The 57671-nt window shown below is 65.6% G+C and carries 48 protein-coding genes (1 of these 48 running past the window's edge); 29 read left to right on the top strand and 19 right to left on the bottom strand.

What is annotated here, in order from left to right; translation table 11 throughout:
* The 3 genes in view from ASD75_RS05920 to ASD75_RS05910 are tightly spaced (at most 2 nt apart) and all read right to left on the bottom strand, a layout consistent with a single transcriptional unit that may run on beyond the window.
* Positions 1-53, bottom strand: the start of a protein-coding gene (locus ASD75_RS05920) for a TRAP transporter large permease (protein ID WP_056743985.1). The gene continues 1240 nt to the left of window position 1, outside the view; only the first 53 of its 1293 coding nucleotides appear in the window; its start codon is at positions 51-53; its stop codon lies off the left edge, out of view.
* Between the two features lie 2 nt (positions 54-55).
* Complete coding sequence (locus ASD75_RS05915; protein WP_056743984.1) at positions 56-568, bottom strand: TRAP transporter small permease; 513 nt, start codon at positions 566-568, stop codon at positions 56-58.
* Positions 565-1086: a gluconokinase gene (locus ASD75_RS05910; protein ID WP_235511549.1), complete on the bottom strand. Its 522-nt coding sequence runs from the start codon at positions 1084-1086 to the stop codon at positions 565-567. The genes ASD75_RS05915 and ASD75_RS05910 overlap by 4 nt, the downstream gene beginning before the upstream one ends.
* 168 nt (positions 1087-1254) lie before the next feature.
* Here ASD75_RS05910 and ASD75_RS05905 point away from each other — a divergent pair, with 168 nt between their 5' ends.
* The 7 genes from ASD75_RS05905 (at position 1255) to ASD75_RS05875 (ending at position 9160) form a co-directional block, all read left to right on the top strand.
* Complete coding sequence (locus ASD75_RS05905) at positions 1255-2292, top strand: LacI family DNA-binding transcriptional regulator (protein ID WP_056743981.1); 1038 nt, start codon at positions 1255-1257, stop codon at positions 2290-2292.
* Between the two features lie 539 nt (positions 2293-2831).
* Positions 2832-3599 (top strand): 2-hydroxycyclohexanecarboxyl-CoA dehydrogenase, encoded by a 768-nt coding sequence (gene badH / locus ASD75_RS05900; protein ID WP_056743979.1) that lies wholly within the window; start codon positions 2832-2834, stop codon positions 3597-3599.
* A gap of 37 nt (positions 3600-3636) precedes the next feature.
* Positions 3637-4419, top strand: coding sequence for a 2-ketocyclohexanecarboxyl-CoA hydrolase (gene badI / locus ASD75_RS05895; protein ID WP_056058289.1), 783 nt, complete (start codon positions 3637-3639; stop codon positions 4417-4419).
* A 20-nt stretch (positions 4420-4439) separates the two neighbouring features.
* Positions 4440-5597, top strand: a complete 1158-nt coding sequence (gene aliB / locus ASD75_RS05890; RefSeq protein ID WP_056058286.1) for a cyclohexanecarboxyl-CoA dehydrogenase — start codon at positions 4440-4442, stop codon at positions 5595-5597.
* 69 nt (positions 5598-5666) lie between these two features.
* Positions 5667-7310: a cyclohexanecarboxylate-CoA ligase gene (aliA, locus tag ASD75_RS05885; protein ID WP_056743977.1), complete on the top strand. Its 1644-nt coding sequence runs from the start codon at positions 5667-5669 to the stop codon at positions 7308-7310.
* 57 nt (positions 7311-7367) lie between these two features.
* Positions 7368-8360 (top strand): tripartite tricarboxylate transporter substrate binding protein, encoded by a 993-nt coding sequence (locus ASD75_RS05880; RefSeq protein WP_056058282.1) that lies wholly within the window; start codon positions 7368-7370, stop codon positions 8358-8360.
* Positions 8361-8383: 23 nt separating this feature from the next.
* Entirely contained in the window at positions 8384-9160 is a 777-nt protein-coding gene (locus ASD75_RS05875) for an enoyl-CoA hydratase-related protein (protein ID WP_056743976.1), read from the top strand.
* A 50-nt stretch (positions 9161-9210) separates the two neighbouring features.
* Here the strand turns inward: ASD75_RS05875 and ASD75_RS05870 are convergent, their stop codons facing one another.
* The 3 genes from ASD75_RS05870 to ASD75_RS05860 form a co-directional block, all read right to left on the bottom strand.
* Positions 9211-9708, bottom strand: coding sequence for a MarR family winged helix-turn-helix transcriptional regulator (locus ASD75_RS05870; RefSeq protein WP_056743974.1), 498 nt, complete (start codon positions 9706-9708; stop codon positions 9211-9213).
* Positions 9709-9726: 18 nt separating this feature from the next.
* Entirely contained in the window at positions 9727-9933 is a 207-nt protein-coding gene (locus ASD75_RS05865) for a hypothetical protein (RefSeq protein WP_156400949.1), read from the bottom strand.
* Positions 9934-10022: 89 nt separating this feature from the next.
* Entirely contained in the window at positions 10023-11672 is a 1650-nt protein-coding gene (locus ASD75_RS05860; protein WP_056743970.1) for a methyl-accepting chemotaxis protein, read from the bottom strand.
* A 488-nt stretch (positions 11673-12160) separates the two neighbouring features.
* Between ASD75_RS05860 and ASD75_RS05855 the strand changes: the two genes are divergently transcribed.
* Positions 12161-13375 (top strand): nitrate/nitrite transporter, encoded by a 1215-nt coding sequence (locus ASD75_RS05855; RefSeq protein WP_056743968.1) that lies wholly within the window; start codon positions 12161-12163, stop codon positions 13373-13375.
* Positions 13376-13562: 187 nt separating this feature from the next.
* Here ASD75_RS05855 and ASD75_RS05850 read toward each other — a convergent pair whose 3' ends face one another.
* Positions 13563-15344: a bifunctional protein-serine/threonine kinase/phosphatase gene (locus ASD75_RS05850; RefSeq protein ID WP_056743966.1), complete on the bottom strand. Its 1782-nt coding sequence runs from the start codon at positions 15342-15344 to the stop codon at positions 13563-13565.
* A 332-nt stretch (positions 15345-15676) separates the two neighbouring features.
* Between ASD75_RS05850 and nirB the strand changes: the two genes are divergently transcribed.
* The 7 genes from nirB to ASD75_RS05815 all read left to right on the top strand — a co-directional run bounded on the left by nirB (position 15677) and on the right by ASD75_RS05815 (position 25269).
* Positions 15677-18124 carry a nitrite reductase large subunit NirB gene (gene nirB / locus ASD75_RS05845; protein WP_056743964.1) on the top strand — a complete coding sequence of 816 codons (2448 nt, stop codon included), beginning with the start codon at positions 15677-15679 and terminating at the stop codon, positions 18122-18124.
* A 20-nt stretch (positions 18125-18144) separates the two neighbouring features.
* The gene (locus ASD75_RS05840) at positions 18145-18957 is read left to right on the top strand and encodes a type IV pili methyl-accepting chemotaxis transducer N-terminal domain-containing protein (protein WP_056743962.1); all 813 of its coding nucleotides are present in this window, start codon (positions 18145-18147) and stop codon (positions 18955-18957) included.
* Between the two features lie 68 nt (positions 18958-19025).
* Complete coding sequence (gene nirD / locus ASD75_RS05835; protein ID WP_056743961.1) at positions 19026-19427, top strand: nitrite reductase small subunit NirD; 402 nt, start codon at positions 19026-19028, stop codon at positions 19425-19427.
* Between the two features lie 127 nt (positions 19428-19554).
* Entirely contained in the window at positions 19555-22401 is a 2847-nt protein-coding gene (locus ASD75_RS05830) for a nitrate reductase (RefSeq protein WP_056743959.1), read from the top strand.
* 168 nt (positions 22402-22569) lie between these two features.
* Positions 22570-23493: a DNA-binding protein YbiB gene (gene ybiB, locus ASD75_RS05825; protein WP_056743957.1), complete on the top strand. Its 924-nt coding sequence runs from the start codon at positions 22570-22572 to the stop codon at positions 23491-23493.
* Complete coding sequence (gene cobA / locus ASD75_RS05820) at positions 23490-24323, top strand: uroporphyrinogen-III C-methyltransferase (RefSeq protein WP_056743955.1); 834 nt, start codon at positions 23490-23492, stop codon at positions 24321-24323. The genes ybiB and cobA overlap by 4 nt, the downstream gene beginning before the upstream one ends.
* Positions 24324-24564: 241 nt before the next feature.
* Positions 24565-25269 (top strand): type IV pili methyl-accepting chemotaxis transducer N-terminal domain-containing protein, encoded by a 705-nt coding sequence (locus ASD75_RS05815; protein WP_056743954.1) that lies wholly within the window; start codon positions 24565-24567, stop codon positions 25267-25269.
* A gap of 88 nt (positions 25270-25357) precedes the next feature.
* Here ASD75_RS05815 and ASD75_RS05810 read toward each other — a convergent pair whose 3' ends face one another.
* Positions 25358-25846 carry an acyl-CoA thioesterase gene (locus tag ASD75_RS05810; protein ID WP_056058237.1) on the bottom strand — a complete coding sequence of 163 codons (489 nt, stop codon included), beginning with the start codon at positions 25844-25846 and terminating at the stop codon, positions 25358-25360.
* Positions 25847-25964: 118 nt separating this feature from the next.
* On the opposite strand from ASD75_RS05810, the gene ASD75_RS05805 reads away from it, so the two are divergent.
* Positions 25965-27098, top strand: a complete 1134-nt coding sequence (locus ASD75_RS05805) for a sterol desaturase family protein (protein ID WP_056743951.1) — start codon at positions 25965-25967, stop codon at positions 27096-27098.
* 19 nt (positions 27099-27117) lie between these two features.
* Here ASD75_RS05805 and ASD75_RS05800 read toward each other — a convergent pair whose 3' ends face one another.
* Positions 27118-27600 (bottom strand): DUF4124 domain-containing protein, encoded by a 483-nt coding sequence (locus ASD75_RS05800; RefSeq protein ID WP_056058397.1) that lies wholly within the window; start codon positions 27598-27600, stop codon positions 27118-27120.
* Positions 27601-27832: 232 nt separating this feature from the next.
* Here ASD75_RS05800 and ASD75_RS05795 point away from each other — a divergent pair, with 232 nt between their 5' ends.
* From ASD75_RS05795 to ASD75_RS05785, 3 genes are all read left to right on the top strand, one after another.
* The gene (locus ASD75_RS05795) at positions 27833-29017 is read left to right on the top strand and encodes an ABC transporter substrate-binding protein (protein ID WP_056743949.1); all 1185 of its coding nucleotides are present in this window, start codon (positions 27833-27835) and stop codon (positions 29015-29017) included.
* Positions 29018-29620: 603 nt separating this feature from the next.
* Positions 29621-31843, top strand: a complete 2223-nt coding sequence (locus tag ASD75_RS05790; protein ID WP_056743948.1) for a TonB-dependent siderophore receptor — start codon at positions 29621-29623, stop codon at positions 31841-31843.
* Between the two features lie 132 nt (positions 31844-31975).
* The gene (locus ASD75_RS05785) at positions 31976-33223 is read left to right on the top strand and encodes an NAD(P)/FAD-dependent oxidoreductase (RefSeq protein WP_056743946.1); all 1248 of its coding nucleotides are present in this window, start codon (positions 31976-31978) and stop codon (positions 33221-33223) included.
* Between the two features lie 119 nt (positions 33224-33342).
* On the opposite strand, the gene ASD75_RS05780 is transcribed toward ASD75_RS05785, so the two are convergent.
* A complete protein-coding gene (locus ASD75_RS05780) occupies positions 33343-36594 on the bottom strand; it encodes an EAL domain-containing protein (RefSeq protein ID WP_056743944.1) in 3252 nt (1083 codons plus the stop codon).
* Positions 36595-36903: 309 nt separating this feature from the next.
* On the opposite strand from ASD75_RS05780, the gene rpsU reads away from it, so the two are divergent.
* Together rpsU and ASD75_RS05770 are read left to right on the top strand one after the other, a co-directional pair.
* Positions 36904-37116, top strand: coding sequence for a 30S ribosomal protein S21 (gene rpsU, locus ASD75_RS05775; protein WP_007833691.1), 213 nt, complete (start codon positions 36904-36906; stop codon positions 37114-37116).
* Positions 37117-37329: 213 nt separating this feature from the next.
* Positions 37330-37776, top strand: a complete 447-nt coding sequence (locus ASD75_RS05770) for a GatB/YqeY domain-containing protein (RefSeq protein WP_055400197.1) — start codon at positions 37330-37332, stop codon at positions 37774-37776.
* A gap of 89 nt (positions 37777-37865) precedes the next feature.
* Here the strand turns inward: ASD75_RS05770 and ASD75_RS05765 are convergent, their stop codons facing one another.
* Positions 37866-38810 (bottom strand): LysR substrate-binding domain-containing protein, encoded by a 945-nt coding sequence (locus ASD75_RS05765; RefSeq protein ID WP_056743941.1) that lies wholly within the window; start codon positions 38808-38810, stop codon positions 37866-37868.
* A 124-nt stretch (positions 38811-38934) separates the two neighbouring features.
* Between ASD75_RS05765 and ASD75_RS05760 the strand changes: the two genes are divergently transcribed.
* The 3 genes from ASD75_RS05760 to ASD75_RS05750 all read left to right on the top strand — a co-directional run bounded on the left by ASD75_RS05760 (position 38935) and on the right by ASD75_RS05750 (position 41956).
* Positions 38935-40038 (top strand): tartrate dehydrogenase, encoded by a 1104-nt coding sequence (locus tag ASD75_RS05760; protein ID WP_056743939.1) that lies wholly within the window; start codon positions 38935-38937, stop codon positions 40036-40038.
* A gap of 136 nt (positions 40039-40174) precedes the next feature.
* Positions 40175-40588 carry a hypothetical protein gene (locus ASD75_RS05755; protein WP_056743937.1) on the top strand — a complete coding sequence of 138 codons (414 nt, stop codon included), beginning with the start codon at positions 40175-40177 and terminating at the stop codon, positions 40586-40588.
* A 471-nt stretch (positions 40589-41059) separates the two neighbouring features.
* Entirely contained in the window at positions 41060-41956 is an 897-nt protein-coding gene (locus tag ASD75_RS05750; protein WP_056743935.1) for a LysR family transcriptional regulator, read from the top strand.
* 545 nt (positions 41957-42501) lie between these two features.
* Here ASD75_RS05750 and ASD75_RS05745 read toward each other — a convergent pair.
* Positions 42502-42927: a VOC family protein gene (locus ASD75_RS05745; protein ID WP_056743933.1), complete on the bottom strand. Its 426-nt coding sequence runs from the start codon at positions 42925-42927 to the stop codon at positions 42502-42504.
* Entirely contained in the window at positions 42927-43460 is a 534-nt protein-coding gene (locus tag ASD75_RS05740) for a helix-turn-helix domain-containing protein (RefSeq protein ID WP_056744033.1), read from the bottom strand. The genes ASD75_RS05745 and ASD75_RS05740 overlap by 1 nt, the downstream gene beginning before the upstream one ends.
* A gap of 237 nt (positions 43461-43697) precedes the next feature.
* On the opposite strand from ASD75_RS05740, the gene ASD75_RS05735 reads away from it, so the two are divergent.
* On the top strand, positions 43698-44459 hold the full coding sequence (locus ASD75_RS05735) for an NAD(P)-dependent oxidoreductase (protein ID WP_056743931.1): 762 nt from the start codon (positions 43698-43700) through the stop codon (positions 44457-44459).
* A gap of 115 nt (positions 44460-44574) precedes the next feature.
* Here the strand turns inward: ASD75_RS05735 and pmbA are convergent, their stop codons facing one another.
* A complete protein-coding gene (pmbA, locus tag ASD75_RS05730) occupies positions 44575-46017 on the bottom strand; it encodes a metalloprotease PmbA (protein ID WP_056743930.1) in 1443 nt (480 codons plus the stop codon).
* 64 nt (positions 46018-46081) lie between these two features.
* Here pmbA and yjgA point away from each other — a divergent pair, with 64 nt between their 5' ends.
* The 3 genes from yjgA to ASD75_RS05715 all read left to right on the top strand — a co-directional run bounded on the left by yjgA (position 46082) and on the right by ASD75_RS05715 (position 48463).
* Positions 46082-46753: a ribosome biogenesis factor YjgA gene (yjgA, locus tag ASD75_RS05725; protein WP_056058197.1), complete on the top strand. Its 672-nt coding sequence runs from the start codon at positions 46082-46084 to the stop codon at positions 46751-46753.
* A complete protein-coding gene (gene mog / locus ASD75_RS05720; protein ID WP_056743928.1) occupies positions 46746-47345 on the top strand; it encodes a molybdopterin adenylyltransferase in 600 nt (199 codons plus the stop codon). The genes yjgA and mog overlap by 8 nt, the downstream gene beginning before the upstream one ends.
* Positions 47346-47407: 62 nt before the next feature.
* The gene (locus ASD75_RS05715) at positions 47408-48463 is read left to right on the top strand and encodes a hypothetical protein (RefSeq protein WP_056743926.1); all 1056 of its coding nucleotides are present in this window, start codon (positions 47408-47410) and stop codon (positions 48461-48463) included.
* Positions 48464-48495: 32 nt separating this feature from the next.
* Here the strand turns inward: ASD75_RS05715 and cysE are convergent, their stop codons facing one another.
* Together cysE and ASD75_RS05705 are read right to left on the bottom strand one after the other, a co-directional pair.
* Complete coding sequence (cysE, locus tag ASD75_RS05710; RefSeq protein WP_056058188.1) at positions 48496-49278, bottom strand: serine O-acetyltransferase; 783 nt, start codon at positions 49276-49278, stop codon at positions 48496-48498.
* A gap of 36 nt (positions 49279-49314) precedes the next feature.
* Positions 49315-50127 (bottom strand): RNA methyltransferase, encoded by an 813-nt coding sequence (locus tag ASD75_RS05705; protein WP_056744031.1) that lies wholly within the window; start codon positions 50125-50127, stop codon positions 49315-49317.
* Between the two features lie 175 nt (positions 50128-50302).
* Here ASD75_RS05705 and ASD75_RS05700 point away from each other — a divergent pair, with 175 nt between their 5' ends.
* Entirely contained in the window at positions 50303-51256 is a 954-nt protein-coding gene (locus tag ASD75_RS05700; protein ID WP_056743921.1) for an inositol monophosphatase family protein, read from the top strand.
* Between the two features lie 200 nt (positions 51257-51456).
* Here the strand turns inward: ASD75_RS05700 and ASD75_RS05695 are convergent, their stop codons facing one another.
* The 3 genes from ASD75_RS05695 to ASD75_RS23145 form a co-directional block, all read right to left on the bottom strand.
* Positions 51457-52587: a two-component system response regulator gene (locus ASD75_RS05695; RefSeq protein WP_056743920.1), complete on the bottom strand. Its 1131-nt coding sequence runs from the start codon at positions 52585-52587 to the stop codon at positions 51457-51459.
* A gap of 24 nt (positions 52588-52611) precedes the next feature.
* On the bottom strand, positions 52612-57480 hold the full coding sequence (locus tag ASD75_RS05690; protein WP_056743919.1) for a PAS domain S-box protein: 4869 nt from the start codon (positions 57478-57480) through the stop codon (positions 52612-52614).
* Positions 57481-57525: 45 nt separating this feature from the next.
* Positions 57526-57671 (bottom strand): EAL domain-containing protein (locus tag ASD75_RS23145; RefSeq protein WP_156379416.1); only part of this gene is annotated, 146 nt, incomplete at its 5' end.

The raw sequence follows: 57671 nt of genomic DNA, 5'->3' as shown, positions 1-57671 counted from the left end.
AGCACCAGCATGCCCAGCGAAAAAACAAGAAAAGCCTGCGCTTCGGGTCCCATGGTCACTCCACCTCAGCGCCATGACCGAGGTCCAGCGGCTTGCGTTGAATCAATTCGACGGTTGCCATCACACCAATGGCCACCGCGCACAAAAAGGCCGGCAGCGGCAGCAGCGCAGCGGGGTAGGCCATGACGACCGAGCGGCTGCCCATGCCCACCACCACCTGCTGCCAGGCACCCCAGGCCAGCATCGCGCTGGCGGTGATCACCAGCAGCCGGATCACGGCGGTCAGCAGGCCAAAGGCCACCGGGCGCTTAGCCAGCAGGCCTGCCAGGCTGGTGAAGGCCATGTGTTCGCCTGCCGGATAGGCCGCTGCGGCACCGATGAACACCATCCAGACGAACAACAGGCGCGACAGTTCTTCACTGGCTGCCACGCCGCTGCCAAAGCCGTAGCGCAGCACCACGTTGATGAACACGGCCACGGCCATCACACCCAGGCAGCTGGCCATGAGCACCTGGGAGATCCGCGCAAAGCGGCTCTGCGGCACGGCTTGTTGTGCGGGGGAACTCATGCGGTCTCCTTCGTGGCCAGCCAGGCCGAGGCTTGCTGTTGCAGCGTGGGCAGGTCCAGCAATGCATCCAGGCGCAGCACGCCCGCCTCGCCCACGGGGGATTCCAGCGTGGCGAACTGGCTGTCCACCAAGGCGCTGGAGAAAAAGTGGGTGCCCGCACGGGCGGCCACGCGTTGGCCTGCGCTCGCGCGGTCGATCTCCAGAAAGACGAAACGCAGCCCGGGGCAGGCGTTGCGCAAGCGGTCCCGGTAGACCTTCTTGAGCGCCGAGCAGGTCAACACCGCGCCCTGGGGCTGGGCTTGCAGCAGTTGCCCCAAGGTGGTCAGCCAGCCTTCCCGGTCTGCATCGGTCAGTGCAATGCCTTGGCGCATCTTTTCGCGGCTCGTGGGGCTGTGGTGGTCGTCCCCTTCGATCAGGGGCAGGCTCTCGGCCTGTGCCAGGGCAGAACCCAGGCTCGACTTGCCGCAGCCCGCCACGCCCATGACGACCACAAAAGCGGGTGACGCTTGAAAACTCATATTGGTAGCGCTATCCAAACAATCCATAAAAAAGGCACCCGGTCTGGATGCCGCACAAACTGTGGCAAGCTGAGCAACTTGATCCCAAATGGCTGGCGTTGCCTTGCCCAAGAGTTTGGACAGCGCTATCCTAACCAGATCTATCCCCAGCCCCATGAGGGTTAACCCTTGAACAAACCCGAGACAAAACCCGACGCCAAACGCCGCTCCAGCGGCCGCATCACGCTGAGCGACGTGGCCAAGGCCGCCGAGGTCAGCCCCATCACTGCCTCCCGCGCCCTGCGGGGAGAACGCGGCGTGGCGCAAGAACTGGTGCAGCGCGTAAAAGTCGCCGCTGAGCAATTGGGCTATGTGCCCGACCCCGCAGCGCGCGCACTCGCTTCACAGCGCAGCGTGCAGGTGCCTGTGCTGGTGCCGCTGCTGTCCAACGCGCTGTTTGTGGACGTGCTGGAGGCCGTGCATCGCACGCTGTTCCCGCAGGGCTACCAGGCGCTGATCGGCGTCACGCACTACGACCCGCAAGAGGAGGAGCAGCTGCTGCGCACCTACCTCGCGCACCGTCCGGCCGGGCTGCTGGTCACCGGCTTTGACCGCACCGAGGCCGCGCGCCACCTGATTGCCGCCAGCGGCGTGCCCTGCGTGCACCTGATGGAGATGACCTCGGCCCCCGGCGTGTTCTGCGTGGGGTTTTCGCAGCAGGATGCAGGCCACAGCATGACGGACCACCTGCTGGCGCGTGGCTACCAAAAGATCGCTTTTGTAGCCGCCCAGCTGGACCCCCGCACCATGCAGCGCGCAGAGGGCTACCGCCGCTGTCTGCGCGAAGCCGGCCTGTACGACCCCAAGCTGGAGCTGCTGAGCCCGCAGCCCTCATCGATGCGGCTGGGTGGCGAACTGCTGGAAGAGCTGCTGCGCACCCGCCCCGGTGTCGATGCCGTGTTCTTCTGCAATGACGACTTGGCCCAGGGCGGCCTGCTGGCCGCGCAGCGCCTGGGTCTGTCGGTGCCCGGCCAAGTGGCCATTGCGGGCTTCAACGACCTGGCAGGCAGCGACCAGATGCTGCCGCCGCTGACCACGGTCCACACGCCACGCTCCGCCGTGGGCGAGGCCAGCGCACGCATGCTGCTGACGCTGATGCGCGGCGAGGTGCCAGAGTACAACTCGGTGAATCTGGGGTTTGAGCTGACGGTGCGCGAGAGCACCTGACCCCTCTCTCCGCGGCGCCCACCGGAAGCCACAGCGCCGCCCAGACCTACGCCAAGACCCGGCGGCAACACGGTCGCTCGTCTCGCGCAGACAACCCACTCCCTCACTATCGCTCAGGCCAGGGTGAGCGCCGTCGCACGCCACAACCGTCGCGTGCGCACCCCCCACTTTGCCCACCTTTGAGCTCACGCCTCCTACCGGCCCTGCAGACGGGACGAGACCCTGACAGTCACGCAGCGCACGCCGTCGCGGCGGTACCTCCTACCCAGCATGCGACTCGGAGTCAGCGCACAGAGCTCTCACTCCAATTTAAGACAATATATTTTCACAAAGGCAACAAAAATTTTTTATCAAAGATGCTCTTATCTACCGATAAATCTATCGATTTCTGGGAAAAATTCGGGTTAACACTTACCTCGCCACAAACGACAACTGTTTGACACATTCAATTTGCATCATTACGATAAGCAAATATGTTGTCTTAATTGCCTTCTGCTGTTGTAGCAGGGGGTGTGCCCCGAACTACTCAGGAGAGAACCATGCGCAATCTGAATGGAAAGACCGTGATCGTGACCGGCGGCGGCGGCGGCATTGGTGGGGCCACCAGCCGCCGCTTTGCCGAAGAAGGTGCCAAGGTGGCTGTGTTCGACATGAACCTGGAGGCTGCGCAGAAAGTGGCCGAAGGCATCCAGGCTGCAGGGGGCGTGGCCCAGGCCTTCCAGTGCAATATCACCCAGCGCACCCAGGTAGATACCGCCGTGGCAGCGGCCGAAGCTGCCCTGGGACCCATCGATGTACTGGTCAACAACGCCGGCTGGGATGTGTTCAAGCCTTTCACCAAGACCGTGCCTGCCGAGTGGGACAAGCTCATTGCCATCAACCTGACGGGCGCCCTGCACATGCTGCACGCCGTGCTGCCCGGCATGGCAGAGCGCAAGAAGGGCCGCATCGTCAACATCGCGTCCGATGCGGCGCGCGGTGGTTCGTCCGGCGAGGCGGTGTACTCCGCGTGCAAGGGAGGGCTGGTGGCCTTGTCCAAGACGCTGGCCCGGGAGCACGCCCGCCAGAACATCACCGTCAACGTGGTCTGCCCCGGCCCCACCGACACCGCACTGCTGGCCGGTGTGGCTGAAGGCGCCCGCGACCCCGCCAAGCTGCTGGAAGCGTTTCGCAGCGCCATCCCCCTGGGCCGCCTGGGCCAGCCCGATGACCTGGCCAGCGCCATTGCCTTCTTTGGCAGCGATGACGCGGGCTTCATCACCGGCCAGGTCATCAGCGTGTCGGGCGGCCTGACCATGCACGGTTGATCCCCGGATACCTCCTTACCTTTACCGAGAGAACACCATGAATTTCGAAGACATCCTGTACGAAGTGCGCAACGGCGTGGCCTGGATCACCATCAACCGGCCCGACAAGATGAACGCCTTTCGCGGTCAGACCTGCGACGAAATCATCAAGGCGCTGAACAAGGCCGGCTATGACCGTGATGTGGGTGCCATCGTGCTGGCCGGCGCTGGCGATCGCGCCTTCTGCACTGGCGGCGACCAATCGGCCCACAGCGGCAACTACGACGGCCGCGGCACCATTGGGCTGCCTATGGAAGAGCTGCACACCGCCATCCGCGACGTGCCCAAGCCCGTGATCGCCCGCGTGCAAGGTTTTGCGATCGGCGGCGGCAACGTGCTGGCCACCATCTGTGACCTGACCATCTGCTCCGACAAGGCGCAGTTCGGTCAAGTCGGTCCCAAGATGGGCTCAGTGGACCCCGGCTACGGCACGGCTTTCCTGGCCCGGGTCGTCGGAGAAAAGAAAGCGCGCGAGATCTGGTACCTCAACCGCCGCTACAGCGGCGCCGAGGCCGTGGCCATGGGCCTTGCCAACTTCTGCTTCCCGCACGAAGAGCTGGATGCAGAAGTGCAAAAAATTGGTGAAGAGCTGTGCGAGCGCAGCCCCACCGCGCTGGCCATTGCAAAGCGCAGCTTCAACGCAGACACCGCCCACCAGGCCGGCATTGCGGGCCTGGGCATGTATGCGCTCAAGCTGTACTACGACACCGAAGAGTCGCGAGAAGGCGTGAACGCTTTGAAAGAGAAGCGCAAGCCCGAATTCCGCAAGTACGTGAAGTAAGCAACCGCCGGAGAAGAACGATGAACCCGAACCCGTACATCAACGAAGACCTGCAGGCCCTGGCTGAAACGGTGCGCCGCTTTGCGCAGGAGAAGGTCGCACCTGGCTTTTTGGAGCGCGACAAGACCCGGGTGCTGGACCGCGCCCTGCTGCGTGAAATGGGCTCGCTCGGGTTCATCGTGCCGGAGTTGCCCGAGCAGTTCGGCGGACTGGGCATGGGGTGTCTGGCTGCGGGCGTGATCCACGAAGAGATTGCCCGCGCCGACCTGAGCTTCTCGTACCTGAATCTGCTGGCATCGCTCAACGCGCAGATCCTGTCCAAGTATGGCAACCCTGACGTGGTCGGCCCCTGGCTGCAGAAACTTATTCAAGGCGAAGCGATCTGCGCCATCGCCCTGACCGAGCCGCGTGGCGGCTCCGACGCCGCCAACCTGCGCCTGAAGATCGACCGCGATGGCGACCATTACGTCATCAACGGTGAAAAGACCTCCATCTCCGCCGCCGACCAGGCTGACATCACCGTGGTGTTTGGTCGCACCGGCACACCCGAGCAGGCCGCGCATGGGGTGACCGCCGTGCTGGTGCCCATGGATACACCTGGCATCACCACCAACCGCTTTGACTGCCATGGCCAACGCGCCATTGGCCGCGGCTCGATCTTTTTCGAGAACGTGCGCGTGCCCATCAGCCACCGCCTGGGCGACGAGAACAAGGGCTTCGTGCAGGTAATGCACGGCTTTGACTTCTCGCGCTCGCTCATCGGTCTGCAATGCCTGGCCGTGGCGCGCGTGGCACTGGAGGAAACCTGGGAATACATCACCCAGCGCCAGGCCTTCGGCCAGCCGCTGTCGGCGTTCCAGGGCGTGACGCATCCTCTGGCGCAGTACGACACCGAGGTCGAAGGCGCTCGCCTGCTGTGCCTGCAGGGCCTGTGGCTCAAGGACAAGGGCCTGCCGCACACCGCAGAAGCCGGCATGGCCAAGTGGTGGGGCCCCAAGCTGGCCTACGACGTGATCCACCAATGCCTGCTGTGCTTTGGCCACGGCGGCTACGACCGCGGACTGATGGAGCAGCGCCTGCGCGACGTGCTGGGCTTCCAGATCGGAGACGGCACGGCGCAGATCATGAAAACCATCATCGCCCGCGCCCGAGCCGGCCGCAAGTTTGTGCCTGCCTGAGCACCCCCCAAGTCACCACAGCTCACCGCAGGCCACGGATCACCCACAACAACACCAGGAGACAAGACCATGGAATTTGACGCTGTACTGCTCCCCCCGCGCCGCACGCAGCGGGTGGCCGAAGGCCACTGGCGTGACCGCACCATCAACGATGCGCTGGACGCCTGCGTGGCCACCTGCCCCGACAAGCTGGCGCTGACCGCGCTGCAAGTGGAAACGGGAGCCACCACCCGCTTTACCTACCGCGAGTTGGCACGCATGGCTGATCGCATTGCCGTGGGCCTGGCGCACCTGGGCGTGGGCCGGGGCGACATCGTGGCGTGCCAGTTGCCCAATTGGTGGCAGTTCACGCTGACCTACCTGGCCTGCTCGCGCATCGGTGCCGTAATGAACCCGCTGATGCACATCTTTCGAGAGCGCGAACTCTCGTTCATGCTGCAACATGGCGAGGCCAAGGTGGTGATTGCGCCCCAAACCTTCCGGGGTTTTGACTTTGAGCAGATGATCACCGCCCTCCAGCCCGCCCTGCCGCACCTCAAGCATGTGGTGGTGGTCGGTGGCAGTGGTGCCAACAGCTTTGACGCCCTGCTCAGCGGTCCCGAATGGGAACAGCAGCCCGATGCGCAAGCCATCCTGACCGCCCACCGCCCCGGCCCCGACGAAGTCACCCAGCTCATCTACACGTCGGGCACCACTGGCGAGCCCAAGGGCGTTATGCACTCGGCCAACACCGTGATGGCCAACATCATCCCGTACGCCGAGCGCTTGCACCTGGGTGCCGACGACGTGGTGTTGATGGCCTCGCCCATGGCACACCAGACGGGCTTCATGTACGGCCTGATCATGCCCATCCTGCTGCAGGCCAGTGCCGTGCTGCAGGACGTGTGGGAGCCCGCCAAGGCCATTGCACTGATCAATGCAGAGAAGGCCAGTTTCACCATGGCCTCCACGCCGTTCCTCACCGATCTGGCGCGTACGGTGGCCGACAGCGGCGTAGCCGTACCCAGCCTGCGCACCTTTTTGTGCGCTGGCGCGCCCATCCCTGGTCCGCTGGTGGAACAGGCGCGCAAGGCGCTGGGCGCCAAGATCGTCTCGGCTTGGGGCATGACCGAGAACGGCGCTGTCACGCTCACCCGTCTGGAGGACGACGATGAACGCTCTTTCAACACCGATGGCTGCCCACTGCCTGGCGTGGAGATCAAGGTGGTGGATGTGGACGGCAACGCCTTGCCGCCAGGCGAGCCCGGCAAGCTGCTGCTGCGCTCATGCTCCAACTTTGGCGGCTACCTGCACCGCGCGCATCTGAACGCCACCGACGCCGACGACTGGTTCGACACCGGCGACCTGGCCCGCATCGACGAGCGCGGCTACCTGCGCATCACCGGCCGCAGCAAGGACGTGATCATCCGCGGCGGCGAGAACATTCCGGTGGTCGAAGTCGAGTCGCTGCTCTACCGCCACCCCGCCATCGCCATGGCGGCCATCGTGGCCTACCCTGACGAGCGCCTGGGCGAGCGGGCCTGCGCTGTGGTGGTGCCCAAGCCCGGGCAGACCATCGACCTGCTAGGCCTGGTGCAGTTCCTCAAGGACCAGAAGATTGCCGTGCAGTACATCCCCGAGCGCCTGATCGTGCGAGACGTGATGCCAGCCACACCGTCCGGAAAGATCCAGAAGTTCAAGCTGCGCGAAATGCTGCGCGAACAGGTTGCCTGAAGGTTGCCACCGTTTTCCCGTCGATCACTACACAACAAACCAGCAGGAGACAACGACATGCTTACACGCCAACCTTCCCCCATCCGCAGACGCCTCATCCAGTCTGCCGCCCTGGCACTCTGTGCCTTGGGCGCCATCGGCACGGCGCATGCGCAGGCCTGGCCCACCAAGCCGGTCAAGATCGTGGTCGGCTTTGCCCCAGGCGGCACCACCGATGTGATGGCACGCGTCATGGCCCAGTCGCTCACCGAAGCACTGGGCCAGCCCGTCGTGGTGGACAACAAACCTGGCGCCAGCGGCAACGTGGCAGCGGCCGAAGTGATTCGCGCACCTGCAGACGGCCACACCTTCCTGATTGCGCCTACTTCGTTCGAAACGGCCAACCCTTTCCTCTTCAAGCAGAGCATTGCCCCGGCCAAGGACCTTACGCCCATCGCGGGCGTGGGCCGCAGCCAGATGTACCTGGTGGTCAAGCCCCAGTCCACCTTCAAGGACGCCAGGGAGTTTGTGGCCTATGCCCGCGCCAACCCGGGCAAACTGTCGTACTCCTCCGCAGGCCCCGGCACGCCACCGCACCTGGCGGGCGAGTTGTTCAAGAAGGTCACCGGCGTGTTTGCAACGCACATCCCTTACCGGGGCGCAGCGCCTGCATTGCAGGATGTGATGGCCAACCAGGCGGACTATGTTTTTGACCCAGGCATTGCCTTCCCGCACGTGCGCGCAGGCAAGGTACGCATGCTGGCCGTGGCAGGGGCCAAGCGGTCGTCGTTCTTCCCGGACGTGCCCACGCTGGCAGAGCTGGGCTTCAAGGGTGCGGAGCTGGACATCTGGTTTGGTATGTGGGCCCCCAATGGCACGCCTGCAGACGTCACGGCCCGCATGGCCCGGGAGATCGCCAAGGTGCTGGCCCTGCCCAGCACCAAGAACCGCTATGAATCGCTGGGCGCCGAGCCCGTGGGCCTGGACAACGCCGAGTTCCGCACCCTTCTGACCGAAGAGACCAAGCTGCTGTCTGGCCTGATCCAGGAAGCCAAGATCAACATCGACTGACCCGGCCACCCGCCACACCCACCATGAATGACGCTTTGGTACTGACGGAAACCCGGGGCCGGGTGGGTGTGATCACGCTCCACAGGCCCCAGCAGCTCAACGCACTCAACGACGCCCTGATGGACCAGCTGAGCGCCGCCCTGCTGGCCTTCGATGCGGAAGACGATGTCGGCGCCATCGTCCTCACTGGCAGCACCAAGGCATTTGCGGCCGGTGCCGACATTGCGGTCATGGCCGACTGGTCGTTCATGGATGTGTACCGGGGCGCCTTCATCACCCGCAACTGGGAGACCATTCGCCAAGTGCGCAAACCGGTGCTGGCGGCCGTGGCAGGCTTTGCCATGGGCGGCGGCTGCGAGTTGGCCCTGGCCTGCGACATCATCGTTGCCGCTGAATCAGCCCGGTTCGCGCTGCCTGAAATCAAGCTCGCCATGCTGCCGGGCGCGGGGGGCACGCAGCGCCTGCCGCGCGCCATCGGCAAGGCCAAGGCGATGGACATGTGTCTGTCGGCCCGCATGCTCGATGCGCAAGAGGCCGACCGCTATGGTCTGGTCTCGCGCGTCGTACCCGACGCCGAGTTACTGGACCGCACGCTCACCCTCGCGGCGCAGATTGCCGGCTTCTCGCTGCCCGCACTCATGGCCATCAAGGCATCCATCAACCGCGCCTGGGAAAGCCCGCTGACCGAAGGCATTCTGTTTGAGCGCCATGCGCTGTACGAGCGCTTTGCCAGTGCCGACGCCCACGAGGGCATGCACGCGTTCCTGGACAAACGCGCCCCCGCGTTCGAACATCGCTGAGCTGAAGGCCCCGGTCGCCCCCAACCGGCAGCGGGAAGTCCTTAGCAGGCTCAGCCCTCGGACTCCGCGCCAGTATCCAGCCGCTGCATGTTGTCCAGCAGCTTGAGCAGGTAGTGCAGCGTGTGGGTGATGTCTCCCACCGAGAATTCGTCCAGCGCCTGCTCGTAATATGCATCGATCTTGGGCCGGGCCTTGACCAGCCACGTCATGCGTCCGGACTCGGTCATCTTGATCAGGCGGGAGCGGCGGTCCTTCTCATCGGTCTCCATACAGATGTGGCCATCGCGCTCCAGGCGTCCAATCACCCCCGCGAGGTTCTGGCGGCTGACCAACAGGTAGCGCGCCAGCTCGTTCACCCCCATACCCTGCTGCGCTTCCTCGCGCGAAAGGGCACCCAGCACCGCCCATTGCTGCGTGGTCAGCCCCTCGCTCTCCACCGCTCGCGAACCGGTTTTATGCAACAAGTTCGCACATTGATACAGCCGAAAAAACAACCGGTTAGCCAGCTCCATACGGGCGATCTGTGCTTTGGAATCAGGGTGGTGCATGCGTGAGTTCTTAGTGGGTTATGCAGACTGCAACCGCGCGGCAATCAAGTCAACATATTGTCTCACTTCAACATCCACCCCGCACCACACCATCACGATCAACCCAACCACCGGCTTTGCCTCTTGCCCTTCGGACTGCATGAATTCAAGCACCCGGTGCGCAACACAATCATTGGCGATCTGCTGCTCATCGAAATCCACAACCCACCGAAAGCGGTCGCGCAACGGGCCAACGCCCTCGGCACTGCGAGCGGGCGGACCATAGGGGCGACAACACCGTCATCGCGCGCTGTAGCGCATGCGGCTGTGTGGGCTCAGGCCGCCGCCAGCGCCGGGCTGCTGGATGAGGCCTTCATCTCCTTGCGCAGCGCCACCGCATCGCGCGACTGGGCGGGTGCCGACGCGTCGATGCGGAATACCTGCACGGTCTCGGTCATGGTCTGCGCCTGGCCATTGAGCTGCATGGCCGAGGCCGCGTTCTCCTCCACCAGCGCGGCGTTTTGCTGCGTGATGGTGTCCAGCTGTGCCACGGCAGAGTTGACCTGCGAGATGCCGCTGAGCTGCTCGTTGGAAGCACTGTGGATTTCACCAATCAGTGTGTTGACCCGGCGCACCAACTCCAGCGACTCGGTCATGGTTTTCTGCGCAGCGTCGGTTTTTTCATGGCCCTCGGTCACCTTGGTGGCCGAGTCGTCGATGAGCTGACGGATCTCCTTGGCGGCCGAGAGCGTGCGGTGCGACAGGCTGCGCACCTCGGAGGCCACCACCGCAAAGCCCCGCCCCTGGTCCCCGGCGCGCGCAGCCTCCACTGCGGCGTTGAGGGCAAGGATGTTGGTCTGGAAGGCAATGGAGTCGATCAGCTGCGTGATCTCGCTGATGCGGCCGGATGCCGCCTGGATCTGCTTCATGGTGCTGGCCACACCGTCCACAGCGGCACTGCTGCGCTCGGTGACCTGGGTGGCCTGGGTCGCCAGCACCGTGGCCTGGCGCGCGGATTCGGCGGTTTGCTTGACGGTGCCGGTGATTTCTTCCATCGACGCGGCTGTCTGCTGCAGGTTGCTGGCCTGCGCCTCGGTGCGCGACGACAGGTCCTGGTTGCCCTGGGCAATCTCGCGGGTGGAGACCTGCATGTGCTCGCTCTCCTGCCGGGCGTCCCGCACGATGGACAGCAGGTTCACGTTGAGCTGCGCCAGCGCCTTTTGCAGCTGGCCCACCGTGTCGCTGCGCGATGCCGATATCTTCTGGGTAAGGTCGCCCGCGGCCATGCGGTTGGCCCACAGCAGCATCTGCGACAACGGCGCCACCGTGACCTGGTGCAGGTAGACCGCCATGCCCAGCGCCAGCACCACCACCCCCAGCCACGCGGCCCCTGACGCCAGCGACAGCGTGTGCCCGCCCAGCAAGGCGGCGCACCACGAAGCCACCACCAGCAGCAAGGTACACACCATCATCTTGCCCATGGGCCCCAGCGCCAGAGCCCGGGCCACACGTCCCCACAGGGTGTCTTTGACCAGTTGCCCGGCCGACAGCCGGTGCACCAGCGTGCCCGCCTGCTTTTCGGCCTGCATCTGCTTGTACAGCGACTCGGCCGCCTGGATCTGTTCGCGCGTGGCTTCAGTGCGCACCGACATGTAACCCGTGGGCTGGTCGCCCTGCATGAGCGGGGTGACATTGGCCATCACCCAGTAAAACGTGCCGTCCTTGCGCCGGTTCTTGACCGGGGCCGACCAGGGAATGCCCTTGGCGATGGTCTCCCACATGTCGCGGTAGGCCTCCTCGGGCATGTCGGGGTGTCGCACGATGTTGTGGGGCTGGCCCAGCAACTCTTCCTTTTCGTAGCCGCTGACCTCGATGAACATCGGGTTGCAGTACAGGATGCGGCCCTTGAGGTCCGTGGTGGACACCAGAGTCTGGCCCTTGGGAAACGCATATTCGTGCTGGCTGACCGGCAGATTGACGCGCATGGGAACCCCATTTCGTAGATGCCTTGATGCTCCCTGACCGGGCAACACGGCAGTGGAAAAGCCGAACACATCCTATGACGAAGGCCATGGATTTGAAACAGAAAAATGGCATCTCCATCGCAAACTCACCAACTCAGTGCGCAACACCAACACTGTGCGTCGCACTCCGCTGCAATGCACCAAAGTGAGCACTTGGCAGAAAATACGCTTCATTTTTGATAGCTAAAAGTGCTTAATTTACAAGCGCTTCCTGGCAATTTCCTCAAAATCCCTCCCCCATATCGGCACTGGCATAGCCATTGCTTGCCATAAGGCGCGGCCAACGCTGGCCGCATGTCAGCCCGGTGCAATGGCGGATTGGGCGAACAGGACGTTGGCGTCTTCATGGAGTGCGTTGGGGCTGGTCAGCCCGCGCGGTCCGTGTGGACGCCTTTTTGTTTTCTGGCCGGGCGAAGGGGTCACCCCCTCAGCCCTTTGCACTCACACCCATGCATTACTTCAGAGAGTTCCTCAAATCCGGCCACGCACCCACGCTGTGGGCGTCGTTTCTGTACTTCGGCTTTTCGTGCGCGGTGTGGGTCATCAACGGTGCGATGGCGCCGTTCATCCGCGAGAGCTTCCAGCTCTCCCCCACCCAGATGGGCATGACGCTATCCATTCCCATTTTTGCGGGAGCGCTGATGCGGTTTCCGCTGGGCATCCTGGCGCAGTACATCGGCCGCAAGCGCGCCACGCTGGTCGAGATGGCCGGCATCTTTTTGGCCATGGGCTATGGCTACCTGTTCGTGCACACCTTCAACGATCTGCTGGCGCTGGGCATCCTGCTGGGCGTGGCGGGGGCGAGCTTTGGCGTGGCGCTGTCGCTGGGCTCGGGCTCGTTTCCACCGCGCTACAAGGGCCTGGCCATGGGCATCGTGGGCGCAGGCAATGTGGGCACTGCCGTGGCAGCGCTGCTGGCGCCTGCCCTGGCGCAGAAGTTTGGCTGGCAGGCGGTGTATGGCTTTGCCGCCGTGAGCGTGGCCGTGCCCGCCGTGGTGATGGCGGTGTATGCGAAGGAACCGCCGGACCTCGCGCCCCACGCCACGTTTCGCGAACACATTGCCTGTCTCTTTGAAAAAGACGGCTGGGCGTTCAGCCTGATCTACGCCGTGACCTTTGGCGGCTTCATCGGTCTGACGGCCTTCCTGCCCAGCTACTTCTACGACCAGTTTGGCGTGAGCAAGGTGCAGGCAGGGCAACTGACCATGCTGGCCGCCTTTCTGGGTGCGGCACTGCGGGTGATGGGCGGCTGGCTGTCCGACCATTGGGGCGGCGTCAACACGCTCACGGGTGTGCTGGCCATCACCGCCGTGAGCATGGTGCTGTGCGGCCTGGCCGAAAACTCCTTGCCGGTGACGATGCTGCTGTTCCTGGTGTGTTTTGCGGCACTGGGCGCGGGCAACGGCGCGCTGTTCCAGCTGGTGCCGCTGCGCTGGCCGCTGTCCACGGCCGTCGCCGGCTCGATGATTGGCGAGATCGGCGCGCTGGGTGGCGGCCTCATCCCCAACGGCATGGGCTTTTCGCGCCAGTACACCGGCACCTACCTGTGGGGCTTTGTGGGCATTGCGGTGTGCGCCGCTGCCATGCTGGTGCTGTTGCGGGTCATGCAGATCCGCTGGACCCGTACGTGGGCGGAAAAGGGCGGCCGTGCGCGCAGCGCATGACTTGCGTTGAGCAAGTAAGCGCAACAGCGCTTGCCACACTTTCGCCAGAAGGGTGGCCGCGCCCGGGGCGCGTGAACGTCCGTAGTCAGTCAACGCGCCGGCCACCCCACATTTCAAGCCCAATCGCCACCAAGCGCATTTCTCATATGCATCGATAGCTATATTTTCAATAGCAAATCAATCGCTCTCATCGCGGCAGAAACAGCAGCCAATACACCAGCAACAGGTTCACCAGCACACTCACCGCCAGCGCGATCTTCCACAGCGCCGTGGCATCGCGCTGCATCAGCGGCTGCGGGCCAGGGGCGGACAAGGGACGCGAAGCCCCCCGCTCCAGGGCCAGCAGCAGTTCCTCGGCGGTTTCAAAGCGTTGTGTGCGCTGGCGGGCCACGGCCTTCAAGGCGATCTGGTCGAGCCAGATGGGCACGCTGGGGTTGTGGCGGCTGGGGGCCAGCGGGTCGCGGTGGTAGCGGCCCAGCTGGTACTGCACCACCTCGCCATAGGGCAGGCGCCCATGGCTCAGCAGCTGGTACAGCGTGACGCCCAGGGCAAACAGATCGCTGCCCGCATCGGGCAACTGGCCGGCAGGGTCCCCGTTCTTTTCATAGCCCGGCCACTGCTCGGGGTTCATGTAGCTGGGGGTGCCTGCGTGCAGGCGGCGCGTGGCCTCGGGCTCGCGGCCCGACAGGGCCACGCCCAGGTCCAGCACCCGCAGCACGCCGTCGTCGCCCAGGTGCAGGTTGTCGGGCTTGATGTCGCGGTGCACCACCCCTTGCCGATGCAGCCAGCCCAGCACCTGCGCAGCCTGCATCACCACCGACACGGCCTGCGGCACGCCCAGGTGCTGGCGGCCGCGCAGGCGCTGGCCCAGGGTCTGGCCCGCATGCCAGTCATAGAGCAGATAAAACGCACTGGCGCCGGGGCTTGCACCGCCCTGCTCTGGCGGCCAGGTGTTCAGGCGCGCAAGGTGCACCGCCGCATGGCCGGACTGCATGCGCCGGGCCACCCAGGCCTCATGCGCCAGAGTGGCGCGCTCCTGCGCATCGTGCGCGCGGGCGGGCACCAGCGTCTTGAGCGCGTACAGCCGCTGTGTGGCCGGGTCGCGCACCTGGTAGATGCGGTGCACGCCGCTGTCGGCCACCAGCGCGGTCACCACCAGGCCATCCACCGGCTCGCCCACCTTGAGCAGCGGCAACACTGGCAAGTGCTGCGCCCGGCGGGACTCATCCTGCAAGGTGGCTTCCAGCGCCCCCTGCACCCGCACCACCAGCGCGGTCACGTTGTCGGTGCTGCCCCGGCGCAAGGCTGCGCGCGTGATCTCTTCGCTCAGCGCCTGGGCGCAGGCGGCACTGGGGGTGTTGGCATCCTGCGGCTGCAGCAGCAACTGGCGCAGTTCACGCTCGGGCAGGCTGCCGTGCACGCCATCGGACAGCAGCACCAGCAAGTCGCCGCTGTGCAGTTCGCCCTGGCTGTAATCCACCACCACATGGTCGTCCAGGCCCATGGCGCGGGTGAGCTGGTGCGCCAGGTCACGCTGCGCCATCACATGGTCGGTCGTCAGCAGTTGCAGCCGGCCGCCCCGCAGCAGATAGGCGCGCGTATCGCCCACATGGGCCAGCGTGTACGACTGGCCGCGCAGCACCACGGCGGTGAGCGTGGTCAGGCCCACGGCGGGCTGGCGGCGCCGGTTCATCGACGCCAGCCAGCCGTTGTGCGCGCTCAGGATGCGGTCCAGCGCCACGGTGGTGTCCCAGGTGTCGGGCGTGGCGAAGTAGTCGTTCACCAGCGTGTTCACCGTGGTCTGTGCGGCTTCGCGGCCCTTGCCGCCGGTGCTTACACCATCGGCAATGGCAGCGATGGCGCCGCGTTCGCGGTCGCGCCCCTGCCCCTGCACCAGGGCGGCAAAGTCTTCATTGACTTCGTTGCGCCCGGCCTGCGAGGTATGGCCGATGTCCAGTTCAAAACTCATGCACCACCTCCATGCAGGTTCCATGCCCAAGGTGGTGCATGCACGCACCGCACCGCGCAGCCGAGCCACCCGTCAACACCCAAAACTCCGCCCTCTGCAGGGCGGACAACACCGGATCACCCCACATCAGTGCACAAACTCTGGCACGGGCATTGCTTACCCGAAGCAACGGCCCAGCTGGGCCACGCAATTCAGCGGTGCAACGGCGCACCAAGGGGTTGTATGGACGAAGGCGTCCCCACATGCGGTTTCGATGGAATGTCGGAGCTGCATCGTGTGGACGCCTTTTTTGTTTTTTGCATCGCCCAGGCGATGGAACCGACGGAGTCACGATGAAAAAGCTCAAACTGGTGATGGTGGGGAACGGCATGGCCGGTGTGCGCACGCTGGAAGAGCTGCTCAAGATTGCCCCCGATCTGTATGACATCACGGTCTTCGGGGCCGAGCCGCACCCCAACTACAACCGCATTCTGCTGTCGCCGGTGCTGGCTGGCGAGCAGACCATCGACGAGATCATCCTCAATGACTGGCAGTGGTACGCCGACAACCACATCACGCTGCACACCGGTTTCACAGTGACTGATGTGGACCGCGTGCGCCGCGTCGTGAGCGCAAGCAGCAAGGACGGCGATGTGATCACCGCCGAGTACGACCGCCTCATCATGGCCACGGGCTCCAACCCCTTCATCCTGCCCGTGCCCGGCAAGGACCTGAAAGGCGTGCTGGCCTACCGCGACATCGCCGACACACAGGCCATGATCGACGCAGCCGCCACGTACAAGCACACGGTGGTCATCGGTGGCGGCCTGCTGGGCCTGGAAGCCGCCAATGGCCTCATGAAGCGCGGCATGACCGTGAGCGTGGTGCATGTGATGCCCTCGCTGATGGAGCGCCAGCTCGATGACGTGGCGGGCAAGATGCTGCAGAAGTCGCTGGAAGACCGTGGCATGCGCTTTTTGATGGGTGCGCAGACCCAGGAGCTGGTGGGCAATGCCGAAGGCCGGGTGGCCAGCGTCAAGTTCAAGGACGGCACCGAAGTGCCCGCCGACCTGGTGGTGATGGCCGTGGGTATCCGCCCCAACACGCAGCTCGCCGAAAAGATGCGCCTGCACGTGAACCGCGGCATTGTCGTGAGCGACACGCTGCAGACCACCACCGACGCCCGCATCTATGCCGTGGGCGAATGCGCGGCACACCGGGGCATTGCCTATGGCCTGGTGGCCCCGCTGTTCGAGCAGGGCAAAGTGCTGGCCAACCACCTGGCCGAGTTCGGCATCGGCCGCTACCAGGGCTCGCTCACCTCCACCAAGCTCAAGGTCACGGGCATCGACCTGTTCAGCGCGGGCGACTTCCAGGGTGGCGACAACACCGAAGAGATCGTGATGAGCGACCCCTTTGGCGGCGTGTACAAGAAGCTGGTCATCAAGGACGACAAGCTGGTGGGCGCCTGCCTCTATGGCGATACGGTGGACGGCAGCTGGTACTTCAAGCTGCTGCGCGATGGCCGCAGCGTGACCGACATTCGCGACAAGCTGATGTTTGGCGAATCGCACCTGGGCGACACCGGCCACCAGGGCCAGAGCAAGGCCGCCGCCATGCAGGACAGCGACGAGGTCTGCGGCTGCAACGGCGTGACCAAGGGCGCCATCTGCAAGGCCATCAAGGACAAGGGCCTGTTCACGCTGGATGAAGTGCGCAAGCACACCAAGGCCAGCGCATCGTGCGGATCGTGCACGGGCCTGGTCGAGCAGATCATCATGTTCACGGCCGGTGGCGACTACAGCGCCACGCCAAAGACCAAGGCCATGTGCGGCTGCACCGACCACGGCCACCAGGCGGTGCGCGACGCGATCCGCGCCAACAAGCTGCTGAGCATTGGCGATGTGTTCAAGTTCATGGAGTGGAAGACGCCCAACGGCTGCGCATCCTGCCGCCCCGCCGTCAACTACTACCTCATCAGCACCTGGCCCAAGGACGCGAAGGACGACCCGCAAAGCCGCGCCATCAACGAGCGCAGCCACGCCAACATCCAGAAAGACGGCACCTACAGCGTCATCCCCCGCATGTGGGGCGGCGAAACCACGGCCGACGAGCTGCGCCGCATTGCCGACGCGGCCGACAAGTACAACATCCCCACCATCAAGGTCACGGGGGGCCAGCGCATCGATTTGCTGGGCGTGAAGAAGGAAGACCTGGTCAACGTGTGGAAGGACATCGGCATGCCCAGCGGCCATGCCTATGCCAAGGCACTGCGCACCGTGAAGACCTGCGTGGGAAGCGAGTGGTGCCGCATGGGCACCCAGGACAGCACCCAGATGGGCAAGGACCTGGAGCGCGCCATGTGGCGCATGTACGCCCCGCACAAGGTCAAGTTTGCGGTGAGCGGCTGCCCGCGCAACTGCGCAGAAGCCGGCATCAAGGACGTGGGCATCATCGGCGTGGACAGCGGCTGGGAGATGTACGTGGCCGGTAACGGCGGCATCAAGACCGAGGTGGCGCACTTCTTCACCAAGCTGAAAACAGCCGAGGAAGTGCTGGAGTACACCGGCGCGTTCTGCGAGCTGTACCGCCAGGAAGGCTGGTACCTGGAGCGCACCGTGCACTACGTGAGCCGCGTGGGCCTGGACTATGTGAAAAAGCGCATTCTGGAAGACCACGAAGGCCGCAAGGCGCTGTGGGAGCAGCTGCAGTTCGCGCTGGACGGCGAGCCCGACCCCTGGTTCGAGTTTGACAAGGCAGCCGTGGACACGCGCCAGTTTGCCCCGCTGACCGCTGCCTGAAGCGCCCGGAGCCCCACACCATGCAACGCCGCACCTTGCTGACCGCCGCCGGCTACACCACGGCCTGGAGCACCCTGGGCATCATGTCGCTGGGCACCGCCCAGGCCCAGGTCACCGACCTGAACGACGCCATCAACAAGGCAGGTCGCCAGCGCATGCTGAGCCAGCGCATGGGCAAGGCCTGGCTGGCGTTGGCGCACAAATCCGACACGCCTGCTGCACGCGCCGTGCTGGACCAGTCGCTGGCGCTGTTCGAGCGCCAGCTGGGCGAACTCAAGGCCTACGCGCCCTCGCCCACCATCCGCGACACCTACACCAAGCTGGAATCGGCCTGGACCGACCACAAGGCCACGCTGCTGGGCACCAGCCCGTCGCGCGACGGCGCTGCCGCCTTGCTGCAGGCCGACGCCAAGGTGCTGGCCCTGGCCCACCAGGGCACCGTGCAGTACGAAGCCGCCTCGGGCAAGCCCGTGGGCAAGCTGGTCAACGTGGCAGGCCGCCAGCGCATGCTGAGCCAGCGCATGGCCAAGTTCTGCCTGTCGGCCATGCTGGGGGTGGACACCTCCACCGCCACCACCGAGATCGCCAAGGCGCGTGACGAGTTCATCAGCGCCACCGAGCTGCTGCGCAATGCCCCACAGGCCACCGATCGCATCCGGCAAGAGCTGCTGCTGGCCGATGGCCAGTGGGTGTTTTTTGACGCCGCGTTGCAACGCCTGGGCACCAGCAACAACACCTTCCGCCAGGTGTCTGAAGTGTTTGTGAGCAGCGAAAACCTGCTCGCCAGCATGGACCGCGTGACCGGCCTGTATGCAGCGCTGGGCAGCAGCTGAAGGCCTGTCCTGCAACGGCCCCCTGCGCGCCCCCGACATCCCACCGAACAACACCAAGGACGATTCCCATGACCACCAACAACCCAACCCCTGAATGGAAGCTGATCTGCCGGGTGGACGACATCCCCGTGCTGGGCTCACGCCGCGTGGCGCGCCCCCAGGGCCTGGACGTGGCCATCTTCCGCAACGACGCCGGTGGCGTGTTCGCGCTGCTGGACCGCTGCCCGCACAAGGGCGGCCCGCTGAGCCAGGGCATCGTGTTTGGCACCCATGTGGCGTGCCCCCTGCACAACTGGACCATTGGCCTGTGCGACGGCCAGGCCTCGGCGCCCGATGAGGGCTGCACGCCGAAGTTTGCCGTGAAGGTGGAAGACGGCGCGGTGTACCTGGACGCGAGCGAGATGGCGACGGTGGCCACGGATTTGACGCGCCCCATCGCAGGGCCTGCGCGCAGGACGGTGGGCGTGTGAGCGGCGGAGAGTGTTGCGCCCCAGGCGCCGCATGCGTACCCGGCGAGGACACGACAACACTATCAAAACAATAGCTGACAGCGCAACATGCACTAGCGCCTGAGGCCAAAACAACCCCAACCACGCCATGCAAGAAACCAAATCCACCTGCCCCTACTGCGGCGTAGGCTGCGGCGTGATCATCGAAAGCACGGGCACCCAGATCACCGGTGTGCGCGGCGACCCCACACACCCCGCCAACTTTGGCCGCCTGTGCACCAAGGGCTCGACCCTGCACCTCACAGCCACCAGCCCGGTCACCCTGCAAACCCGCCTGCTGCACCCCCTGCAACGCGCACAGCGCAGCGAAGCCGCCCTGCCCGTGACCTGGGATGCCGCACTGACGCTGGCGGCCGGCCGGTTCGCCCACATCATCGCCCAGCACGGCCCTGACGCCGTGGGCTTCTACGTCAGCGGCCAGTTGCTCACCGAGGACTACTACGTCTTCAACAAGCTCGCCAAGGGCCTGATCGGCACCAACAACATCGACACCAACTCGCGCCTGTGCATGAGCAGCGCTGTGGCCGGCTACAAGCAAACGCTGGGCGCCGACGCGCCGCCCGCCTGCTACGACGACGTGAATCACGCGCAGTGCCTGTTCATCGTGGGCAGCAATGCGGCCTGGGCCCACCCCATCCTGTTCCGCCGCATCGAAGACGCACGCGCCGCCAACCCGGGCATGAAGGTCATCGTGGCCGACCCCCGCCGCACCGACACGGCGGGCATGGCCGACCTGTTCCTGCCCATCCAGCCCGGCAGCGACGTGATGCTGTTCAACGGCATGCTGCACATCATGCTGTGGGAGGGCTGGGTCGACACCGCCTACATCGCCGCCCACACAACGGGCTTTGACGAACTCAAGGCCCTGGTGCGCGACGCCACGCCCGAGCGCGTGGCGCAGACCTGCGGCATCAGCGTGGCCGACCTGACCACCGCCGCCAAATGGTTCGCCACCTCCAGAGCGACCCTGAGCCTCTACTGCCAGGGCCTGAACCAGAGCAGCAGCGGCACCGCCAAGAACGCCACACTCATCAACCTGCACCTGGCCACCGCGCAGATCGGCAAACCCGGCGCGGGCCCCTTCAGCCTGACGGGCCAGCCCAACGCCATGGGCGGGCGCGAAGTGGGCGGCCTTGCCAACTTGCTCAGCGCCCACCGCGACCTGGCCAACCCGCAGCACCGCGCCGAAGTCGCCGCGCTGTGGGGCGTGGCCGATGTGCCATCCAAGCCCGGCAAGACGGCGGTGGAGATGTTCCAGGCCGCTGCCGACGGCGAGATCAAGGCCCTGTGGATTGCCTGCACCAACCCCGCGCAAAGCATGCCCGACCAGGCCACCGTGCGCCGCGCCCTGCAGCGCGCCGAGTTTGTGGTGGTGCAAGAAGCCTTTGCCACAGCCGCCACCTGCAACTACGCCGACCTGCTTCTGCCCGCTACCACCTGGGGTGAAAAGACCGGCACGGTGACCAACAGCGAGCGCCGCATCTCGCGCGTGCGCACTGCCGTGCCCGCACCCGGCCTGGCGCGCCACGACTGGGCCATTGCGGTGCAGTTTGCGCACCAGCTGGAGGCACGCCTGCGGCCTGGTGCACCCACGCTGTTCCCCTACGCCACAGACGCTGCCGATATGGGCGCAGAAGCCGTGTGGAAGGAGCACCGCGAGAGCACACGCGGGCGTGACCTGGACATCACGGGGCTGTCCTGGGAGATGCTCGAAGCCCAAGGCCCGCAGCAGTGGCCACTGGAGGATGGCACCACCACCGGCAAGGCCCGCCTGTACGAAGATGGCGTGTTCCCCACCGCCGACGGCCGCGCGCGTTTTGCTGCGCATGCATGGCAACCCACCGCCGAGCCCCGCGAATCGCGCTACCCCTTCAGCCTGACCACGGGCCGGCTGCGCGACCAGTGGCACGGCATGACCCGCACCGGCACGCTGGGCCGCCTGTTTGGCCATGTGGCCGAACCCAGCCTGCAGATGCACCCGCAGGACATGGAGCGGCGCAAGCTGGCCAGCGGCGACCTGGTGCATGTGACCAGCAAGCGCGGCTCCATCGTGGTGCCCGTGCAGGCCGACACCACGCTGGGCCTGTCGCAGGTGTTCATGGCGATGCACTGGGGCAGCGAATTTTTGAGCGGCGTGTCCTCCACCGGCGAGCGGCTGGCGGGTGTGAATGCGCTCACCACCTCGGCGTTCTGCCCCACCTCCAAACAGCCCGAGCTGAAACACGCGGCCGTCAAGGTGCTCAAGGCCGAACTGCCGTGGACGCTACTGGCCATGGCCTGGCTGCCTGCCGAAGGTGCACTGGCAGCGCGCGAAGCCTTGTCTGCGCTGATGGCGCAGTTTCCCTATTTTCAGTACACGAGTTGCGTCCCCTTTAGCAACAACACCCCGCTGGATGAGCCCGGCCGCGAGCGCACTGGCGTGCTGCTGCGCGCTGCCGCCCACGAGGCACCGCCCGATGCGTTGATTGCACAGATCGAGGCCCTGCTGGGCATGGCAGGCGCCGACACGCTGCGTTATGCCGACAAAAAACGCGGCCAGCGCCGCGCCGCACGGCTGGCGCGCCAGGGCGACAACACCACGCTCGAAGGCATCGTGCTCGCTGGCGACACCAGCGCCGAAGGCTGGCTCAAGACCCTGCTGCAGGAAGAGCTCCCTGCACAGACCTACGGCCGCCTGCTGCTGGTGCCCGGCGCCAAGGCCCCCGTGGCCGTGCAGTCGCGCGGCAAACCGGTGTGCACCTGCTTCAACGTGACAGACGCCGCCATCACCGCCCAACTGGCGCACTGCCATGGCACCGACGACGACCGACTGGCGCAACTGCAAGGCCAACTGCGCTGCGGCACCAACTGCGGCTCGTGCGTGCCCGAACTCAAGCGAATGGTGAGATCCACGGGACCGCTGGCATCCAAACCGCTCGCGCAGGCCGTCATATAACCAAAAGTTCTCTTGCTTGCAGGAAAATAGCCCTCGAACCAACAAACCCCACCAGGACTTGTGCAACAGGGCTCCAGCTAGGCGCTTTCGGCGCAGACAGTACGCCTGTACGGCAAGCCGAAACAACGACGCTGGCGCCCTGTTTCACAAGTCCCGCCAACAAAAGCCATGGGCATTAGCCAGTACATCAAGGAAATCGGCCGCGGCGCGCGCGGCGCCAAGCCGCTGACGCGCGAGCAGGCCACGGACCTGTTCGGCCAGGTGCTGGATGGCGCCGTGACCGACCTGGAGATTGGCGCCTTCTGCCTGGCCATGCGCATCAAGGGCGAGACGTCCGAGGAGATGTGCGGCTTTCTGGATGCCACGCACAGCCGCCTGGCGCTGCTGCCCGCCAGCGACCGCCCGCTGATCGTGCTGCCCAGCTACAACGGCGCACGCAAGCTGCCGGTGCTGACGCCGCTGCTGGCGCTGCTGCTGGCCCGTGAAGGGTTGCCCGTGCTGCTGCACGGCATGCGCACCGAGGCGCGGCGCGTTTTGGCATCGGATGTGCTCAATGCGCTAGAAGTACCTGCCCTGACAGCTCCTGAAAAGATAGCAAATGGCACGGTCCGCCATATCCACACCCAGCACCTGCACGCAGGGCTGGCACGCCTGCTGGCCGTGCGCGAGGTGGTGGGCCTGCGCAACCCAGGGCACAGTGTGGTCAAGCTGATGAGCCCGTGCGCGGGGCCGTCGGTGGTGGTCACGGCGTACACACACCCCGAATATTTCGAGATGCTGCAGAGCACCTTCCGCACCCTGGGGATGAACGCCTTGCTCTCGCGCGGGCTGGAGGGCGAGGTCGCCACGGACCCACGCCGCACCCCCCGCTACGACGGTTTTGTGCACGGCGTGCATACGGTGCTGGAGGCACAACAACCGGGCACGGCCAGCGAGGTGCCCGGTCTGCCCGCCGAGATCGATGTGGCCACCACAGCCGCCTACACGCGCCAGGTGCTGGCGGGCGATTTGCCCATTCCACACGCCATCGAACGGCAGGTGGAACATATCTTGCGACTGGTCGATCAAACCGTTTCGGAGACATCCCCATGAGCCGCCCCACGCCTTCCACCACATCGCCCACACCCCCACCCCACCTGGGCACCGGCGGCAGCTGCACGTTGGTGGGCGCAGGCCCGGGCGACCCGGAGCTGCTCACCCTCAAGGCGCTCAAGGCCATCCAGGCGGCCACCGTGCTGCTGGTGGATGACCTGGTGAGCGATGCCATCGTGGAGCACGCATCGCCCACGGCGCGCATCGTCTACGTGGGCAAGCGCGGCGGCTGCAAAAGCACGCCACAGGCCTTCATCGAAAAGCTGATGCTGATGGCCGTGAACGAAGGGGAGAACGTGGTGCGCCTCAAGGGCGGCGACCCCTTCATCTTCGGCCGGGGTGGCGAAGAGGTGGAGCACCTGCGTGCCGCCGGCGTGCAGGTCACCGTCATCAACGGCATCACCGCAGGCCTGGCGGGCCTGACCTCGCTGGGCGCACCGCTCACGCACCGTGAGCATGCCCATGGCGTGGTGTTTGTCACCGGCCACGCCAAGCCCGGTGACGCGGGCACCGACTGGCGCCAACTGGCCGCCACGGCGCGCGACGCCAAGCTCACGCTGGTCATCTACATGGGCGTAAGCGGCGCCGCCACCATCGAGCAAGAGCTGCTCTCCGGCCTGCCTGCAGACACACCGGTCGCCGTCATCCAGCACGCCAGCCTGCCCCACCAGCGGCATGCCATCACCACCCTGGGAGCGCTGCACGCCACCATCACCCGCGAAGGGCTGGCCAGCCCCTCGGTGATTGTGGTGGGCGATGTGGTGCGTGGTGTCGCACTGGCCGTGCAGGACGCTGGCGCAGTGCCGTTGCAGGCCCGGCGCGCGGGCTGAGCACACACAACGACCCCCACAATTCCACAGTCCCGATTGCGCGCTGCGCAGGTCGGGGATGCACCGTGCGCGAGCGCAAACCAATGTGCTTCAGTGCACGCCCACGCGCTGCGCAGCCGCGTGTTTCATCAAGCCTGGCCTCCCGCTCCACAGCACCGCATTGGGTCACGCAGCTGTACGCACATTGGCCCGGGTATTGCTTGAAGACATGCATCTGAATGCAACACGCACAAGGAACACCATGGCAGCCTTCCCCCTCCCCGCACGCACTTCCAGCATGCCCACGCTGTCGTCCCCTGCACAGGCTCCATCGCGCGATGGGGGCATGTCGCTCGTCAATCTTGCAGCGCGCCAGCGCATGCTGTCGCAGCGCATGGTGCTGCAAACCGTGCTGGCCGCGCGCGGCAGCGACCTGCACCTGAAGGCCGCGCGCAGCTCGCTCACGCTGTTCACCGACAGCCAGGCCCGGCTGGTCGACACGCCCCGCCACCTCGATGCCGCCAGCGGCGAAATCATCCGCAAGGCCTATCACGGCCCCCAGGGTGTGGGCGCCACCATCGACGCGTTTGCCCAGCAGGTGGGCACGGCGCTGGACCTGGCCGAGCGCCAGAGCCCGCGCGTGGAAGACGCCCTGGCTAGGCTGGTCGAAACCACCGACGGTGTGCTCGACGCACTCAACACGGCCACCACCGCGTTCGACCAGGTGAGCAAGGCGCAGTCCGAAACCCTGATGAAAGAGCTGGCCGGCATCGTGGCCTCGATCCAGACCGTGGCACGCGAGGCCAAGGTGGTCAGCTTCAACGCCCAGGTGATGGCAGCGCGTGCCGGGCAGCACGGGCGCGAGTTTGCGGTGGTGGCCAATGTGCTGTCAGGCATCACCAACGAAATTGACGGCCTGTCCCTGCAGGCGGTGTCATTGGCCGGACGCAGCCGCAACGCGGCCTGAGCAGCACAGCGTGAGGGGCAGAGAAAAGGCCCGGGGCGATGCGCCCAGGGCCTTGGAAGGCGTCCATTCAAGGCGCCCACTCAACGGCTTACTGCCCGGCGGTTTCTCGCACTTGCTGAAACCGCTGTGCCAGTTCCTTGCGCAGCGTCTTGCGGATCACCGCAGCGTCCCAGCGGCGGCGTTCGTCGGGGGTGGAAGGCGACAGTGGCGGCACCTGCACGGGCTTGCGCGCCTCATCCACCGCCACCATGGTGAAAAAGCAGCTGTTCACATGCCGCACCACCTGCGAACGGATCTCTTCGGCCACGACCTTGATGCCGACTTCCATCGACGAGCTGCCTGTGTAGTTCACGCTGGCCAGAAACGTCACCAGCTCGCCCACATGGATGGGCTGCAAAAACATCACCTGGTCCACGCTCAGCGTCACGGTGTAGCAGCCCGAATAGCGGCTGGCGCACGAGTACGCCACCTGGTCCAGCAGCTTGAGGATGGCGCCGCCGTGCACGTTGCCCGAAAAGTTGGCCATGTCGGGCGACATGAGCACGGTCATGCTGAGTTGGTGTGAAGGGATGTTCATGCAGCGATTTTAGAAAGCTGCGTGTGCTGCGTCGCGTGCAAGTTGAGCCCGGTGCACAGCGGGTGGCAGCTTCGCTACACTCGCGCAGCACCTGCTGACCGGGTGCGAGGAGGAACCGATGATCGAACTAGAAAAACTCAACGAATTCACCGAAAGCCACGGCGCATTGCGCACCGGCAAGGGGCTGGTGTCGGGCGTGATTGCACTCACGCTGGCCATCCTGTGCCTTCTGGGCGTGTTGGCCTTTCACTTCCCCGAGTACCTCACCACGCCGCAGCTGCGCAAGAGCTACGACGTGGCGGTGATACGCAACATCATGCTGGTGGCCATGGCAATTGCGGGCGGCATCTCGTTGGTCAACATCCTGTTCAACCGCGCCCGCTGGCTGGCCACCTTTGCGTTTGCCATCGTGGCGATTGCCGCGCTGCTGGGCGGCCACAAGGTGGAGGTGGACCCGAACTTCCCCGACAACACACCCTACATCGGCCTCGACTGGTTCATCCTGGACCTGCTGGGCAGCTCGCTGATCTTCATCTTCATCGAGAAGCTGTTTGCGCTGCGCAAGGACCAGCCCATCTTCCGCGCCGAGTGGCAGACGGACTTTCACCACTTCATCGTCAACCACATGGTGGTGGGCTTTGTGCTGCTGGCCACCAACCTCATCGTGCACAAGTTCTTTGGCTGGGCGGCGAGCGACGGCATTCGCGGCTGGGTGCAGGGGCTGAACTTCTGGGTGGCACTGTTCCTCATCATCCTGGTGGCCGACCTGGTGCAGTACTGGACGCACCGCGCCTACCACGAGGTGCCCCTGCTGTGGCGCCTGCACGCCGTGCACCACAGCGTCAAAAGCATGGACTGGATGGCGGGCTCGCGCCAGCACATCCTGGAGCTGCTGATCACCCGCACGCTGGTGCTGGCCCCCATCTATGTGCTGGGCTTCAGCAAGGAAGTGATCGACGCATACATCGTGGTGGTGGGCTTCCAGGCCGTGTTCAACCACGCCAATGTGAGCGTGCGACTTGGGCCGCTGCGCTACGTGCTGGTCACGCCCAACTTCCACCACTGGCACCACAGCCAGGACCAGGAGGCGCTGGACAAGAACTACGCCGCGCACTTCGCGTTTCTGGACTACCTGTTTGGCACCGCCGTCAAAAGCACCAAGCTCTGGCCCGAGCACTATGGCGTGCTGGGCGACTACGTGCCCAACGGCTTTGTGAAGCAGTTCAAGTTTCCGTTCACCTGGAAGGGATGAGGACTCGTTAGGTACAGGGCTAGGGCATCGCCGCCAGCTCTCGCTCCAGCACCCGCAGTTGCTCGCGCAGGGCCTCGGTCCGTTCTTCACACGCGGCTTTGGCATCGGCGGCCTTTTCCGCGCCCTCCTGCACAAACTGGTTGCCCGACGGCAGGTTGCCGCGCCGCAGCGGCCCTGCCGTGGCCACGGCATTGGGCTGGGCTGTGCATTCACGCTGGTTGCGCTCGATAGCGGCGCGCGCCTGGGGGATGCCCTGGGTCTGCAGGTAGTTCTTGCGCTGCCAGGTGGGGCCAAACGCGCCCTCGGCCAAAGGCGCTACGGGGGGCTGCACCGGGGTGGCGCCACGGGTGGTGGGGCGCACGTCGATCTTCTCGCCCTCGCCCGCACAAGGCGCGTCCTGGAACGACACCTTGCCATTGGCGTCCGTGCACTTGTTGATGGCCCAGGCGGGGGCCAGGCAGCCCAGCGCCAGAGCACAGAGGGCGTAGCGGATCAAAGTCATGGTGTTGTCCTCGGCAGGTCCATGCCACATGCTACCGCGCCGCATGGGGCGGGGCGAATCGCACCGTTTCGCGCGGGTGCCGACAGAGCCATGGGTGGATAGACACATGTCCCTAAGATGACGCGCCCCCGGTAGAAACCCGGTGCGTGCCGGGCACAGCGCCCTCCTACCATCGCCGCTCTTCGGGGCCTCGCAGCCCTTTGAATCGGTTTTTTGCTGGAGATGCTGTGTGATGAAGACCCCGAATGCAAATGCGTGGCCCGCCGACCAGGGGCTGCCCCTGGCGCGCCGCCGCAGCCTGGTCCTTGCGCTGGCCGGTAGCGCGGCCCTGGCTGGCCTGCCCGCCCGCGCACAGCCCGCCAGCGGCGGCAAGGGAGACATCCTCATTGGCCGCTCGACCGCACTGTCAGGCGGCATGGCGCCGTTTTTGTCGCCCATCCACGAGGGGCAGGAGGCCGCCGTGGAAGACGCCAACGCCAAGGGCGGCATCGGTGGCCGCAAGATCCGGCTGGTGTCGCTGGACGATGGTTTTGACGCCCGCCGTGCGCTCGACAACGCCAAGCAGCTGAGCGAAAAAGACGGCGTGCTGGCGCTGTTTGGTGTGGCCGGCACCTCGCAGGTCATGACGCTGTTGCCCTACCTGGCGCAAGCCAAGCTGCCGCTGATCTCGGTGTACACCGGCAGCCCTGCCGTGCGAGCGCAGCAGCACCCCTACCTGTTCACCACCCGCGCCAGCTATGCCGACGAACTGGTGAAGATCGTGCGCAACCTGGTGGCCGTGCAGACCTCGCGCATTGCTGTGGCCTACGAAAACAATGACTTCGGCAAACTGCTGCTGCCCCTGGTCGAAAAGACGGTTGCCGCTGAAGGCGCGACGCTGGCGGGATCGCATGCGCTGGCCTCGTCGGGTGAAGACGCGAACGAAGCCGCCAAGGCCCTGGCCACCCAAAAGCCGCAGGCCGTGCTGCTGGTGGCAGCAGGCCCGTCGGTAGTGGCCTATGTGCGGGCCAACCGCGCTCACCTGGGCGTGCCCATCTACACCCTGTCGCTGGGCGCAGGCACCGCTGTGCTCAAGGCGCTGGGCGACGATGCGCGTGGCCTGGCGGTGGCGAGAACGGGCCCCTCGCCCACCAAGCCCACCATTGCGCTCACGCGCGACTTTCAGGCCTCCATGAAGCGCCACGACAAGCCGGCGGATTACGACCGCTATACCGGCTACATGGACGCGCGCGTGCTCATTGAAGGCCTGCGCGCTGCGGGGCCTGGCGTCACGCGCGCCAGCCTGGTCACTGCCATGGAGGGCCTGGGCAATCTGGACCTGGGCGGCTTCAGCTACCAGTTCAGCGCACAGAACCACCACGGGTCCAACTACGTGGACATCGCCGTGGTGGGCTCGGGCGGGGTGTATCGGCAGTAAGAGCCTGTTCAAAGTCTTTTTGGAGTCGCACAAGTACCTTGCCGGGATGGGATGCAAGGCGCGGTGCGCTGCCGATAGCCTGTGCACGGCCAAGCGCCGCAACGCCGCAGACCGCCCGGCAAGGCACTTGCCCGAAGGGTTGGTGTGAAATCGGGCCGATGAACTCGGAGTTTTGGCGCCCCGACTGCTTGCATGGGCATGAGCCCATGCGGCGCATCCGCGGCATCCACTCATCCCGATTGCACTCCAATGCGATCTCCAAAAAGACATTGAACAGGCTCTAAGCGCCGCACCACCATTCGCTGGCTGCTTCGGCGCCAGCGGGTCTGCAGGACATGGCACACCGCGTGGCCGTGCCGCAGTGACCACCACAGCGCCGCGCAAAGGCATCACTCTGGCTACCGGGTGCAGCGGGCTGCGTCCCACCCGGTGCGTTGTGCCGCCAGAACAACAAAAACCCGCACCTTGGATGCCACAGCGGATGCATTTTTGCGAATAGTTCCCATTTGTATTTAGAATTTTACAAATCCCAGCCAGCCGTGCGTCCCGTCGGAGGAGCGTTGCCAGCCAGCCTGTCATCGCATTTCCCCCAGGAGCCCTTTCATGCACGCACCCCGCAGACACCTTGTCTGTGCCCTCCACCCTCTGGCGGTGGCCGCCTTCCTGGCCGCCAACCTAGCGGGCACCGCCAGTGCCCAGACCGCCGCCGAGTCACCAGCGCCCGCCGCCGAACCCTCCCTCTCGGGCACAGCCAACACCGACCAGGTCGTGGAGCCCAAGGCGCTGGACAGCGTCACCGTGTCGGGTGCGCGCGAGAGCGCATCCACCCGCCTCCAGCTCACGCCGCGTGAAACGCCGCAGTCCGTCAGCACGGTGACGCGCGCGCAGATCGAGCGCCAGTCGCTCACCAGCATCGACAGCCTGCTGCGCAACGTAAACGGCATTGCCGTGAGCTTCTACGACACGCAGCGCCCGCTGTACTACGCCCGCGGCTTCCAGATCACCGACTTCCAGACCGACGGCCTGCCCAGCTACAGCAGCAGCACCAACCAGGAGTTCGACACCGCGCTGTACGAGCGCATCGACATCGTGCGCGGCGCCAACGGCATCCAGACCGGTGTGGGCGTGCCGTCGGCCACCATCAACATGATCCGCAAGCGCCCGCAGCGCGAGTTCGCGGCGTCTGTGGCGCTCACGGCGGGTTCCTGGAACCTGTACCGGGGCGAGCTGGACATCAACGCACCGCTCAACAGCGACGGCAGCGTGCGCAGCCGCCTGGTCGTGGCCCCGCAGAAGAAAGACAGCTTCCGCGACCGCTACTCCGAGGACAAGACCGCCCTGCTGGCTGCGGTGGAGGCCGACATCGGCACCGCCACCGTGGTGTCGGTGGGCTACCAGCGCCAGTCCAACGACCCCAAGGCGCCGATCTGGGGCACCATCCCGCGTTTTGCCACCACGGGCGTGCCCATCGACCTGCCGATCTCCACCAGCTTCTCGCCGCCCTGGACGCGCTGGGAGCGCACCTCTGGCACGCTCTACGCCACGCTGGACCACCAGATCAACGACGACTGGAGCCTGAAGGCCGCGCTGAACCACACCGAGGGCGACACCTTCCGCCTGAGCACCTACGGCTATGGCGCCACCACCAGCCAGGCCCCGTTCATCAACCCGGTCACCGGCGCCGGCACCACGCTGTACGCAGCCGTGAGCGGCAGCAGCGAAAAGCAGGACACGGTAGACGCCTACCTGTCAGGCAAGTTCGAGTTGGGCGGCCGCAAGCACGACCTGGTGGTGGGCATGAGCTCCACCCGCACTGCCACGCGCACCGATGGCTACACGTCCGTGGCGGGCTGGAGCTACGTGATCCCCAACATCTACACCTGGGACGGCAACGCACCTGCGCCCACGTATTCCAAGACCGGCGCCTGGCGCACACAGATCACGCAGCAGACGGGCTTGTTCGCCTCGGCACGCTGGCGCGTGGCCGACCCGCTGTCGGTGCTCACCGGCTTGCGCCTGACCGACTGGCACCGCCACTCCGACACCTATGGCACCACCGGCAGCTATGCAGGCCGCTCGGCCATCCAGGACGAGAACCGCAAGGTCACGCCCTTCATTGGCGCGGTGTACGACATCACGCCCACCCTGTCGGCCTACGCCAGCTACGCGCGCATCTTCAACCCGCAGAACTACAAGGACCGCAACAACAATCCGCTGTCGCCCGTCATCGGCAGCAATGCCGAGGCTGGCCTCAAGGCCGAGCTGTTCGAGCGCCGCATCCAGGCGCACTTTGCGGTGTTCCAGACCAAGCAGGACAACTTCGGCGTGCGCGACAGCGCCATCACCACACCGCTGCCCGACGGCAGCCTGCCCTACGTGGCCGTGAACGGCACGAAGTCCACCGGCTTCGAGCTGGAGTTCGCAGGCATGGCCACCCGGCAATGGCGGGTGAGTGCCGGCCTCACCCGCGCCAAGGTCACGCGTGCCCCCACCGACCTGATCTACGCCAACATGCCCGACTACCTGGTGCAACTGGGCACGGACTACCAGCTCTCGGGCGCGCTGGCGCCGCTGTCGGTGGGCGGCAACCTGACCTGGCAAAGCGCCATCGAGGGCTTCAACATCCCGCACCCCAGCGGCACGGTGACGGTGAAGCAGTCGCCCAAGGCCATCCTCAACCTGCGTGCATCCTGGCAGTTCAACCCCAAGGTCAGCGCCACACTGGCGGTGAACAACGTGACCAACCAGAAGTACTGGGCCAACCTGGACTACGGCAACTATGCGGACCCGCGCAATCTGAGCGTGACGCTGCGAGCGGCGTTCTGACCGGCCTACCCGCAACACAAGAGGGAGCGAGGGGGCGACCGGGGCTTGCGCCGCAGCGGCATCGCGCCGTGCGGAGCAGGCCCCGGGGCAGCCGGGGGACAATCACGCCTTTGTCCCTTTTGATGCCTTCCCGTGTCCCTCCCATTTTTTGACGCCATCATCATCGGCGCCGGCGCTGCCGGCCTGTTCTGCGCGGGCCAGGCGGGCCAGCGGGGCCTGAAGGTCTTGCTCATCGACCATGCCGACAAGGTGGCCGAAAAGATCCGCATCTCGGGCGGCGGGCGCTGCAACTTCACCAACCGCGACCTGGACCCGGCCGCGCCGCACAAACACTTTGTGGGGCAGAACCCGCAGTTCTGCCGCTCGGCGCTGTCGCGCTACACGCCCGCCGACTTTATCGCGCTGGTGCAAAAGCACGGCATCCCGTTTCATGAAAAGCACAAGGGCCAGCTGTTTGCCGACCGCTCGGCCGAGGACATCATTGCCATGCTGCTGGCCGAGTGCGAGGCGGGTGGCGTGACCCGCTGGCAGCCCTGTAGCGTCAAAAAAATAGACTTTTTGGCATCAAGCGCTAGTGAATCATGCCGGGGCAGCTATCAAATTGATACTGATCGTGGGCCGGTGTCGGCGGGTGCGCTGGTCATTGCCACCGGCGGCTTGTCCATCCCCAAGATCGGCGCCACCGACTTTGGCTACCGGCTCGCGCAGCAGTTCAGCATCCCGCTCATCGAGCGCAAGCCGGGCCTGGTGCCGCTGACCTTTGACGGCGCAGGCTGGGCGCCGTATGCGCAGCTGGCGGGGCTGGCGCTGCCGGTGCAGATCAGCACCGGGGCCAAGAAAACCCGCATGGCGTTTGACGAAGACCTGCTGTTCACCCACCGGGGCCTGTCGGGCCCGGCGGTGCTGCAGATCTCCAGCTACTGGCAGGAGGGCACGCCCCTGGCCATCAACCTGGCGCCCACGGTGGACCTGCCCGCCGCGCTGGCGCAGGGCAAGGCCCGCTCGCGCAAGCTGGTTGCCAACGAGCTGGCCACCCTGGTGCCGAGCCGCCTGGCCGACGCGTGGGCCAGTCGCGAGGCCGACTGGCAGCGCCCCATCAACGAGGCATCGGACAAGGCCCTGGCGCGCCTGGCGGAGCAGCTGGCACGCTGGGAGCTGACGCCCACAGGCACCGAGGGCTACAAAAAAGCCGAGGTGACGCTGGGCGGCGTGGACACGCGCGCGCTGTCGCAGCAAACCATGGAGTGCAAGACGCAGCCCGGCCTGTACTTCATTGGCGAGGTGGTGGACGTGACAGGCTGGCTGGGCGGCTACAACTTTCAGTGGGCCTGGGCCAGCGCGCATGCCTGTGCGCAGGCGTTGGCAGTGACACCCCCCTGAGGCCCTACGTGCCTTCCCCCCGCTCTCGCTACGCTACGCTGCGCGGGCAGGGGGACGACGCCCTCTCTGCGGGGCGGCCCTTGCCCGGCGTCCCGCGCGTGCGCAGCCCCGTTTGACCGCTACGCTGCCGCTGCCTCTCGCGTCAACAATCCGCAATGCTGTCGGGCCCAGGCCTCCAGCTCCGGCACCGGCAGCGGGCGGCTGAAGTGGTAGCCCTGCAGCTCCTCGCAATCGAGCGCACTCAGCACCTGGGCCGTGGCCAGGTCTTCCACGCCCTCGGCCACGATGCGCAGCCCCAGCGTGTGGCCCAGCGCGATGATGGCGCGGGTGATGGCCATGTCGGCTGGGTTGGCCAGCATGTCGCGCACAAAGGACTTGTCCACCTTGAGGCGGTCGATGTCAAAGCGCTTCAGATAGGCCAGGCTGGAATACCCGGTGCCGAAATCGTCGATGGACAGCTGTACGCCCAGCGCCTTGAGCGCGGCCAGTTGCTGCTCGGCCGCATGGGCGTTGTCCATGAGCTGGGACTCGGTGATCTCCAGCTCCAGCCGGTGCGCCGGCATACCGGTGCGCAGCAGCAGGGCCTCAATGTCGGTGACCAGCGCGGGGTCGGACATCTGCGCGGCCGAGAGGTTGACTGAGATCGACACCCGGGCCAGCGGGTGTGGCATCAAGGCATCGCCAGGGCCCGCCTCCAGCGCCAGCTGTTGCCAGCGCACCCACTGCTCGCAGGCTTGCTGCAACACCCAGCTGCCAATGGCGCGGATCATGCCGGTCTCTTCGGCGATGGGGATGAACTCGCTGGGCGGTATAGAGCCCAGCACCGGGCTGGTCCAGCGCAGCAGCGCCTCCACGCCCAGCAGCTGGGTGCCCTGGGCGCTCAGACGGGGCTGGTAGTGCAGGCTCAGTTCGTTGCGCTCCAGCGCGCGGCGCAGCTGCTGCTCCATGGTCTGGCGGGCCACCGCACGCTGGTCGGTCTCCATGGAATAGAACAGCGCCATGTCGCGGCCGGTGGTTTTGGCCTCGTACATGGCGGCGTCGGCGCGGCGCATGAGTTCGTCAATGTCGCTGCCATCCTCGGGGTACACGGCGATGCCCACGCTGCAGGACACATTGAGTTCATGCCCCTCCACCGGGTGGCTCTGGCGGATGAGCGGGATCAGCCGCCTCTCCACCAGCTGCTGCACATCCTCGCGCCCGGCCACGTCGCGCATCACCACCACAAACTCGTCGCCGCCCAGGCGGCTCACGGTGTCGCGGCTGCGCACGGCCTGCGTGAGGCGCGCGGCCACCGAGCGCAGCAGGCCATCGCCAATGTGGTGGCCCAGCGTGTCGTTGATGGCCTTGAAGCGGTCCAGGTCGATGAAGAGCACCGCGACCTTCTCACCCGTGATGGGCGCCTGCGCCAGCGCCATCTGCAGGCGCTGCACGCACAGTGATCGGTTGGGCAGCTCGGTGAGCACATCGTGGTGCGCCAGGAACTGGATGCGCTCCTCGTTGAGCTTGCGGTCGGTGATGTCGATGGCAATGCCGATGTGGTTGGCCACCGCACCGCCCTTGCCCTCGCGCACGGCCGACACCATGAGCCAGGCCGGGTAGGTCTCGCCCGAGCGGCGGAGAAACCGCACCTCGCCCTGCCACGATTCCTTGTCGAGCATGGTGCGCTGAATCTGCACCGACAGCGGCTCGGCGCCCGCCTCTTCCAGCAGAAAGCCAAGGTCTTCGCCAATGACCTCGTAGAAGTCGTAGTGCGTGCTGCGGCAGAACGCCTTGTTCACGCTGATGATCTGCTGCTCGGCGTTCATGATGATGATGCCCTCGGACGAGGCCTCGAACACCTTGGCCCAGAGCTCCAGGCGCTGTTCCATCACCTTGAGCACGTTGATGGGCGTGAAGGCCGTGAGCACCGAGTCGCGCCCCTGGAACTGCAGGCGCCGCGCCGACAGCACGGCCCAGGATGGCTCGGGGCTGCCCTTCCAGCGCACTTCAAATTCATCGACCGAGCCCTGGTCCGCCAGGCGCTGGAAGAAGCGCGCGCGCACGCCGGGCTCCAGCCCCACGGCCCAGGGGTCGGTCTTGCGGCCACCCAGCCAGTGGGCCGCGGGTGCGTTGGAGTGCAGCACCTCGTGCTCGGGAATCGACGTGACCACCATGGGGATGGGGAAGGCCTCCACCAGTTCACGCTGCGCCTCGGCCGCACGGGCGCTGGCGGCCAGCTCTTGCTGCAGCACGCGGTCGCGGTCGAGCTGCGAGAGCATCTCATTGAACGCAGTAACCAGGCGGCCGATCTCGTCGCGGCTGGCCCAGTGCGCGCGCAGCGTGTGGTCGCCGCTCTTGCGCACCTCGTCGGCCACGCGGGCCAGTTGCTGCAGCGGTTTGGCGATCTGGCGCGCGACCAGGGTGACGAGCGAAAGGATGCAGCCCAGCAGCACCAGCGCCGTGCCCAGGTGCAACCACATGCGGGCAAACAGGCTGTCGGCGCGCTGGTTCAGCAAACGCTCCAGGTCCACAATGCCCACCGACCAGGCATCGCGCAGCGCGCCCAGCACCTGCGCCTCCTGCAGGCCCACTTGTGCCACCGTCAGGCGCGACTCGCCCGACGCAATGCCCTGCAGCAAGGCCTGAAAGCCCTCCTGCGCCGCCTTGAGCGCCTCGCGCTGGCGCACCAGCGCAGCCCGCATCTCGGGCGAGCCTGCAATGAAGGCCTGGTTGTAGTCCGACTCGATGCCCAGCATCACCGCATCCAGCCGCCCCACCAGCGTCAGCAACTCGGACGACCACTGCGGCCCGCGCCGCGACGGCGCCGCGTTCAGGAAGCTGACGGTGTCATGCACCGCCTGCAGCAGCTCGGGAAACCGCAGCACCACCAGCGACATCACGTAGTAGCTGTCCAGGTCCGGGTCCAGGATCAGGTTGGACTGGTTACCCACCGTGGTGAGCAGCTCACGCCCCTCGCGCAGCAGCTGGCTGCGCAGCCGGGTGAGCGTCTGCGGATCAGCAGCTGGAGCGCCCCCTTGGGGCTGGCCCGTCAGCTGCTGCAGCGCCACGCCAAACCGCTGCCCCACATCGGCCGTGTGCAGTTGTTCGTCGTGGGCTGCCCGCACGGCGTCCAGGCGGGTCAGCACATCGGCCACCAGCGGAGGCTGCTGCGAAGCATCCAGGAACTGCCCCATCAGCCCATCGCGCACCACGGCCGCGTAGGTCGTGCCCACCACCTCCTTGCGCGTGAAATCAATCGCCAGGTACTTTTCGTGGATCAGGATGCTGGAGACGTAGATCACCGCCGTCAGGTCCAGCAGATAGATGAGCATGAGCTTGCGGCCCACACTGAGCCGGCCCAGCCAACCCGATACGCGGTGCATGAATGCCATGGTGTCTGCGGCGGGGCCGCCCGGGCGGATGGCCAGGACTCTCCACCGGTGAATAGGAGTGTTACAACGTGAAGCAACTTCCGCGCCATTGCGGTGCGGCCCGGCTGTGAGAAGCCCACCGGACGCCCTGTTCGGGGACAGACCGGCAGTCCTTGCGCTCTGGGCGTGGATAAAGGCTATAATCTCCGGCTTTGCTGGCAATGCCCCGTCGGCCAAATACTAGTTACAGACGGGGAAACCGCTTTGTACGGACTTGAGGCCCGATCTCCCCAAGCCCCTCTGCAGGCACCATTTGGAAAACATTAGCTAATGACTACGATCCGCGTAAAAGAAAACGAACCCTTTGACGTTGCACTGCGCCGCTTCAAGCGCACCATTGAAAAGCTCGGCCTGCTGACCGACCTGCGCGCCCGTGAGTTCTACGAAAAGCCCACCGCCGAGCGCAAGCGCAAGAAGGCTGCTGCCGTGAAGCGTCACTACAAGCGCGTTCGCAGCATGCAACTGCCCAAGAAGCTGTACTAAGTACCGCTTTGGCCCCGTTCTGATACGGAGTGCCGACAAACCCGCGCTAGGGACGCCAAGCGCGGGTTTTTGTTTTTGGGGTTTGCCAAAAGGCTTTCTGGCGTCGTTGCAACGCCTTGCCGTAGCAGCACTACTGTCTGCGGCGTTGACGCCTAGCCAGAAAGCCTTTTGGCAAACCCCTGTTCTTGTCTAAAACCAACCAAGGAAGCCGCCATGAGCCTCAAGGACCAGATCACCGAAGACATGAAAACCGCCATGCGCGCCAAGGACAGTGAGCGCCTGGGCACCATCCGCCTGCTGCAGGCCGCGATGAAGCAAAAGGAAGTGGACGAGCGCATCGTGCTCGACGACGCGGCTGTGGTCGCCATCGTGGACAAGCTCATCAAGCAGCGCAAGGACTCGATCACCGCGTTTGAAGGCGCAGGCCGCCAGGACCTGGCCGACAAGGAAAAGGCCGAGATGGCTGTGCTGCAGGCCTACCTGCCCGAGCGCATGTCGGCCGAAGAAACGCTGGCTGCCGTCAAGGCCATCGTGGCCGAAATCGGCGCATCGGGCCCTGGCGACATGGGCAAGGTCATGGGCGTGGTCAAGACCCGCCTGGCGGGCAAGGCCGATATGGGCCAGGTGTCGGCTGCAGTAAAGGCAGCGCTGGCGGGCTGATCGCCCCTGCGGTCGTGCCCATGGTACGACCGGTATCTTTTTGATAGCTGCCAGCGCTTGTAAGACGGGCGCTAGCAGCTATTTTTGCTTCAAACCGGGGCGTTTGCGTCCACACCGGTCTCTGCGCCCCGCACCGCCCACCCGGCGCGGAAATGCGCCTGCAAAAACTCCACGCACACCCGCACTTTGGCCGAGCGCTCCAGCCGCGTGGGGTAGACGGCCCACACATTGGCTTCTTGCTGCCACTGCGGCAGCACCTGCATCAGGCGCCCGGTCTGCAGGTGCGCGCCCACATCCCACAACGAGCGCAGCACCACGCCACGTCCGTCCACCGCCCACTGCACGGCCATCTCGCCGTTGTTGGCCGACAGCGGGCCACGCACCTTCACCGACTCTTCCTGCGCACCGCTGCGCAGGCGCCACACGCCAAATGGATGGTCACGCTCCTTGATCACCAGGCAGTCGTGCGCGGCCAGATCAGCCACCGTGCGCGGCGAGCCCTTGCGCTGCAGGTAGGCAGGCGCTGCACACAACACGCGGTGGTTGTCGGCCAGGCGGCGGGCGATCAGGTGCGGCGCAATCTCGTCGCCCACGCGCACGTCCAGGTCAAACCCTTCACCCGCCACATCCACCAGCCGGTCGAACACTTCCAGGCGCACCTGCAGCCCCGGGTGCTGCTCCACCAACCGCGACAGCGCAGGCGCCACGATCTGGCGGCCAAAACCAAAGCTGCTGCTCACCCGCAGCAGCCCGCGCGGCTCGCTGCGCGTCACCGCTACCTCCTGCATCAGCTGCTCCATGTCGTCCAGGATGCGCTGCGCCCAGTGGAAGACGCGCTCGCCCTCCTCCGTCACCGCCACGCGGCGGGTGGTGCGGTGCAGCAGCTTGACCTGCAGGTCCTGCTCCAGCAGTCGGATGCGTTTGCTGACGTAGGCGGGCGAAGTGCCCAGCTCGGTGGCGGCGCCGCCAAAGCTGGCCTTGCGCACCACGGCCGTGAACACGCGCAGGTCTTCCGCTGCAGGATTTTTATGCACGATGTGTGAAGGATAAGGCCACAGTTAGCGGATTGTAGTTATTTGAAGCGCTGGGAACAATGCAGGCCATGCCGCTGGCTGCGCCCTGCAGCCGCACCCTCGAAGCCATTGCAAGGACCGCTTGATGACCCCCTCCGCTGCCCCCAAAACCTACCGCATCGCCCTCATCGCCGGAGACGGCATTGGCAAGGAAGTGCTGCCAGAAGGCCTGCGCGTGGTGCAAGCCGCCGCAGCGCGTTTTGGCATTGCACTCGAAACCACTGCCATCGACTGGGCCAGCTGCGACTACTACGCCGCCCACGGAAAAATGATGCCCGACGACTGGAAGGCGCAGCTGTCGGGCATGGACGCGATCTTCTTCGGTGCCGTGGGCTGGCCCGCCACCGTGCCGGACCACGTGTCGCTATGGGGTTCGCTGCTCAAGTTCCGCCGCGAGTTCGACCAGTACATCAACCTGCGCCCCGTGCGCTTGTTCGAAGGCGTACCCTGCCCCTTAGCGGGCCGCCAACCCGGCGACATCGACTACTGCGTGGTGCGCGAAAACACCGAGGGGGAGTACACGTCACTGGGCGGCATCATGTACGAGGGCACCGACCGCGAGATCGTGATCCAGGAATCCGTCTACTCCCGCCACGGCGCCCACCGTCTGTTGAAGTTCGCGTTCGACCTGGCGCAAAGCCGCCCCAGAAAGCATGTCACCCTGGCCACCAAAAGCAACGGCATCGCCATCAGCATGCCCTGGTGGGACCAGCGTGCCGACGACGTGGCCCAGGCCTACCCCGAGGTCACGCTGGACAAGCAGCACATCGACATCCTCACCGCGCGCTTTGTGCTGCAGCCCGGCCGCTTTGATGTGGTGGCTGCCACCAACCTGTTTGGCGACATCTTGAGCGACCTGGGCCCGGCCACCACCGGCACCATCGGCCTGGCGCCCTCGGCCAACCTGAACCCCGAGCGCACGTTCCCCAGCCTGTTCGAGCCCGTGCACGGCTCCGCGCCCGACATCTACGGCCAAAACATCGCCAACCCGATTGCGATGATCTGGTCGGGGGCGCTGATGCTGGACTTCCTCACCCACGGCCAGGGCGCGGGCACGTTGGCACACGATGCCATCGTGGCGGCCATCGAAGAGGTGATCAAGAGCGGGCCGCGCACGCCGGACCTGGGAGGAAGCGCCAGCACAACGCAAGTGGGACAAGCCATCGCGGAGCACGTTGCTGCAGCCTGATCGGTGCCCGGCGTCACGAACGCACCACTGTTGGCAACGAGCGCCCGTCACCAGCATTGAACTGCCCCAGCACGGCTGCAACACCGGTACTGCCGAATCGATAACTGCCCCACTCCATCCCCTGAGCAAGGCCCCCATGAAGCCCATCCCCACCATCTTTTGCGCCACCGCCATGGCCTGGCTGGCCGGCAATACCGATGCATGCAGCTGCAAGCTCGCCTCTGCGCAAGCAAATGCTCCACAGGCCACGGTCGTGTTCAAAGGCGTTGTGACAGAAGAGATCGTCGACCCTGCGAACAAAAACGAGTACCGAGCCCTTTTCAGGCCCACGACCATCTACAAAGGCGATCAGGCCACGGCCATCACGGTGCACACTCGGGGCGACCAGGGAAGTTGCGGTGTGCGGTTCGCCAAGGGGTCCGAGCACATGGTGTTCGCCTTCCAATCAGGCCAACGGCTGCGCACCAGCCTGTGCAGCACCTGGCCCATCTCCAAGAGCTATGCCGGCCATACCGCCGAAGTCGAGAGCCATTTCAACCAGCGCAAGTAAGCGCCCTCAGGCCCCACACACATCGGATGCCCCGTTTTGCCCATGACACTGCGGGGGCGGACTGAGGCGAAGGCGACTGCCGGCTGACCAGCAACGAGCCTTCACTCCTGAAATGATAGCTACCAGCGCATGAACTACCTGCGCTACACGCCAATTTCATTCAAATATGGCTCTCACCCCCCACCTGGGGGCACCCTGAACTGCTCGGTAACGCGCCGCTCGGCGCGCGCCGCAGCGGCAGCCCACCGATCCCTGGCGTTGCGCGCGCCCGCCACGGCCCAACGCAGCGCATGCAGAAACACGACTATGGCAACGGTTCGCACAGGTCGCTGGCGGCCCACAAGGTTTGAAGCAGAGACGGCTCTGGAGGCAGTGGTGTGGGGATGCGGGTGTTTCATGGCCCCGCAATGCTCTCGCCGGGCTTACCATCTGTAAAGTTGAATTCAATGACGATTCACTTCATAAAAGCTGATGCGTAACCTCAATCTCGACCAGTTGCAAACCCTGATCGCCATCGCCGACCTGGGCACATTTGCGGCTGCCGCGCAGGCGTTGCACCTCGCGCCGCCCACGGTGAGCATGCACATCAAGGAACTGGAATCGCGCCTGGGCGCCGAGCTGGTGGTGCGCGGACGGCGGCAGGCCGACCTCACTCCCGCTGGCGAGGTGCTGGTGCGCGAAGGCCGCCAGCTGTTGCTGGCCAGCGATGACCTGGTGGAACGCGTGCGGCGCCACGCGTCGGGCCGCGAAGGCATGGTGCGGGTGGGAGTGTCGGCGGGTGTCAGCACCCGGCTGCTGCCACGCATGCTGGAGGCGCTGGCGGCACGCAGCCCCGGTGTAGAAATCCGCCTGGAGGCTGTGGGCTCGGCCGAGTCGATGCAGCGGCTCAAGGCCGGTACGCTGGATATTGCCATCGTCGCCAGCCCCCAGCCGCCGCTGGCAGAGGTGCGCCAGACCCCCTGGCGCAACGACCCCATGGTGGCCCTGCTGCCCGCCGCGTGGGACGCGCCAGACCACGTCGGCCCCGACTGGCTGGCCAGCCGACGCTGGGCATCGTTTGCGCCCGCCACGCAGATGCACGGGCTGATTGCCAACTGGTTTGGTCAGGCGGGGCACCATCCGCGCCCGTTTCTGGCGCTGAGCTACCCGGGCGCCCTCAAAAGCCTGGCCGTGGCCAGCCAATGCGCCGCACTGCTACCGATGGAGGAGGTGGAGGACCTGCAGGGCACGCCCGATGTCCAGATCCGCCCGCTGCAGCCGCCGCTCATGCGCCCCATGGCCGTGGCGCACCGTCACCAGCCACCGCCTTCGCCCGCCGTGGAGGGCGTGCTGGAGTTGCTGGCGGACTTTGCAGATTTCGCAGAGTGATGGCGGGACACACCGCGCGCCGTCACGCGGGCGGCAAGCCCTGGGCGCCCGGGGCAGGCCGAACAGAAGACCGGACAACAAGCCGCTGCAGGTAGGGTTGCACGAACAGGTACAACCCCGTCAACAGCAGCAGTGCCAACGGCGGCAGGGGCGCGTACGTGACCCAGTCCGGTGGGTCGCCTGCACCCTGGGCGCGAGCCACAAAATTGGCGATGACGGCTGGGGCGTGTCACCCTCCAATTCCCCCACGCGAAAGCCATCCAGGCCGTGCAGTGCTAGGCGCCCTGAGTGCCGTGTAGCCCCGCTACACAAGCGAAGGACAACGACGCAATGCGCAGCCTGGATGGCTTTCCCTTCGGGCTGGCTGCGCATTGCGGCGTCTGCTTTGTCAGGTGGCTTGCCAATAGCCAGCTATTGGCTGCGCCCCCCTTCGCGCATCCATCCGCATTGCGCGGCCAGCGCGTGGGGGAATTGAAGGGTGGCACGCCCTGGCGTGAACGCCATCGACACCCAGCGATGGAACCGCCGGATTCCCGCACCGGCGCTCATTGCACACCTCCAGCGGCGAGCTGGATCATCTTCCAGCCGTTGCCTGCCGGGTCGCGAAAGCCTGCGTCCACGTTGCCGTACCGGTCCACGGGCTCCTGTGTGAACTCCACGCCCAGATTCCGCAGCCGGGCATAGTCGGCGCGGCAGTCCGCCACATGGAGCACCAGCGCAGGCATGGCTCCTTTGGCCACCATCGCGCGCAAAGTTTGCGCTGTGGCTTCATCATGGATCGGTGGGCCGGGCCTGAACAGGCCGAGCTGGAAGCCCGGCTGGTCGGGGTGCTGCACCGTCAGCCAGCGGTACGGCCCGTTGCACACGTCCGTGTGCACCTGAAACCCGAGCTTGCCCACGTAAAACGCCAGGGCCTCGTCCTGGTCGTCCACATACACGCCCACCACGCCAATGCCTTGGTTCGTCGTCATCAGATCTCCTGGTTTGTTGCTGATGTCAGCTTTGTACCTGCGGGCTGGCGACGGCGCTTCTCCGAAACTGCGGTGGTGAGGTCAGGGCGTTGTGCGGCTTTCAATACGCAGGCCGGCACCTTGTCCAGTGGCTCCAAGCGGGCCTGGGCCTGAAGGCGCACCGCACTGGGGCTCTGCCCCGTGATGTCGCGAAAGGTGCGGCCGAAGGTGCCCAGGCTCTCCCAGCCGGTGGCAAACGCAATCTCGGTGATGGGCAAGTCCGTGTCGCGCAGCAGCGTGGCGGCCTGTTCGATGCGGCGGGTCAGCAGGTAGCGATGGGGCGGGATGCCAAACGCCTGCCGGAAGGACCGTGCGAAATGCGCGTCGGAGACGCCGCTGACCTCGGCCAGCCGCTGCACCGGCCAGGCCTCATGCGACGCAGCGTCCATGCGGTCCTTGGCGCGCAGCAGACGGCGCAACAGGGCCGGGTCTTGCGGCGCAATGGGGTCAGCGGTATGGCCGTTGGCTGGGGGCTTCGGGGGCACGACAGGCATGGTGGGCACAGCATATCGCGTGTCCGTCGGCGTTCCTGCACCACCTGTACGGCGGCAGGCAAGACCCGCGAGAACCCGCAGGCAAAGACAAGCACTGTGAACAAAGTCACCGTCTTCGCGATGGACCTCACCCGCCATTAGTGCTGCAGAGACGATGGCATGGAATCATCGCGGCATCGCCCGTCGATGACTACCCGGCCATCGGCAGACCTTTCCTCAATCCTCTCGCGAATCATCATGAAGCGTCTACTCATCCTGGGAGCCACGGGCTCCCTCGGCCGCCACGTACTGCAGCAAGCTGTTGCGGCGGGCCACCAGGTGTCAGTGCTAGTGCGCAACCCAGCCCGGCTGCCCCAGGACCTGCGATCACGCATCACGGTGCACCAGGTGGACCTGGGGTCCGTGGCAATCAACGCCTTGGCAGACATCATCCGGGGCCACGAGGCGTTGATCAACTGCGCAGGGCTAGTCACCGAAGGTCGCGCGTTTGTTGACCTCGTGGACCGCATGGTTTCCAGCGTGGAGTCCCTGGCCCCCGCAGAGCGGCCAACCTGCTGGTTTCTAGGGGGCGCTGCGGTGCTCGACATCGGCCAGACAGGCCGCCGGGGTGTTGAACTGCCCAAGGTGCGCGACACCTATTGGCCGCACAAGAAGAACTTTGAGCGCCTGAACACCTCGTCCCTCGATTGGCGCCTGCTGTGCCCGGGACCGATGGTCGACCAACCCGCGCTGGGGATCGCCCGGCTGCGCATCGCCGCGGACCAGCTGCCGGTCTCCGTGCCAGCCTTTGCGGGCAGGCTACCCAGCCCATTGATGCTGCTGCTGTTCGCATCGAAGGTGCCGCAGATGATCGTTCCCTATGCCGACGCAGCTTCTCTGATGCTGGCCCATCTTGAGCCCCGGGATGCGATGTCCCGGCACCGCGTCGGTCTCGCGCTGCCCGTGGGCATGCGTGGGAAGAAAGACACCTGGGCGGCCAAGCCCCGCAGTGCCACCTGACGAAACGCTCCATGAAAAAAGGCCCTCGCAGTCACGAGGGCCTGGGGCGGGAGAGTTGCAGAAAACCCGCATCACAACAGCCGCTGGCGGTATCCGCCTGCTGCGGGCACGAAGATCAGCTGCCCGCCACCTTCATGCGGTTGACCAGGATGGAACCCACCGTCTTGGCGCCATAGTTGTAGGCATCGGCACCCACGGCCTCGATGCCCTTGAGCATGTCCTTGAGGTTGCCTGCAATGGTGATCTCGTGCACGGGGTAGGCGATCTTGCCGTTCTCGACCCAGAAGCCGCTCGCGCCGCGCGAATAGTCGCCGGTGACATAGTTCACGCCCTGGCCCATCAGCTCCACCACAAACAGGCCCGTGCCCAGCTTTTGCAGCATGGCGTCCAGGTTGTCGCTGGCTTGCGTGAGGCGCGATGTCATCACCAGGTTGTGCGAGCCTCCGGCGTTGCCCGTGGTCTTCATGCCCAGCTTGCGGGCCGAGTAGCTCGACAGGAAGTAGCCCTGCACGCGACCACCCTGCACCACCTTGCGCGGCGCCACGCGCACGCCTTCTTCGTCAAACGGCGAGCTGCCCTTGCCACCCAGGATGAAGGGGTCTTCCAGGATGTCGATGTGCTTGGGAAAGACCATCTTGCCCAGCGAGTCGAGCAAGAAGCTGCTCTTGCGGTACAGCGAGCCGCCACTGATGGCCTGCACAAAACCGCCCAGCAGGCCAGCGGCCAGGGTCGACTCAAACAGCACGGGGCATTGCGTGGTGGGGATCTTGCGGCTGCCCAGGCGGCTCAGCGCACGCTGCGCGGCGTAGCGGCCCACGGCCTCGGGCGAGGCCAGGTCGGCTGCGTTGCGCATCGAGCTGTACCAGGCGTCGCGCTGCATTTCGGCGTTCTTGCCGGGCAACGAGGCGATGGGGGCCACCGAGAAACTGTGGCGCGAGCTGGCATAGCCACCGCGAAAGCCGCGTGTGTGAGCGCTGAAGAAATGGCTTTGCTGGGCCGACACGCCAGCACCTTCGCTGTTGGTGATGCGGCGATGCGTCTTGAAAGCCGCGGCCTCGCAGGCCTTGGCCATCTCTGCGGCTTCTTCGCTGGAGATGGCCCAGGGGTGGAAGAGTTGCAGGTCGCGGTGCGTCTCCTGGGGCGCGATATCGTCGGCGTCGGGCAGGCCAGCCACAGGGTCTTCGGCCGTGAAACGGGCGATGTCGTAGGCCGCTTGCACGGTCTGCTCGATGGCCTTGGTAGAAAAGTCCGACGTGCTGGCGTTGCCTCGGCGGTGGCCGATGTAGACCGTCACGCCCAGCGACTTGTCACGGTTACGCTCCACGTTCTCCAGCTCACCCTTGCGCACGCTGACCGACAGGCCACAGCCCTCGGACGCCTCGGCGCCCGCGTCGGTCGCACCGAGCTTTTTGGCATGGGCCAGGGCGCGGTCCACCAGGTCTTCAAAAAACGGGCGGCTGTAGCTGAAGCCGCTGTCAGGGGTGCGGGAGGTGGCAGCTGCGGGCACAGCAGCCAGCGCGCCGGGGGTGCGCGGGGCGCGGTTGGAGGGTTTGTTCATAGCGGCAGCTATGATACTTGCCACTGCGGCGCACCCTGCGCCCGCCTCTCTTTGCCCCCACCCCATGTCACGCAAACCCAAAAAAGGCTACTTTGTGCGAGGCCAGTTCGTTGCCGAAGGCAGCGAACTGGACATTCAGCTCAAGGCCGAACTCAAAGGCACGCCCGATGCCAGCCGCACCGATCTCAAGCGCGAGAGCGACGAACTGCAGGACCTGGGCAAGGAGCTTTTGAACCTGCGCGCCGACCTGTTCGACGCCGTGGGCCTGCCCGACAAACTGGTGGAGGCGCTGGCCGAGGCCAAGCGCATCACCAACTTTGAAGGCAAGCGCCGCCAGATGCAGTATGTGGGCAAGCTCATGCGCAAGCTCGAACCAGAGCTGGTACAGGCCGCCCGCCAGGCGCTGGAAGAACAGCACAAAGGCTCTGCCACCGAAAAGCTGCAACTGCATCTGGCCGAGCAATGGCGCGACCGCCTGATTGCCGACGACGACACGCTGGCCGCGTGGATGGCCGAGCACCCCGACACCGACACCCAGCAGCTGCGCGCGCTGATCCGCCAGGCCCGCAAGGATGCGCAGCCTGCGGGCAAGGAGGCCAACGTCCAGGTCTCGCAAGGCCTGGCGCCCCGCAAGGGCCGGGCATACCGCGAGCTGTTCCAACTGGTGCGCGAGCACCTGGGCGGCACCGGCACGGCAGATGCCAGCGACACCGACGAGGACAACGACGATGAGTGAAGCCGTCCACGACGCCGTCAAGATCGGCATCGTCTCCATCAGCGACCGCGCCAGCAGCGGCGTCTATGAAGACAAGGGCCTGCCCGCGCTGCAAGACTGGCTGACGCGTGCGCTGCACAACCCCATCACCTTCGAGTCGCGTCTGATCCCCGACGAGCAAGCCGGCATTAGCGCCACGCTGATCGAACTGGTCAACGCAGGCTGCAGCCTGGTGTTGACGACTGGCGGCACCGGCCCTGCGCTGCGCGACGTAACGCCCGAGGCCACGCTGGCCGTGGCGCACAAGGAGATGCCGGGCTTTGGCGAGCAGATGCGCCAGATCAGCTTGAAGTTTGTGCCCACCGCCATCCTGTCGCGCCAGGTCGCTGTGATCCGAGACCAGAGCCTGATCATTAATCTGCCTGGTCAGCCGAAGGCGATTGCCGAGACGCTGGAGGGGCTGAAGGACGCCAACGGCCAGCAGATCGTGCCGGGCATCTTTGCCGCCGTGCCTTACTGTGTGGACCTGATCGGCGGGCCGTACCTGGAAACGCGGGATGAGGTCTGCAAGGCGTTCCGGCCCAAGAACGCTGTCCGGCCCAAGACCGCCTGAACCGCCTGCGGGCCAGCGCTGGTCCACGGGCGAAAGCTCCCCCATCGCCCATCACACAGACGATGAAGTACCTTGCCTTCGCCCTCCCCCATCTGCTGGTAGTCGCCCTGGCTTTGTGGATGTATGTGCGCATACGCGCCATGAAACAGCGCCAGGATGCTTTGGTGAAGGACCTCAAGGGCCGGCACTACTGGCGCATCAACCTGGCCCGCCCCGCATTTTTTGGACGCTGGATGCGGCTTATGGCTTTCGAAGCCAAGGGCGTGCTGATCGACGATGGAGAAGCATTCCGCATCCGGGGGCATTGGGCCAAGACGGGCAAGGCTTTCGAGTCGTTGGTGCCCAAATCGGGGCTGAAGGTCGAATGGCTGGGCAACCAATCCATCAAGACGGGCAACATCCACTGGGCTCGGTTGGACACCCCCAAAGGCCAGGTGCTGTTCACCGCCGATACCGGCTGGAGCGCCGGGCCGTCGCGCGAGGCCTTGTGCGACATCTTCCGCTCGGCGTTCCCCGACTATCCGCTGGACGAAGCGAACACACACGATTTCGCACTGGAGAAGAACCCTCGCAGCCTGGGCGCGACGGTGCTGTTCCTGGGCCTGATGCTGTTTGCGCTGCTCGACAGCTTTGTGTTCTCCGGCTACGAGCTGACGGATGCGCAGCTCTTCAGCATCCTGCGCTCGCCCCTGACCTGGCTGGTGGCGTCGGTGGGCATCGCAACGTTGATGGCCCTGTGCTACCGGTTCTTCGCTGCAGGGCGCATCCCCTCGCGCGAATCGATGGCGCTGGCCCTGATGCTGGGCGCCGTATCGGCCGGGGCTGCCCTGCCCGTGCTCAAGCGGGTAGACCAAATGCTGGCAGGCTCTGTGTCAGAAGACCACGCATACCGCCTGTCGGGCACCTATCGGCTGGAGCCTATCGACACCACGCAGGGCCTGCCGCCACTGAAGTTTCCGCGCATGCGGGACTATTGGGAGCAATGGCCCGATGGCAGCGAACACCGCATTCCGCTGATGCACGGACCGCTGGGGCTGTGGCAACTGGACCACGCAAAGTTTGATCCGCCCATCGTGGCTTTCTACGAAAAGAAGAGCAGCAAGCCTGGCAAGCACTGAGCCCGCAGTGCCCCCACGCAACGGCAGGAAGCCTACTTGCCCACCAGCTCGTTGAGCTTGCCCGCCTCAAACTGCTCCTTGATCGCCGCGTCACAGGGCACGCAGTCCTTGGCCTGCAGGTTGGCGGCCGAGAGCTTTTCGATCGCCTGCCACAAGAGCGCGATCTGGTGCTCTTGCGACGAGGCGTTGTCGATCAACCCACGCATGGCCTGCGAGAGCGGATCGTCCTCCTGCGTGATGCCGTAGGCGGTGAATTTGCGCGATGGCTGGGGCTCGGTCACGTCGGCGCTCTGGCCTTCCTTGGACGGGATGATGCGTGCCGGGATGCCCACGGCCGTGGCGCCAGCGGGCACGGGTTTGATGACCACGGCATTGGAGCCGATCTTGGCGCCGTCGCCCACTTCAAAGCCGCCCAGCACCTTGGCGCCAGCACTCACCACCACATCTTTGCCCAGCGTGGGGTGGCGCTTGGTGCCCTTGTAGAGCGAGGTACCGCCCAGGGTCACGCCCTGGTAGATGGTGCAGCCATCGCCGATCTCGGCGGTTTCGCCCACCACCACGCCCATGGCGTGGTCGAAGAACACGCGCTCGCCGATCTTGGCGCCGGGATGGATCTCGATGCCGGTGAACCAGCGCGCAAAGTGCGAGATGAAGCGCCCCAGCCACTTCAGGCCGTGGTGCCAGCACCAGTGCGCGGGGCGGTGCAGCCAGATCGCGTGCAGGCCCGGATAACAGGTGATCACCTCCCACGTGCTGCGCGCGGCAGGATCGCGGTCGAGGATGCACTGGATATCGGAGCGCAAGCGGGCGAGCATTGGTTGTTATGGTTATTTGTAAATGGGCTGCACAGTCTATCGTTTCGCCTGCGCCGTCTCGATCATGGCTTTGGCGACACCTCTCAAGATGTGGATTTCCTCGGGGCTGAGCTGCGCGCGGTTGAAAAACTGGTTAAGGCGGGGCATGAGCTTCTTGGGTGCGGCCGGGTCCAGAAACCCGATGGAGGTGAGCGCCTGCTCCCAGTGGCCCAGCATGCCCGCCACCTGGGCAGCGTCGGCCAGCGCACGCGACGGGGTGGCGTCCTGCACCGCAAAGCCGCCCAGCGCCTGGCGCCACTCGTAGGCGATCACCTGGATGGCCGCCCCCAGGTTGAGCGAGCCGAAGCCGGGGTTGGTGGGAATCGACAGCGCCACGTGGCAGCGGTACACATCCTCGTTGGTCATGCCAAACCGCTCCGAGCCAAAGAGAAAGGCCACACCGGCCTGCGGAGCCGCACTCGGGTCTGCAGCGGTGTCGTCGCCTGCGTTTTGAGGGGTTTGGGCCTCTTGCGCTAGTGTTTCATGCCTGAGTAGCTCACTTTTTAATAGCGCTTCAAAGTGCGCACGCGGCGCTGCTGTGGGGGGGCCAAAATCGCGTGGCGTCATGGCCGTGGCGCACAGGTGGCTGATACCGTCGAGCGCCTCGTCCAGCGTGGCGACGATGCGTGCGTTGTTCAGCACATCGAGGGCGCCGCTGGCGCGCTGGATGGTTTCCTCGCGCCTGAGCACGTTAGCCCAGCGGGGAGCGACCAGCACCAGGTCGTCAAACCCCATGGTTTTCATGGCACGGGCGGCGGCGCCCACATTGCCGGCGTGGCTGGTGTTGATCAGGACAAAACGGGTCTTCATGGACAGGCGGAGCGAGAGGGGGAAAGCGGCCGGTTTGGCAAAAAAGGGCACTGCGGGTAAAATCCCGCCCTCTATTGTCGCCGCCCGCATCGCCGGGACGGGTCGGACCTCCCCGCTCATCCTGTACGCAGACGCCCGCGCCATCTTGGCCGCGCGCTGCCAACCACCACAATTTATGTCGTCCAATCTGCACCCCATGCTCAACGTGGCCATCAAGGCCGCACGCGCCGCCGGCGCCATCATCAACCGCGCGGCCCTGGACGTGGAATCGGTGCGGATCTCGCAAAAGCAGATCAACGACTTTGTGACCGAGGTGGATCACGCCTCCGAAAAGATCATCATCGAGACGCTGCTGACGGCCTACCCCGGCCACGGCATCCTGGCTGAAGAGTCGGGCAAGGAATACGGCGCCAAGGATTCGGAATTTGTGTGGATCATCGACCCGCTGGACGGCACCACCAACTTCATCCACGGCTTCCCTGTGTACTGCGTGAGCATCGCGCTGGCCGTCAAGGGCAAGGTCGAGCAGGCTGTCGTGTACGACCCCACCCGCAACGACCTGTTCACCGCCACCAAGGGCCGCGGCGCCTACCTCAACGAGCGCCGCATCCGCGTCTCCAAGCGCACCCAGCTCAAGGACTGCCTGATCTCCACCGGCTTCCCCTTCCGCCCGGGCGACAACTTCAAGAGCTACCTGAACATGATGGCCGACGTGATGCAGCGCACCGCCGGCCTGCGCCGCCCCGGCGCCGCTGCGCTGGACCTGGCCTACGTGGCTGCGGGCTTCACCGACGGCTTCTTTGAAACGGGCCTGTCGATCTGGGACGTGGCAGCGGGCTCGCTGCTGGTGACCGAGGCCGGCGGCCTGGTGGGCAACTTCACGGGCGAGGCTGAATTTCTGGAGCAGCGGGAATGCCTGGCAGGCAACCCCCGCATCTACGGCCAGCTGGTGCCCATCCTGGGCAAGTACAGCAAGTTTGCGAGTGCTGGCGACAAGGCGGCCGTGCGCCAGGCGGCTGCGGCTGATGCGCCTGCCACCGACACCCAAGACACCAATGAAGGCGCGGAAGCAGCAGAACCAGCCGCCCCGAAGGCCGACACCGCCAAGGGCGACGACGCGCCGTTCTAAATCCATTCCCGCACGCAGCCATGAAGCCTGGGCACGATGTGCCCTAGGCGGGTCTCGTAGCTGGACCGTGCAGCGGGCGGGGCATACACGAGGGCAGCCGCGCAAGGGCCGCCCCGCCGCGCTGGCTGCGTCCCCCTTCCCGAATGGCTCAGCCATTCGAGAGAAGGGGGAAGGCGCGAAGCGACTCAGGGGGATGAACCCTACACCGGGTCGGGGTACTTCTGCGCGATGCTGCGGAAGTCTTCTGCAATGTCCACAAACGCGTCCACCATGTCGGGGTCAAAGTGCGTGCCCTTGCCCCGCACGATGGTGTTACAGGCCTGGTCGTGCGAAAACGCAGGCTTGTACACACGTTTGCTGATGAGCGCATCGTACACGTCGGCCACCGCCATCAGGCGCGCCGACACCGGGATGGCGTCGCCCGCCAGGCCCTGCGGGTAGCCAGAGCCGTCCCACTTCTCCTGGTGGCTGTAGGCGATCTCCTTGGACACGCTCAAAAAGGCCACGCGCATGCCCAGGCGCCGCTCGGCCTCGTCAATGGCATTGCGGCCCAGCGTGGTGTGGGTCTTCATCACCTCGAACTCCTCCACCGTGAGCTTGCCGGGCTTGAGCAGAATGCTGTCGGGGATGCCGATCTTGCCGATGTCGTGCAACGGGGCCGACTTGTACAGCAGCTCGATCATGCGGTCGTTCAGCACATGCTCAAAACGCGGGTGGTGGCGCAGGCGCTCGGCCAGGGTCTTCACATACAACTGGGTGCGGCGGATGTGGTTGCCGGTCTCGTTGTCGCGCGTTTCGGCCAGGGAGGTCATGGCCATGATGGTCACGTCCTGGATGGCCTGCACCTCCAGCGTGCGCATGGCGACCTCCCGTTCCAGGTAGGCGCTTTTGTCGCGCAGAAAATCGGCCGTGGCCTTGAGCGCTAGGTGCGTGTTAACGCGCGCGAGCAGGATCGGCGGACTGATGGGTTTGGTGATGTAGTCCACAGCACCCAGGGCCAGTCCCATGCGCTCGTCGTCGGTGTCGGAACGCGCCGTCAGGAAGATCACCGGGATGTCGCGGGTGGCAGGCGCCTCCTTGAGGCGACGACAGACCTCATAGCCATCCACCTCGGGCATCATGATGTCCAGCAGGATCAAATCGGGCGGCGTGGCCGACTGGGCAATCTTGAGGGCCTTCTCCCCATGGTTGGCCACCTTCACCACATAGTGCTCGCGCAGCAGACTGCCCATGAGCGTGAGGTTCTCGGGCGTGTCGTCCACCACGAGCACGGTGGCAATCGGCTTGTCAACCAAGGTCGCCGGGCTGGAGGCAAAAGGCGCGTTGTCCATGCAAATGTCCTGCGTGAATGCCGTTCAGGGGGTTTCGAGGGCCGGGGATTCGGAGCCTGGCACCGCAGCCAGGGCTTCCAGCGCCTGCTCGAAATCGAAATTCAGGGTGTGCTTTTCAACGACCTGGAAGGCGCTGCCCAGCGCCGCCTTGAGCACCACACCATTGTGTTGGAAAAATTCAGTGGCTGCAGGATCGTCCTGCTCCAGCAGGTGGCGCAAATGGTGTTCGGCCTCGGCGGGTGTCATGCCCAGCCCGGGTGCGCCCTCAGATGGAGACACACCGGACCCCGGTGCCGCTTGCCCATGCACCGCTTGCAGCACCCAGTCCTGCAGCCCCTGCAGCAGCGGCTGTAGCGCAGCGCGCAGTTCGGCCAACAACGGCACGATGGCCTCGTTGCCATGGCGAAAGCGCAGCGCGTGCTCCAGCGCCTGTGCGCGGTCTGACACGGCCTGTGCGCCAATGTTGGCTGCCACCGACCGCAGCGTGTGGGCCAGGCGCTCGGCCAGTGCGACATCGTGCACCGCCAGCGCACGCTGCAGCTCCGGCAACACCGGAGCCTGCCCTTGCACAAAGCGGCGCAGCATCTCGGCGTACAACCCTATCTTGCCCAGCGCGAGCTGCAGGCCCAGTTGGGTGTCCAGCCCCGGTAGATCAGGGACATCCACCGGCAGCCACCCTGCGGCCGCTGCACTGGTGGCCGCTACCGGCGCGGCCACTGGAGCCGCACTGCTGCGAGCGGGCACAACCGCCGCACCGAGACCCTGGCGTGGGCGGATCCAACGTGCCAGCGCGGCCCACAGGGCCGCAGGTTCGATGGGCTTGGCAACATGGTCGTTCATGCCCGCCGCAAAGCAGCGCTGGCGGTCCGCCTCCATGGCGTTGGCCGTCATGGCGATGATGGGCAACTGCGCGTAGCGCGGGTTGCCGCGCAGCAGTCGTGTGGCCGTCTCGCCATCCATGATGGGCATCTGCATGTCCATCAGCACGGCGTCGTAGTGCTTGCGCTCGATATGGTCGATGGCGATCTGCCCGTTCTCGGCCACGTCGACGGCGAAGCCCGCGTCCAGCAGCAGCTCCATGGCCACCATCTGGTTGAGTTCGTTGTCCTCGACCAGCAGCACGCTGGCGCCCCGGATGTCCAGCGGCAGCTCGTCAGCAGCGGGGGCGGGAGTGGCCGCACGGCGCCCCTCCGTGCCCGATGCCTCCAGCGGCTGCATCAGGGTGTCGAACAGCAGCGAGGCATTCACGGGCTTGATGAGCACGGTTTCGATGCCCTGCGCACGCGCGGCCCGCATCACGTCTTCGCGCCCGTAGGCCGTGACCATCAGCATCTGCGGCACCTTGGGCATGCCCAGGCTGCGAATGTGGCCCGCCAGCTCCACGCCGTCCATGCCAGGCATGTGCCAGTCCAGCAGCAACAGGCCAAACGGCTGGTGCTGTGCCATGGACTCGCGCAGCCGGTCCAGCGCCTCCAGGCCCGAATGCGCCTGCTCCACCACAAAGCCCATCGCCTGCAGCATGTCGGACAGCACCGTGGCTGCGGTATGGTTGTCGTCCACCACCAGCACCCGGGTGCCCCGCAGGTCGGGCGGAGGTAGCAGCACACGCGCCGCCGCCCCACGCTCCAGCGGCACCGACACCCAGAAGGTGGAGCCCTTGCCGAAACGGCTCTCCACGCCCACCTCTCCGCCCATCAGCTCTGCCAGGCTCTTGCAGATCGCCAGCCCCAGGCCCGTGCCACCATAACGGCGCGTGGTCGAGGTGTCGGCTTGCTGGAAGCTCTGGAACAGGCGCCCCATCTGCTCGTCCGTGAGCCCGATGCCGGTGTCGCGCACCTCGAAACGCAGCCGGACCTGGTTGCCCATCTCCTCCAGCAAGCGCACGGCAATGCTGATCTCTCCGGATTCGGTGAACTTGATGGCGTTGTTGGCGTAATTAATGAGGATCTGGCCCAGGCGCAGCGCATCGCCCACGAGGTTAGGGGGCACATCGCTGGCCACGTCGCAGACCAGCTCCAGGCCCTTGGCACCAGCCTTGTAGCCCACCACATCGGACACGCTCTCCAGCATGCGGTCGAGCAGAAACGGCTGACGCTCCACCACCAGCTTGCCCGCCTCGATCTTGGAGAAGTCCAGGATGTCATTGATGACCCCCAGCAGGTGCTGGCCCGCCTGCTGGATCTTGCTCACGTAATCGTGCTGGCGTGGACTCAGGCCCGACTTGAGTGCCAGGTGCGACATGCCGATGATCGCGTTCATGGGCGTGCGGATCTCGTGGCTCATGTTGGCCAGAAAGTTGGACTTGAGCGCGGTGGACTCCTCGGCCAACTCCTTGGCACGGCGCAGCTCCTGTTCAGCACGCTGGCGGTCGGTGATGTCCACGAACGTACCAATGGTGCCGCCGGGTGTGCCATCGGGGCGCGCAAAGCCATGCAGCCAGAACAGCGTGTGGTGTAGCTCGCCGTCGGCATAAGGCAAATCGACCTCGCGGTGCACCTTGCGCTCGCCCTCCATGGCCTGTATCGCGTCCTGCTCGAAGCGCGTGCGGGTCTCCTGCGGCAGATAGTCCAGATCCATCACCGTCTTGCCGATGAGCGCCTCGCGCGAAACGCCAAAGGCGTGCTCATAAGCGCGGTTCACGCCGATGTAGCGCCCGTCCGCGCCCTTGTAGAAAAGGGGCACCGGGATGGCGTCGATCAACGCCTGCTGGAAATCGAGCTGCCCGGCCACCTGCTCCTCCAGGAGCTTCTGGTCGTGGATGTCCACATTGACGCCCACCACCCGCACCGGCTGGCCCTGGGCGTTGCGGAAGATGCGCGCGGCCTCCAGAAACCAGCGCACCTCGCCATCGGGGCGCACGATGCGCCAGGAGTCGCGCAGGTAGTCCTCGGTGCCTGCAAGGCAACTGTCGAAATAAGCGCTTGCCTGGTCGCGGTCTTCCGGGTGCAGGCAGTTGAGCCAGAAGTCGCGCCCATCGGGCTGGGTTCCAGGGGGTAGGCCCATCATCTGGGCCAGCTTGTCCGACCAGAGGATCTCGCCGGTGACCAGGTTCAGGTCGAACACCCCGATCTTGCCCGCTTCCTGCGCCAGCTCCAGGCGTTCCTGGGCCTGCTGGATCACACGCTCGGCACGCCGCTGCTCGCTGACATCTTCAATGACCCAGATCGAGGCGGTGCCGAAGTCGTCCATCTTCACGCTGCGGCCCGCCAGGCGCGCCTCGAACTGGCTGCCATCCAGCCTGCACAGGGTAGCGGTCTCGCGCAAGGCCTGGCCCGAGGCCAGTGCCGGCGTGACGCGGGCAGTGAACAGGTCGGCATGGCCCGTCCCGCCAAACAGCACCGACACCCCCAGACCCAGCAGCTGTGATGCGGTGCCGCCCATGAGATCCACAAACGCCGGGTTGAACTGGCGGAACTGCCCGTCGCACACCATCACGATGGGCGGTGCGTTGTCGAAGATGGCAGTTTGCTGTTCCAGCAGCTCGTTGAGCAGGCGTTCGCGACGCTCCAGCTCCTTTTGCGCCTGGATGCGTTCGGACACGTCCTCGTGAAGACCCACGATGCCGATGCGCTTGCCCCGCCCATCAAACACGGGCGATAGCGTGGCCTCGTCGTGGTAGATGCTCCCGTCCTTGCGCCGGTTGACGAACTGGCCCTGCCAGGACTTGCCCGACAGCAGCGCGGACCACATCAGCTGGTAGGTCTGCGCGGGCGTTTGTCCGCTGGCCACCAGCGATGGCTTTTTGCCACGCACCTCGTCCAGCGAATAGCCCGTGTTGCGCTCGTACTGGGGGTTGACCCAGTCGATGCGGCCGTCGCCATCGGTGATGACCACGGACACCGGGCTGCTCTCCAGCGCCGTACCCAGCACCCTGAACCGCTCCAGTGCACTGGCCACCCGGGCACGGCTGCGCAGCAAGTCCAGCAGCAGCAGGCCCAGCAGGCACAGCAGCACAAAGGCCACCGCCCCAATGCGCGCGCGCTGCGTCGACGACATCAAGGCGCTGATATCGTCCAGCGCCACCAGCTGCCACTCGCCCCCCGGGTCGTGCCAGTCAATGGCCCGGCGTTCTACAGCGTAGGTCACGCCGTTGATCTGGACATCTCCGGTGTCGGCCGCAAAGGGCAACGCCGAAGCCACGCCATTGTCGAAATGCCGGCCGAACTGGCGTGTGGCGCGGATGGCATCGATACGCGCCTGCGTGAGCGGCGGCGCTACCGCGAACTGCCATTCGGGGCGCGTGGCGGCAAACGCCACGCCCTGCGGCGACAGCAGCACCATGGGCAGGCCCGCGCGCTTGAGCAGCAGGTCCACCGGCTCAAAACCCACCTTGAACATCACCACACCGATGATGTTGCTAGATGGCGTATCGCTTTCATAGAGTGGCGCTGCGTAGTACAGCCCACGCTCCTGGGTATTGCTGCCAATGGCGGCATACACACTGTTGGCGCCCTGGATGGCCTGCTGGAAGTACGGGCGGAATGCAAGGTTCAGCCCCGTGGATCGTTCGCCAGGCGTCTCGTGCGCTACCACGGTGCCATCGGCAGACATTACGTACACGCCTTGCACCAGAAAGCGCCCGCGCGCCACGGCCAGGCGGGACAGTGCCTCGGGGTGGTCAGGGGGCAAACGGCCCAGCGCCATGTCCTTGAGCAAAGGCTCGCTCAGGCCCATCAGCGATACCGCCCCGAGCATGGAGCCGCCAGTGGTCTGGGCTTGCAGGGCATCTGCGGTCTGGTGCAACACGCGTGAACGCTCGGTCGCTCGCTCGCTCGCTCGCCAGTGCTGTGCACCCTGCACCACCAGCACTGCGCCGATCAATGCCAGGGCAACCACCACCAGCAGGCCACGGATGCCGGGGGCGTTACGGTCCACAAGCTTGTCAAACCACATGCCTACGCCCTTGCCACGCAGGCCAGCCACACCGCAGACGTACCGTCAACCAGCGGGATACAGCAATGCATCGATAGCCTCCGCCGGCCCAGGCCTTCCAAACAGATACCCCTGGAACCCCTCGCACCCGTGCAGCCTCAGGAACGACAGCTGCCCCGTCGTCTCCACCCCCTCCGCCACCACCTCCAAAT

This window comes from Acidovorax sp. Root568 (assembly GCF_001427445.1).
Classification (GTDB): Bacteria; Pseudomonadota; Gammaproteobacteria; order Burkholderiales; family Burkholderiaceae_C; genus Acidovorax; species Acidovorax delafieldii.
This window is presented reverse-complemented; position numbering and strand designations above follow the sequence as displayed.

What these genes read in the sequence shown, in the direction of transcription:
- ASD75_RS05915 (WP_056743984.1), bottom strand. Translation starts at nt 568, where the DNA reads ATGAGTTCCCCCGCACAACAAGCCGTGCCGCAGAGCCGCTTTGCGCGG.
- ASD75_RS05910 (WP_235511549.1), bottom strand. Translation starts at nt 1,086, where the DNA reads ATGAGTTTTCAAGCGTCACCCGCTTTTGTGGTCGTCATGGGCGTGGCG.
- badH (WP_056743979.1), top strand. Translation starts at nt 2,832, where the DNA reads ATGCGCAATCTGAATGGAAAGACCGTGATCGTGACCGGCGGCGGCGGC.
- badI (WP_056058289.1), top strand. Translation starts at nt 3,637, where the DNA reads ATGAATTTCGAAGACATCCTGTACGAAGTGCGCAACGGCGTGGCCTGG.
- aliB (WP_056058286.1), top strand. Translation starts at nt 4,440, where the DNA reads ATGAACCCGAACCCGTACATCAACGAAGACCTGCAGGCCCTGGCTGAA.
- aliA (WP_056743977.1), top strand. Translation starts at nt 5,667, where the DNA reads ATGGAATTTGACGCTGTACTGCTCCCCCCGCGCCGCACGCAGCGGGTG.
- ASD75_RS05880 (WP_056058282.1), top strand. Translation starts at nt 7,368, where the DNA reads ATGCTTACACGCCAACCTTCCCCCATCCGCAGACGCCTCATCCAGTCT.
- ASD75_RS05875 (WP_056743976.1), top strand. Translation starts at nt 8,384, where the DNA reads ATGAATGACGCTTTGGTACTGACGGAAACCCGGGGCCGGGTGGGTGTG.
- ASD75_RS05870 (WP_056743974.1), bottom strand. Translation starts at nt 9,708, where the DNA reads ATGCACCACCCTGATTCCAAAGCACAGATCGCCCGTATGGAGCTGGCT.
- ASD75_RS05860 (WP_056743970.1), bottom strand. Translation starts at nt 11,672, where the DNA reads ATGCGCGTCAATCTGCCGGTCAGCCAGCACGAATATGCGTTTCCCAAG.
- ASD75_RS05855 (WP_056743968.1), top strand. Translation starts at nt 12,161, where the DNA reads ATGCATTACTTCAGAGAGTTCCTCAAATCCGGCCACGCACCCACGCTG.
- ASD75_RS05850 (WP_056743966.1), bottom strand. Translation starts at nt 15,344, where the DNA reads ATGAGTTTTGAACTGGACATCGGCCATACCTCGCAGGCCGGGCGCAAC.
- nirB (WP_056743964.1), top strand. Translation starts at nt 15,677, where the DNA reads ATGAAAAAGCTCAAACTGGTGATGGTGGGGAACGGCATGGCCGGTGTG.
- ASD75_RS05840 (WP_056743962.1), top strand. Translation starts at nt 18,145, where the DNA reads ATGCAACGCCGCACCTTGCTGACCGCCGCCGGCTACACCACGGCCTGG.
- nirD (WP_056743961.1), top strand. Translation starts at nt 19,026, where the DNA reads ATGACCACCAACAACCCAACCCCTGAATGGAAGCTGATCTGCCGGGTG.
- ASD75_RS05830 (WP_056743959.1), top strand. Translation starts at nt 19,555, where the DNA reads ATGCAAGAAACCAAATCCACCTGCCCCTACTGCGGCGTAGGCTGCGGC.
- ybiB (WP_056743957.1), top strand. Translation starts at nt 22,570, where the DNA reads ATGGGCATTAGCCAGTACATCAAGGAAATCGGCCGCGGCGCGCGCGGC.
- cobA (WP_056743955.1), top strand. Translation starts at nt 23,490, where the DNA reads ATGAGCCGCCCCACGCCTTCCACCACATCGCCCACACCCCCACCCCAC.
- ASD75_RS05815 (WP_056743954.1), top strand. Translation starts at nt 24,565, where the DNA reads ATGGCAGCCTTCCCCCTCCCCGCACGCACTTCCAGCATGCCCACGCTG.
- ASD75_RS05810 (WP_056058237.1), bottom strand. Translation starts at nt 25,846, where the DNA reads ATGAACATCCCTTCACACCAACTCAGCATGACCGTGCTCATGTCGCCC.
- ASD75_RS05805 (WP_056743951.1), top strand. Translation starts at nt 25,965, where the DNA reads ATGATCGAACTAGAAAAACTCAACGAATTCACCGAAAGCCACGGCGCA.
- ASD75_RS05800 (WP_056058397.1), bottom strand. Translation starts at nt 27,600, where the DNA reads ATGACTTTGATCCGCTACGCCCTCTGTGCTCTGGCGCTGGGCTGCCTG.
- ASD75_RS05795 (WP_056743949.1), top strand. Translation starts at nt 27,833, where the DNA reads ATGAAGACCCCGAATGCAAATGCGTGGCCCGCCGACCAGGGGCTGCCC.
- ASD75_RS05790 (WP_056743948.1), top strand. Translation starts at nt 29,621, where the DNA reads ATGCACGCACCCCGCAGACACCTTGTCTGTGCCCTCCACCCTCTGGCG.
- ASD75_RS05780 (WP_056743944.1), bottom strand. Translation starts at nt 36,594, where the DNA reads ATGGCATTCATGCACCGCGTATCGGGTTGGCTGGGCCGGCTCAGTGTG.
- rpsU (WP_007833691.1), top strand. Translation starts at nt 36,904, where the DNA reads ATGACTACGATCCGCGTAAAAGAAAACGAACCCTTTGACGTTGCACTG.
- ASD75_RS05770 (WP_055400197.1), top strand. Translation starts at nt 37,330, where the DNA reads ATGAGCCTCAAGGACCAGATCACCGAAGACATGAAAACCGCCATGCGC.
- ASD75_RS05760 (WP_056743939.1), top strand. Translation starts at nt 38,935, where the DNA reads ATGACCCCCTCCGCTGCCCCCAAAACCTACCGCATCGCCCTCATCGCC.
- ASD75_RS05755 (WP_056743937.1), top strand. Translation starts at nt 40,175, where the DNA reads ATGAAGCCCATCCCCACCATCTTTTGCGCCACCGCCATGGCCTGGCTG.
- ASD75_RS05750 (WP_056743935.1), top strand. Translation starts at nt 41,060, where the DNA reads ATGCGTAACCTCAATCTCGACCAGTTGCAAACCCTGATCGCCATCGCC.
- ASD75_RS05745 (WP_056743933.1), bottom strand. Translation starts at nt 42,927, where the DNA reads ATGACGACGAACCAAGGCATTGGCGTGGTGGGCGTGTATGTGGACGAC.
- ASD75_RS05740 (WP_056744033.1), bottom strand. Translation starts at nt 43,460, where the DNA reads ATGCCTGTCGTGCCCCCGAAGCCCCCAGCCAACGGCCATACCGCTGAC.
- ASD75_RS05735 (WP_056743931.1), top strand. Translation starts at nt 43,698, where the DNA reads ATGAAGCGTCTACTCATCCTGGGAGCCACGGGCTCCCTCGGCCGCCAC.
- pmbA (WP_056743930.1), bottom strand. Translation starts at nt 46,017, where the DNA reads ATGAACAAACCCTCCAACCGCGCCCCGCGCACCCCCGGCGCGCTGGCT.
- yjgA (WP_056058197.1), top strand. Translation starts at nt 46,082, where the DNA reads ATGTCACGCAAACCCAAAAAAGGCTACTTTGTGCGAGGCCAGTTCGTT.
- mog (WP_056743928.1), top strand. Translation starts at nt 46,746, where the DNA reads ATGAGTGAAGCCGTCCACGACGCCGTCAAGATCGGCATCGTCTCCATC.
- ASD75_RS05715 (WP_056743926.1), top strand. Translation starts at nt 47,408, where the DNA reads ATGAAGTACCTTGCCTTCGCCCTCCCCCATCTGCTGGTAGTCGCCCTG.
- cysE (WP_056058188.1), bottom strand. Translation starts at nt 49,278, where the DNA reads ATGCTCGCCCGCTTGCGCTCCGATATCCAGTGCATCCTCGACCGCGAT.
- ASD75_RS05705 (WP_056744031.1), bottom strand. Translation starts at nt 50,127, where the DNA reads ATGAAGACCCGTTTTGTCCTGATCAACACCAGCCACGCCGGCAATGTG.
- ASD75_RS05700 (WP_056743921.1), top strand. Translation starts at nt 50,303, where the DNA reads ATGTCGTCCAATCTGCACCCCATGCTCAACGTGGCCATCAAGGCCGCA.
- ASD75_RS05695 (WP_056743920.1), bottom strand. Translation starts at nt 52,587, where the DNA reads ATGGACAACGCGCCTTTTGCCTCCAGCCCGGCGACCTTGGTTGACAAG.
- ASD75_RS05690 (WP_056743919.1), bottom strand. Translation starts at nt 57,480, where the DNA reads ATGTGGTTTGACAAGCTTGTGGACCGTAACGCCCCCGGCATCCGTGGC.